A 57671-nucleotide genomic window follows, 5' to 3' on the forward strand; every position below is an offset into this window, starting at 1 on the left:
AGTATCACCAGACTTATTTTCGTCCAGATAATGTAGTAATTAGTATTGCTGGTAGAGTCACACCCACAGATGCAGTAGCATTAGTGGAAGAAGTTTTTGCTGATTGGCAAGCGCCAGCCCAGGCAGTACCAATACTGAATTTACCTGAGATTAAAGTGGAACCGCAGGTAAGGTTAAAGCCACTACAGACACAACAATCAATCGTGATGCTTGGGTATTTGGGAACATCGGTGAGTTCTGTTGACTACGCCGCCTTGAAATTGCTGTGTACCTACTTGGGAAATGGGCTTTCTAGCCGCTTGTTTGTCGAATTGCGGGAAAAACGAGGTTTAGCTTACGAAGTATCCGCCTTTTACTCCACAAGGCTATTTCCAGCCTCCTTTGTAGTTTACATGGGTACAGCACCAGAAAATACCAGCATTGCCCTAGAAGGATTGCGTACAGAAGTAGATTTGTTGTGTACCACTGAAGTATCCGAAAGCGCACTCCAAGCTGCTAAAAACAAGATTCTGGGGCAATACGCCTTGGGTAAACAAACCAACGGGCAAATTGCTCAGATATACGGCTGGTATGAAATTTTGGGCTTAGGAATTGATTTTGACACCAAGTTCCAAGAATTGGTTGCGGCGGTGAGTGCCAAGGATGCGATCGCTTCAGCTTGTAAGTATTTAAAAGAGCCTTACTTGTCTTTAGTTGGTCAAGAAGAAGCAATTAATCGAGCGATCGCGAACTGAAAATCTGCCGCAACGACGCCCGTCGGAGATATTGTAAAATGCAGCAGCTGTTTTTTAGACCAAGCGGCTGTACCATTAGCATGAGAATATTCTGGGAGTGAATTCCATGCAAAGCAGCCTGACAGCAAGTATTTTGAGTTACTTAAAATTACTAGACCCAACTGTAAATCGCTGTAGAATGGAAAAACGGCAAAAAGATTGGTGGCCAAAGAGGTCTAAATCTTTATCAGCCATTAAAATACTCTTGTTTTCTGCTACGCCTCTGCTTATTACCTCAACGGCTGTAGTATCAATAGCAGCTCCACAAAAAATTGCCCAAGGAAATCCTCAAGATAGTATTAACCGTCCAAGCCTCAAAGTTGGTAGTCAAGGCGAACGCGTATCAGAACTTCAGGCAGCTCTGAAACTTTTAGGTTTTTATTCTGGTGCAGTAGATGGTATTTATAGTGAGAATACAGCTAGTGCTGTTTCCCGGTTTAAACAAGCGGCGGGCTTGAATCCAGATGGTATTGTTGATGCCAGCACTTGGCAACGACTTTTTCCTAATCAACCAGTAGCAGCATCAACCGTCCCTTCATCCCAGCCAAGATTTAACTCAGCTACAAATTTTCCTGTTCCAACCCAGTCTAACAACGTCACCAATGTTGTAAATTCTAACCCCAATCCCCCAAGGCAAGCTGTAACACAAGTTGCGACTAGCTCTCAACCAAAACCTACTACCCCAAAAAAAGCTGTAACCCAAGTCGCAACCAGCCCTGAGCCAAGACCTGCTACCCCAAGAAAAACTACAACTTCAAGCAGACAAAAAACACCAAATCGGACTACATCAACTACTCGAACTCAAGCAACTACACGGACTGGGCAAAATACTCGAACTCAGCCAAAAACAAGTACTCAGCGAACCCCTGGCATTCAATACACCTCAGAAGGAATGCCAATTTTGCGTATAGGATTACGTGGTTCTGAAGTTGTTAAATTGCAACAACAACTGAAAAAGCTTGGTTTCTTAAAAGGCAATGCTGATGGAGACTTTGGCGAGACAACCGAAGAAGCTGTGAAAGCAGCACAAAAGCGCTATGGTTTAGAAGCTGACGGTGTAGTTGGTGGCTCTACTTGGGAGGTTCTTTTGCGGCGTTAACCGTCGTTAAGCGTATCCCCACTCTTCAAGCTTAATACATATAGCGTCCACCCGCCCTTGACCAAAGGTGCGGGCAAGACTTCGGCATGAGCGCTCAGTCGAACGCTGTCTACCATACAAAACTGGATAATTTATTTATTGTTTGAAAATCCCTAATTACCGAGGTTTCTCAACTCAGAGAAACCTTTGTACGGGTTTTGCGCTTCACACCATTTTTTATGAATTTAATGCGGTACATCCTGCAATACGATAAAGATATACCGATTAGAAGTCAATACAGTTCAGTTAAGCTTTTTTCTCTCCCCCTGCTCCCGAAGCCTCCCCTGCTCAAGAACAGCCTGCCTTAACAGATAAATTTGCTTAACCCAAGCGTATTGGATTAGAAGTATCTCTCTTGCCAGCACTGAAAAATTACATTGCTTTTAGCCTGACAAAAGATGATGACAACTTTAGGAGTCAAGCACAAGGACACCTGATCGTGTTACAGATCACAGATGACAATACTGAAATTAATTAAACTGACTGCTAAATCCTCTAAAAAAACTTATGCAACACTTTTTATTAACTTGGCTCGGTAGTGCGGTGGCGTTATTCATTACTGCTAATATCGTTCCGGGATTCTTTATCAAGAATTTTCTGACTGCCTTAGTTGCTGCCTTTGTTATTGGTCTGGTTAATGCATTTATTAGACCAATTTTGCAGATTTTGACCTTTCCGATTACCTTACTCACCTTTGGTTTATTTACATTGGTGATTAATGCCTTAACCCTTTGGTTGGCCAGTGCCCTAACTCCTGGTTATGGTTTTGAAATTCAGGGCTTTTTACCTGCTTTGTTAGGTTCAATTGTGCTAGCAATTGTTTCTAGCGTAATTAACTATTTTTTGAGAGTTGTTGACTAGAAAAATTAGTAAATTGTAATACTAATATTTGAGGCTTGGGCAACAGCTAGTGTTACCGCTCCTGTTTGCCCTTGTACCTGGAAAATTCGTTTAGGAACTAAGAACTTTACCTGCAATTCCTCTATGTTTGTAAAAGGGAAAACAGCCAATGGTGTGAGTTGAGTCGCTGCAAGAATAGCAGCGGCCTCTGCTACGCTGGGTGTACCTACTTTGTAGTCGGTAATTGTGGTCGGGTTGGGGACACACACACAGCGAAGAATTTCGGCAGAAAAGGTTTTTAAAGGCAAATTACGGAGGTGGCAAAGTTCTACTAAGCCAACTTCCGAGGCTTTAGTGTCAATGGTAGCAATCCCTGCGATCGCACTTGGAAAAAGTTGATTTTCTCGAAATACTTGCTCAATCGCCCCATCAATCAACTGCCATGATGTTCCTCGTTTACAACCGATTCCTACCCATAAAACCTGTTGCACTTGGTATATTTCCTTATTCAATTCGTCAAGATTTGGTTTACTGCAACAGCCAACCAAATAAATCTCCTACAGTCAGCCTCAACTCACTTGCAAAATCTGGCAAAGGGAGTAAAGCTTCTAGTTCATCCAACATGACTGGCTGTTGATTGCGGATGTAGACAAACACCGTTTGTTCTTCTGGATCAATCAGCCAACCCATTTGTGTTTCATAATTCAGGCAATGCAGGATATTTTTTGTGACTTTCGTTTGTCTTTGGTCAGGTGATAGAATCTCGATAGTCCAATCGGGAGCTGCTTGGAATACATTGGCGACTTCACCATTTTCATCACAGGGAATTCTTTGCCAAGTGAACACAGAAACATCTGGCACTATTGATCTTCCACCAAAAGTACACCGCAGTTCTGGAAAAGCACGAGCAATTCGCTTGGGCTTCACTATTGAGCTGATGGTGCTAATCATTTCACCTCGAATTGTACTGTGCTTTCCTTGTGGCATAGGTTTTTGAATAATTTCACCATCGATGTATTCATTAGCGGGCTTTGTTTCTGGTAACATTAGAAACTCTGCCAAAGTTATATTTTTAGATGGTGTCCGTACCATAAGCTATCGCCTCCAGTCCAGCAATTCTAATAAAAAAAGCGCAAAGTACACAAAGAAAAAATCAACTTAACTCTTACTCTGCGTACCTTTGCGCTACCTCAGCGTACCTTTGCGTTAAAAAAAATATTACATCCTCTCCAATACCTGAATTCCCAACAAAGATAATCCCAGCTTCAGAGTTCTAGCAGTCAAATCACATAAAACTAAACGGGATGTGCGCTGCGGTTCCTCAGCTTGTAATATGGGACAGCGATCATAGAATTGGTTAAACTTTTGACTCAGTTCAAACAAATACTCACATAAACGATTGGGCAACAAATCTTGCTCTACATTACTAATAACTTCATCCAGTTGAAGTAAATATTTTGCCAGCACTAATTCTGTTTCATGCTGCAACAAAACGGCATTATTTCCCAACTCTTTAAAGTTAATATCACCCTTGCGGCTAATCCCATAAATCCGTGCATAAACATATAGCATATAGGGCGCAGTATTACCTTTAAGATCCAGCATTTTGTCGTAGCTGAAGATGTAGTTACTGGTGCGATTTTGGCTTAAGTCTGCATACTTAACTGCGCTGATTCCAACTACTCTAGCAACTTCATTAATGAATTCTTCACTTTCTTGGCGTTCTTCTTTTTGTAATCTAGTTTTTAGGTCAGCATGGGCACGAGAAACAGCTTCATCTAATAAATCCCGCAACCGCACAGTATCCCCAAAACGAGTTTTGATTTTCTTGCCATCTTCTCCTAACACCAACCCAAAAGGCACATGCACTAATTCCACATCATCAGGAATCCATCCGGCTTTGCGTGCAACCTGGAAAACCTGAGTAAAGTGGTTTCCTTGTCCAGCGTCTGTTACATAAATTATCCGCTTTGCTCGATCCTGCTGAATCCGGTAACGGAGAGATGCTAAATCTGTTGTGGCATAGTTATAGCCGCCATCTGATTTCTGCACAATTAAGGGCAAAGGTTCACCTTCTCTATTTGTAAACCCTTCCAAGAAAACACATTTTGCCCCTTGGTTTTCTACCAGTAACCCAGATTTTTCTAAATCTTCCACAACTCCTGGTAGTAAGGGATTGTAGAAAGATTCGCCTCGTTCAGTTAACTTGATATCCAATAACTCATAAATTACTTGAAACTCCCGCCGTGACTGTTCGCACAAAAGTTTCCAAGCATGAATTGTATCTTCTGCACCTGCTTGTAATCTGACAACTTCTTGGCGTGCTGTTTCTTGAAAAGCTTCATCGGCATCAAACCGCAGTTTGGCTTTGCGATAAAAAGAGACTAAATCACCAATATCTAAAGCATTCGCAGTGGTAAGAGCGTCTGGGTAAACTTCGCGCAGATAGGCAATTAACATTCCAAACTGCGTACCCCAATCACCGACATGATTTAACCGCAGTACATCATGTCCTTGAAATTCTAAAATTCGGGCGATGGAATCACCAATAATCGTCGAACGCAAGTGTCCGACGTGCATTTCTTTGGCAATATTAGGACTGGAAAAATCCACAATTTCCCGTTTAGGCGTTTTCGCAGCTGGAACTCCCAGTCTGGGATCGGCTTGAATCGCGTTTAGTTGTGCTTCTAAGTATGCTGTTTTCAGTTTGAGATTGATAAATCCTGGGCCAGCGATTTCCGGCGGTTCGCAGATTTCGGATACATCTAGTTTCAGGGCGATCGCATCTGCGATCGCTCTTGGTTGCAATCCTAACTTTTTACTCAGGGATAAAGCCACATTCGCCTGATAATCGCCAAATTTAGGATTGCTAGCAGGAACCAAAATTGGATCTACTCCAGCGAAGTCAGCGCCAAAAGCGGCGACTAAAGCCTGCTCAACCTGATCTTTTAGTTTTTCTTGTGTAGCGTTCATATATAAATTTTATCTGTGAGAAGGGGAATGTAGCTCTGGAAAAGCTTGATTATTTTAACCTTAAAAGATATTCATCAAGTCTAAGCAGGGATTGTTATCCTCAAGTACAATCCCTTAAATTGTCTCCCATCCTCGGCATAACTTCCAGATTCTGACGATACCGTAGTGGATGAGTGTCCATGTAGTAATCACTTTAGTGTTTAAGACAAAAACTAAAATACTGACTACAAACTTATTTACCCAAGTTTCGTTGACTTGATAGACTACTACGTTTATTAACGTAAGTACGGAGTTCAGCTCTGTTTCTATAGCCGCAAATCACCTTCACTAGCGCTAGGTGGACACGCATAACAATGCAGCCTTACTTATTTACCTCATTCAAATGAAAATCCCTACAGATTAAGCTTTTAGTCTTTAAATATATAAATTGCAGATTTTATATTCATAAAAATTATAAATATTTCATCAAATCTTTATTATATCTAAGTTTAATTACTAAGGGCTAACAACAGTATTTGCCAATGAAAAATAGTCTTTTTTTACGTATATGCACTTTAAATAAACAGCTATTTAAATATAGTAATAAAAGTTGAATTACAGATTGACTTTACAGAAGTATAGCTGTTAGAAGTAAGAAACAAACTAAGACGGATAACTGTTCAAAGCAGCATTATCTTAAATTTTTTCCCTACTTAATGAAATCTGATATGAAACCTAGTTTACTCACTGCCCTGATTGCTGTTGCAGCCACCTTCACCGGATTAGTTTCCCAAGTAGAAACTGCATCTGCTGCTGATTTTACTTGGGATAATTCCTGGACTCAACCAACGGTATATAACAAGTCTCAAACTGGTTTTAATGACACTCCTTTTCAACAATTTGTCCAAGCAGAAAGTGTTGTTTTACCAAATAGTGGGCAATTTAAATTAGACCCCAGTAAATTAAACTTAAAATACGACCACGATGTTTCTGTTTACTTTATTAATGAGGGTGCAGGTTATAGAAACCAATTAGCCTTCAATGCCACAGGAACTACTAACAAATCTGGGCTGCTTTTTAATGATATTTCTTGTGAAGGAGCCGGATGTGTTGGCAACTGGGGCGGCAATGCATTACAACTGGGCGATGGGGTCAAACTTGGTAATATTACCGCAGGTACTCAACTCGACTTTTGGTTGAGAGCTGATGGTTTAAATCGTGGTAACTCTGCCAATATCTTTGGTACTGAAACTGGCTCTAATGCTGATGGACTACAGCACGCAGTTGCTTACGCTTACAACAACTACATCCTCATGGCATTTGAGGATTTATACGGCGATTTACACGCTTCAGGGGTAGATCCTATAACTGGTAAGCAAAACGAAGGTTCTGATCGTGACTTTAATGATGTTGTGGTTGTTCTTGATATCGGCGAGGCAAATGTTAGAGAATTAATTGGTGCTACTGTTCCTGAACCGTCTGTTACTCTGTCAATGTTTGCAGTGGGAGCAGTTAGTATGTTTGGATTGCGCCGTCGCCGTCAAACTCGCAATGTTAACTAAACTTTCAAGCTTTGTAACCAAGTAATTAATCGCATTTTCACCCGTATAAGTGTACGGGTGAATTTACGTGTGTAGTGGCATTTATATTTTATCTACCGCGATCGCGTTCTAAATCATCAATGACTTTTTGCAAATACCACTCGTCTGACATCCCAGGATGATAATCTTGTTTCTGCTGAATCAATCTTTCGGCAATTTCCCAATATCCCCCAACCATTCGCAAAAGTCGCTGACGTAGCAGGTGATATTTTTGCTTTTTTGACTCTGGACTAAATTTCTGGATTTTTTCTAGACTACTTAAGACTTGTTGATAATTTCCCCAGTCTTCTTGTTCACAAAAAACACTCGCCGCCCGTTGATAATTCTCTACGGCGTTTTGCATTTCTTCTATGCAAGTATAGGCAATGCCGCGATTGTAGTAAGCTTGAGCATCATTGGGATTGATTTGCAGCGCTTGGGTGTAATCTTTAATTGCATCGAGATAATTACCTGTTGCTCGATAGACATTACCTCTGGCAATATAAACTAAGGCATCTTCCGGTTGTATCTGGAGTGCTTGGTTAAGATCCGCGATCGCTCCTTGATGATCTCCCAATACAGAACGTGCTTTGCCTCGGTTGCGATAGACAATGGCATCTTGAAAATTTAGTTGCAATGCTTGATTAAAATCTGCGATCGCTTCTCGATAATCTCCCATTTTACAACGCACAACCCCACGACAGCAGTAAGCTTGGGCATCTTGCGGATCGGCTTTTAATACCCAGTTTAAATCGGCGAGTGCCTCTTGGGTATCTCCCTTTTCAGCCTTTTCTAATAATTGTGTGAAATAATCATTGGTGGATAAAATTGGTGCATTGGTAGAATGTGATTGCTTAATAGCAGGTACATCTTGAGGTTGTAACTGTTTAATTCGTTCTAGACACAGACGACAATTCTCTTTGTCCTGTTGTTCTAGATATAACCCAGCAGCTTTTTTAAAGTTAGCGATCGCATCTTGAATATAACCCTGTTTGCGCCGCACCATCCCCCGCAGATTATAAGCAGCAGCATAATTGAGATTGAGACGAATCGCACGTTCCACATCCTCTAGCGCCCCTGGTAAATTTTTCAGCGCCACCCTAGCTAATGCACGACAATAATATGCCTCTACACTCTCAGGATTCAGCTTCAGGGCTTCGGTATAATCTGAAACAGCCTTAAGAATTGCTCCTGAGTCATAATGTGCCAAACCCCGTTGCAAGTAAGCTTCGGTAAAGTAAGGTGTCAGTTGTAAAGCATGGTTAAATTCCTCAATTGCTCCAGCGTAGTCTTTTCGCCTAGCCTTTTCCAATCCTCTATTGTAGAATTCGTCATTCATGGCAGTTCTTTGGTTGATTCAGTTAGGTGAATTCCAGCAGGCTTGTTTTGTAGTTTAATTTATGCACTTACCTTTAATATTTTAAGTATCCAGTCTGGCTTTGCTTCATTTCGGATTTTCGATGAAATAAAACAAATACACCACCCTAAGTTATAATGAATGGAATTTACCCAATATAATATTGTACACTTCCATATTTTAGACTTAGATTTAGTTCAAATATCAATAATAATTTTCATCTATGAAAATTAGGACTATTACAACAGATATAGAAAGAGTTATAGCTTTCTTAATTATCTGGCAACTTTACCTATTAAATTAGATAAATCACCTCAACCAGATGATTTCCAATTAAAAATAAAAAAATCTGGAGAATTGAATGTATTCAATTCTCCATACTTCAGAGATGGTAAAAAATTTACAGTTAACTAAGATTCAGAATAGTTTAATATCGGCACAAAATTTGTGGAATCAATATACTAATCAGACTGGATTTATTCTAATTTTTGATTCCTGCGTGCTGAATTATTACACTAAAATTATTCTGAAAGCAAGCTAGGAGAAGTCAGGACAAAAACATCCCAATTTCCTTGAGCGTCAGTTTGTGGTTTTATGGGATTGGCGAAGTGGAAAAATTCATGATCGTTAACCAATAATAGTTCCCCCGGATTTAGAACTTTGCTAAACACAGGCTTTTCTTTTTTAGCAGTATAAAGATGTGTTTCTCCACCTTGAATATTCTCTCTATTTACTGAGAATATACCAATAAAATCAGTTCCATCTTGATGGATACCTTCAGGCGCTGGATTACCAAAATTCTCTGGAGAACAACTAATTCTAATTTGATGAACTCCGATTTCAGCTTCAGGATGAAGTTTACAAGAATCACTAAATGCCAAAACAAGATTTTTGAAAATATCAAGTTCTATGAGTGCATCATCTAATTCTGCAAACTCTCTTTTGATGTCACCTGCTAATCGATTATACTCTTTACTTTGAAAGAAGACCCCGTGAGGTAATTTGATTAACTGATTTCCAGAGACTGTGAACCGAGATAATCTTCTGGAACGATAATTGCCTTTGATATAAGGGTCAAGAGGCATACTACTAAAAAATGGCTTGAAACCTTCTAGACTGATCGAATTTACCTTTCTGAGAGTAAATAGAAAAGCATATTCTAGTTCCGTTGCTGTCCACACTTTTTGCATAGGATTTACCTCCTTGCACATTGAAATTCTCCCAGATTTTTATGGGAGGCTTATAACACTTAGTATATGCTACTTTTTATTACTATGTTGTCAATTTGACTACAAAAATTGACAATTAATGATATATGAAGTTACTCAAATTCTGTCACAGGGCGGAGTCGCTGCTGAAAAGATTTGCAGATATAGGTTCGGTGGGCAAAGAATCAACGTATATTTACAAACAGCAACAAGGTTCCATAATGATAGATTGGCTTTACAAGTACCCACCTTTGTATCCCGGTATTTTACTCAAGCGTTACAAGCGGTTTTTTGCTGACGTTCAACTTACTTCTGGCGAAATAGTCACAGCACACTGTCCCAATACAGGGCCAATGACTGGAGTATCGACTCCCCAAAGTGCGGTACAGCTTTCCAAAAGCGATAATCTTAACCGGAAATTGGCTTACACTTTAGAACTAATTCAGGTACATGATAATGAGCCAACTTGGGTAGGCATAAATACTTTTTTGCCGAATCGGGTGGTAAAGCTAGCTTTGGCGAAATACCTTTTCCCGGAATTGGGCAACTATAGCCAAATCAAGGGCGAGGTAGTTTATGGGCTAGATAAAAAAAGTCGAGTGGATTTTTTCTTGACGGGGAATGATGAGGAACGCCCGATTTATTTAGAAGTGAAAAATACAACTTTGTCTGAAGGGAGATTAGCGCTATTTCCTGATACGGAGACTACAAGAGGGCAAAAGCACTTGCGAGAATTGATGGCGCTGTTACCTTTAACTCGTGCGGTAATGCTTTACTTTATCAATCGCGGTGATTGTATCGAGTTCTCTCCTGGCGATCGCACAGATCCCGTATATGGTAAATTGTTACGGGATGCGATCGCTCTCGGTTTAGAAGTCTTACCTTGCCGTTTTGACATTTCCCCCGAAGGTATCCGTTATTTGGGTTTGGCAAAACTAAAAATTTGATTACATCTAATTAAAACAGACTAGCAATTGCAACGTCTCTACATACATAAAACAATAAATCCATCTAGATCGTGTCTAAATGGATTTATTGACAGTTGATGTTTACTAAAAAACATTCAACCAGACTGTAATGAAGAAACGACTATAAAGTAGTCGCCACCCCAGAAATAGCGTTCGCTATTCTGAAGCTTGCTTACGCAGGAATCAAAACTGTGTCAATGACGTGGATAACACCGTTATCAGCAGCAACATCTGCGGCTGCAACTGTTGCATCATTGATCTTAACGCCGTTAGATGCGTCAATTTTTACATCTGAACCTTCAACTGTTGTAGCTGTCTTCAGTTTAACTACATCAGCAGCCAGTACTTTGCCTGAAACAACATGATAGGTCAAGATTTGCTTGAGCTTGGGAATATCTTGCAGTAATGCGTCTACTGTACCTGCTGGAAGCTTATTAAACGCTTCATCGGTGGGTGCAAAGACGGTGAATGGCCCAGGGCCTTTAAGTGTATCTACCAGACCAGCTGCTTGAATTGCTGCAACTAGTGTGTTGAAAGAACCATTGTTAGCGGCGGTATCAACTATGTTGGCCATGTGTTTTACCTAGTTCTGTGTAACTTGTTACAAATCTAAACTATTTATTTAATAAAATCTATCTATCGTTAGGCGTATGTAAAATCAAATTTTTTATTGATATCATAAAAGTTTATATATATTTTTATACAAAAAAAGAATTATATGTTATGTGGGCGGATACTTTACAAGCATTTTTAAATGCATAGTTTACCGCCGCAAGTATCACTCTTTTTTTATACAACGGTGGGGGCGATCGCTGTTCATTAAAATAGACCTCTTGCAAAAGTGCTTTTTGCACTCTTGTGGAAAAAGGGTAAAGGTTATGGTTCGGCAAGCTCACCAACCGGGGGAAAGGCAAAATACAGAACCTTTCCCTTTCCTCCCGCCCCTTTTCCCGACAAATGCCAAGAAGTCTAATCAATGCAGCACTAGTTTTACCAAAAAAGTTAGTTAAAAAAGATAAATTTAAGTATTTTGTTGGTATATCCAGGATTGTATATTTTTAGGAATTATCTGATATTTTATAGCAAAACCTTTGCCAGTAAGGCTTTTTTATCTTTATAGGATGTTTGTTCTAGCTTTTTGTCATGAATTTTTGACCAAAAATGTTGGTAATAAGTCTATTTAACTGATATTATTTCATCACCAAATATATTTCACTTGCTGTTTGTGTAATTCCACTTGGAAATAATAAACGGCTCATCACACTAATGCTTTTAGCAATTGTGATTGGCTATTTATTTCCAGAATTTATGATGCGTAGGATTTACGCCAAAATCTTCTATAGCTCCCATTTATCCATATCCTCTGCCTTCTCGGTAGTTGGTTTTTTCGCTGCCTGTGCGTAAGTCAGGTATGTCAACAATGAGACTTTTAGGTAATATTTTCCCCAAACTATAACTTTCATGAACAGAAGAAGACTTATCGCTTGGATTGCTACGGCAGTTACCAGCATGATGCTGGTAATAGGCTTCCAGTTTGTCAATTTATCGCCAGCAAACTCCACAACCACACTTAATGTGTATGCGGCTGTCAGCTTAACAAACGCCCTGAACGCCATTAAGACTCAGTACCAAACTGCTAACCCAAGCGTCAACGTTGTTTACACGTTTGGTGCTTCTGGTACCTTACTGAGCCAAATACAAGCAGGAGCACCAGCAGATATTTTCATTTCTGCTGCTACCGATCAAATAGATGTTTTGCAGAATTCAAGCCCTAGTAAATTGGTTGCAGGTAGCCGTAAGAACATTGTCAGAAACCGTCTAGTTTTGATTGCTCCTACGACACCTCCTGTTAGTGCTGGTAGTGCTGCTCTTACTAGCTTCAATGGTTTGACCAATGCCAATATTAGTGGTGTTGCGATAGGTGACTACACAGGTAATCCTCCACTTGTGCCAGCAGGAAATTATGCCAAACAAGTTCTCACTAGCCGAGGTATTTTCACTACTCTTACCCCTAAATTATACCTTGCCAGCAATGTGCGTAACGTTTTAACTGCTGTCGAAAATAAAGCTTCTGTCACTATTGGAGGTGTAAATAAAACTATCGATGCAGGTGCCGTTTACAAAACTGATGCTGCCATTTCTAACAAGGTAAGAGTCGTAGAAACTGCCCTAACAACAGAGAGCGATCCGATTGTCTATCCACTGGGTATACTCACCAGAACTACAGTTTTAACAACAGCACAGAGTTTTTCTAACTACTTAACTGGTACTACTGCCCAGAATATCTTCAGAAATAATTATGGGTTTCTTGCACCTTAATCACCACAAAGTAAATCAATTAAGTAGTTGTTGTCATGAATTTTGAACTATTTGGAGTAATGCCTCATGAAGTTCACTAAAAAACTCTCAATTATTGTTTGCAGTTTGACCACTGCTTTCCTTTATACTGCTGTAATTACCAATACTTATAAATCGGCAGCACAAGCGGAAGGACAAGAGCTAATTATCAACGGGGGATTTGAAATCGATCCTCTTGTAGATCCTAATGATCCTAACATTGTAAATTCAAATGTTACAGCATGGGTTAAATCTGGTGAGCTGATAGATATATCAGGTATTACAATTAGCAACTTTCCTCATACTGGCAACCAAGGTTTATCGCTTGGTTCATTTTCAGGTATTAGCTACATATCACAGACGATCCCTACAATTCCTGGTCAACATTACCAACTTACTTACTATTTTGCATCCATAGAGGAAGCACCTAACCTTAAGAATAAATTTAAGGTTTTTATAGGTGGAAAGAAAGTTTCTGTGCAAAATGATACTCCTTACCAACCCTACACGCAATACACCTTAGATTTTAAAGCTAAAGCAACATCCACAGAGATCAAGTTTGCTTCTAAAGCCAAGTATGGGTTTTTATATTTGGATGATGTAAGTGTCAAAGCTACACCTGAACATCAGGGAGAAAACTATGGAGATGAAGTGATAGATGATAGGGATGACTAAACTTTATGTAGAAGTCTGTCAAGCTTAATTCGTAGTAAGAACTTTAGTTCTTTATTTTATAAGCCCTAAAGTGCTTACTACAAACCCTCAAACTAGCTTAACAAAGTAATAAATGTAACTATCAACTTGCTGGAATTGTCAAAATTTGAAATTATTTGGAGTCAATTTTCATGAAGTTAACTAAAAAACTCTCAATTATTGTTTTTAGTGTTACCACTACCTTAATTAGCACTGCTGTGATTAACAATAGTTATAATACAGCAGCACAAGCGGCAGAACTTGTTAAAAACGGAAGCTTTGAACTCGATCCCCTCGTAGATACTAACAATCCAAACGTTACAAATCCTAATATTACAGACTGGATTAAATCTGGCAATCCGATAGATACATCAGGGATTAGAATTAACAATTTTCCTCAGTATGAGAGTGGTAATCAAGGTTTATCAATTGGTTCATTTGTAAATCCTGCTTATATCTCTCAGAATTTGGCTACAACTATCGGGAGTAATTATAATCTCAGTTTCTTTTTAGGAACAGATGAAGATAACAGTCAAGTTGATAACATATTTCAGGCATTTATCGATGGAAATCAAGTTTTTGACAAAATCAATACTATAAATGTTGCTGGAAGTCCTTTCACACAATATGACTTAAATTTTGTGGCGACACAATCATCTACAGAGTTAAAGTTGGGTGGTAAAGCTAGTTATGGTTTTTTATACTTGGATAATGTGAGTGTAAAACCTGTGACTGTTACTGTACCTGAACCATCAACTATTGGAGGAATAGTATTAACTGCTGGGTTGCTAGGAGGATGGTTGAAGAAAAAGAAGGCAATTAGCTAGAAAGAATAGCCCTTTTTTGTCACACTTGGCAAACAACAGAGCGTAGACGCGCACCGACTTGTTGTTAGACATCGCCATACAATTTTAATGGAAAAGGTGTCAAGGTGTAGTTCAGTTGTAAGCATCGCCTGAACCTTTCCCTCTGACCCTTTCCATTGCTCAACAAAGTTCAAATTTGATAGTCCTATGCAACTAGAACTTTGCCACAATGCTGATTTGCAGGCACTGCTTCCACCATCTTTTTCGGTTGGGGTAAGTTGAAGTTCTGACAGAGACATCGCTTCTGTTCTGGTAATGGCATTGCTTGCCAAAGTTGGGGAATAATTGGCCGGATGGCATCGATTACCGGCCGCCAATCTTGAGCCAGTCCGTTGCCGGGGTTCCCCCAGTTGTAGGAACTGGCGTATTCTTGAGTCAGAGCCTTGTGCAGTTTTTGACGTACCAGATGGAGCAGTCCTCGCGCCGTAGAGAACCGCTAAAGCCACCACCAATAATCGCGATCGCAACTGGAGAGACGGTTAGGTTAAGAATGTTGTTCATTATCACGTGTAAGTTGCACTTGCTGCTTTATATTCATTAACTATTCCATCTCTGGTAACAGATTAAAAGCTCATACACTTTAAAAACTCAAAGCTATAGAATTTGTTCATAGATGAGAAATATTGAATCAAACTTCTACACCAAGAATGCATAAGTGATCCTTTATTAGTTGTTTACCTAAATGCATTGGATATGGTGAATGAATATTACCCATAGACCATGCTGGTGAGATTCGTAAATAGTGTGGCACTCGGCAAAGTGATTTTAGGCTTTCTTCTGTTTTGTGAAAATCAGAATGAATGAAAAAGGGAAGCATTTCTAGCATCTGCTGGTGCTTGAATGCAATATTTACACCGTATTCGTCATCTTGAGAATCAAGCATATAGAGTTCGCGTGCTGTTGAGGTATCTTGAGCTTTTTGTGTTTTCGGTAATTTTCCAATAGAGAAGTAATGGAGCAACTCAGGTACAGAGGTATCGTAAAAACCACTTAAGTGAATTAAATCTCGTGCTGGAGAATTTTCATTCCAAGTTTTTCGATTGGTGATGTATTGAGTTGTTTCGTCGCCAGTGCGAAAGCGAATTATTCCTAGTAGGTTCCTAAGCTGGTTATGGTCACGAGGATATACACAAGCATGACCTGGAACGTGTTGGAAGTCTAAGATATTCCGTTTTGCAAGGAAATATTCATTTTTTAGTTGAAACCAAGCTTGACCTCCGTTTTCTTCACCACGCTCATTACGCCATACATCTGCTTCGATTAAGACAAGGGTAGGACAATCGCCCACTTGTGTTATTACATCCGCCGCAAATTTTGCTAATTCTATTCCCTGTAATTGAACTGTTTTGTAATTGCGATCGCACCGTACCCGTGAGAAAAGCTGTCCCAGTTCAATCCCCGCCTGTGCATAAGGAATCCAATTGTTGCGATCGGGGAATAACACATCAACTGCACCATTTGCCCGCAGACGAACAGCTAAGGCATAGTGAATATTCTCTTGACCTTGAGTAGCTTTTCGGCGGCAAAGGGCAATTACATCTAGGTTTTGGGCAATTTCTTTGGGTATTCCTGCCCGTTCATAGACTTCTGAGGGCAGTCCATAGAGTGCCCCAACTTGGCGTAGCGTTAGATCCAGTACAGCATTCAAAATACGTCCTTCTGTCTTCTTGCTGTAAGATAGCGGTATATCTGTGCTTTCATCTTCTTTGTCAGCTGGTTTTGGTTTAACCGTTTGCACCATTTGAGAACTAATTTTTTCTAACACACAAGCTTCACGAACAACTCTATAAATGCTTTGTTTAGGATGAACTCCCTTCTTTTTTGTTTGTCCAATCTCAACGATCGCAAAACAGTAAGGCTTAGTAGTAGAGTCAATTGAAGCAATAATCTTATGTTTTAGAAAGTCGCGCCATGCATCGAGTTTCATTTGATGCTGCTTGCGTATTTGTTTATCAAACTCTTGACCATCTTTAGGTGTAAGTCCGGCTGTGTCGAGGGGTTTCAAAAGATTTGGATCGTTAATCCATACAGATGATACTTTGATATGTTCTGGAAAATCTTCTCCTTCATTGAGCAGGAAAGCATCACACAATGTCTGGTAAGTTACATCACAGGTATCTCGTTCGCGCCACAGAAGAAAAATATGTATGGGTTTTTCTTGCAATGCCCGCTCAATAGCATCAGCAACGATCGTTTGTCTTTCTTGACGACGGTTATTTACACGTTGCTTAATTTCTTTTTCAGTCAGCTTTTCTTTTTGTTGTTTTGTAAAACTTGGAGGTTGAGAAATATATTCGTAATCACGCATCGCCAAGGGTGTCTTTTGTCCAGATGGAACAGGAATATCACACTGCATTGGATTATCTGGTATCAAAACACCGTTTAAAAGTTCTAATACTTGAGCAACGATATCACCGCGTTCCTGTAAACTAAATCCTGGTTTAATGCTATGTCCTCTTTTATGGTTTTCATGTTCATACTTGTATCCTTCAGCATGAACTAAATAATATTCATCTCTATTAAAGTTAGGATGATTATCTAAATTGCCGTATCTAGCAGGGTTGCAAAGAATGTTATCGGTTGTTTCAAGGGTACGCGCTTTGAATGCAGCTAACAGATTTGGTAATTGAAATTTCCACAGATTACTATCTTCTCTTCCATTGTTCTCAATGGTAAGACGTATCAAAGTTGAATCTACTTCGTAACCAGATAAACGTTCCTCATTCATTCCCATCAGTACAGAGATGTCACGACCATAATTAGTTTCGATTAATCGCTCATGAGCATATCGTTGGCAACTTAAATGCAAAAAAATCCACGGTTGAAGCTTGCCATTTTGGTTGAATCGCCCTGCTTGAGTCTGAACGCGAAAATCCAGGCGATAGACAAAATAACCTTCCCTTTCTTTACCATAATCATCTGTGTACAGTGCCGGAAATGCTTGACTGACTAGGAATAGTCCAGTACGACCTGAGTCATCGCCTTGTACCTTGCGCCACTGAATTTCTTGCTCTCTTTGCCCGGAGCGAATAACACATTTTTTTTCATGCAGCAATGTTGCCAAGAAACTAGGAATAGCTTGGTATCCCAGTCCTTTTTCGGAATTGATGTTTTGAACGAGCGTTTTTGGAGTAATAGGTTGCCAATTCCAATTAGTAGGAATTATGACCATGTTTTCAAGAAAGCGATCGCAAACACTATTCACCTGATCTGCTTTACCTTTACCATCAAATTTCTTTGCCCACTCTTGCGCCCAAATAATCACTAACTCATGTATTTGCTCAGGAGTTGGAACTCGCAACGGATTTTCAACTGTTCCCACAGCTAATGCTCGATAATCGCCTGGAGCAAAGTATTCAAAACCATGTGTCAATGTTGATGCACAGGCAAGTAATCCATTGTTTAACTGTCGGTACGGCCAACGAACCTTTGATTTACGCTGAGGCAACATAACTTGTTCTATGCTGTTACAAAAGTCACTAACAATTTCTAAAAATGGAAACTCAAGTACCGCAATTTCCAAATCTGTAAGAGCATCTTCTGCAAGATTCATTCTGGCAGGTAAGAGAATACGAGATTGCACGTCTTTTTTAGGCATTATGAATTCCTTTATACAAAAAATTTACCAATACAGGTCTTCGATTCTTTCCAGTGCATCGGCTAGAGGCTTGTAAAGCGCATTTCCTACTGTGTTTTCCTCGCTGGCGTAGTCGCAGATTCGTAGAAGCATCGCAACCAGAAGACTTGTCTCTTCTGTATCTAGTTCAGATAATTCTGGATCAGCTTTCCTTGCAGCACTCTTGGGTGCCCAAGCTGCATCGACAAAATAACCACGAAATGGGACACCTCCACGCAAAAGACGACCAACGGCTTGAATAATCAACCCAGCAGTGCTTGCAGCAAGGTCAAATCGAGGAAAAGCAAGTAATTCTTGATTATCACGTAGGGTTTTGTAGTAAGAACGTTGCTCAACTGCTCGCCAGTAACGCGCCGCTAGTTGACGCACCTTTTCAGCACGTTGTACAATTCCGTCTCCTTGTTGCCATGCTAGAAAGTCTGCTTTATCCGCCCAGTCTAAAGCACGACGGTTCATTTCTTGAGCGATCGCCTGTGTATCATGTGGGTGTGGATATGGACGAGTCAGAAAGTAAATAGCACCAAATGCGGCTTTACCGTTGGCATTCAAAATATTGAAACCACGCCCGATCGCATTCATAGGAGCAACAAGAATCTCTCCCTTAGTTTGCCCAAAAGTTTCAATATCTGCACGATTGAGCGCACCCTTATCAGGTGGTTTGACAAATTTCGCTAGCTCATCAAAGTTATCTTCCGTGTATGTCTCTATATTGTCAGGAACTAGGTGATAAACAACGTCCTGCTTACTTGACCAGCAATTGCGAATTTCGTTTGCTGCCCAACGAGCTTGATCGTAGGAGTTGACTAATAAAAGAAGGCGATCGCGATCCTTCCAGTGATCATTCAAATCATTTTCGCCAAGACGTTCTAATTCCCTGAGTTCTTGCCCCAAATGACCTGTACCGTTAGTACCAACGAGCGATCGCGCTATTTCTTGAAACAAGCCCATTTTCTGTTGTTCAGGGCTACCAGAAATGCGGAGGGGTTTGTTCTTTTGGTTGAATTGGGGAAGAAATTTGAAATTACTTTGAGCGATCGCATCTCTCGCCCTCTGTTCTGGCATTAAAACCCCTTGGGGATTACCAACGTGGAAACAGGCGAATCTCAAAAGTAGAACTTTCCAGAAATAGTCTGCAAATTAGAACCACTTAAATTCATTCATAACTGGCAAAAAGTAACATAATTAACCAAATTTAGTTCAAATGTATTATTTTTTATAGTTTAAATGTACTATTGTTTAATCTATCTTCAATCTAAGTCATCTTTATATAAGCACCGAGTTATGACTGATTCTCTGCCAATATCCTGGTTTGCTCCCAAGATAATCTATGAACAAATCCAATACTACTTCCCAAAATGCCAATCAAAAATTCGTATTGCAACTGGCTATTTTACTGTAAATGGTTGGGATCAGATTCGAAATGTTGTAAAAGGAAAGTATGTTGATCTGTTGGTTGGAATTAACGAACGAACTAAAAGACAAGATGAAGGAAACGCACAGCGTCTTCTGATCCAAGAAATCACGAAAGATTTAGCAACAGGATCATCAGCAGGTAATCGCCGTCAAGCTGTAGCAGATTTGGTTGAGAAAATCCGGAGAGGTCAATTTCGGCTCGTGGATGCACGTGCTATGAAGCATCATGGAAAACTTTACTTGGTTGACTGTAAGGTTGCCATCGTAACTTCAGCAAATTTAACTAAACATGGGTTAATAGAACAGGTTGAAGCTGGTAATATACTGGCTCAGAATGATGAAGTTATAAAATTTGTCAAGGAATTTGATGAATATTTTGCTGAAGCAGTAGATTTAACTCAGAGGCTACTTAAAGCTCTCGAAGATTGGTTGAAACTTGCTTCTCCGTGGGATATTTACCTCAAAACCTTACTTGCTTTTGAGGATGTAGAAATTGATAATAAGTATACTCCGCCAACAAATTATCAAAGAGCAATGATTGCTGAAGCTTTACAGAAAATAAGCGATCACAGCGGAGTTATGTTAGTTGCCTCAACAGGTCTTGGAAAGACTGTTGTTGCTACTCACCTCTCCTTGCAACTTTTTAGAGCAGATAAAATTATACATGTATTGATTATTGGCCCCAAATTAGTAAAAAGGCAATGGGAGTATGAATTTATGGATGCGGGTATCCCTCAGACCTACATCGGCTATCAAGCTTTAGATAAAGAAGATCCAAACGATGATCGTAATCTTGAACACTTTATCGAAATAGAAGAAAAAATAAATAAGCAATGGCTCATTATTATTGATGAATGCCATCTATTTAGAAATTGCCATGATAGTGCAGAAGGCCCTAGAAGGCGCTCATTTCAAAGATTGATTTCCCGAATTAAAAAAAGCGGCTGTAAAGTCTTACTTCTCACTGGTTCACCTTACTCTAAAGATATTAGTAATCTCAATCACCAACTTTTGCTTTTACCTCACACTGCGGAAATTGAAACTTTGTCGGATAAACAAAACAAGAAAAATTTCAATTGGCATACAGATAGCATAAAAGGATTTATCAACTTGCCTGTTGTGTCTCAATTAACTACACCTTATGTTGCACAACAGTATGGACAGAAGCTAGAGAATGGCGTATTAATTGAGTTTGGACAGCAAAAGCGATACATTCCGCTTGTCAAGTTATATCGAGTTAATTTCCATCTATTCATGGAAAGCGAAATCTCTCAAGTTGTTAGGGATGGTTGCTTTACCGTTACAGATCCTCCAGAGTCACGCAAGTTTATAGAAACGCAAGCAGAAGTTGCCTGGGCCAGTTCACCGTGGGCACTTCGTGAAATTATCAAAAAAGTTATAAACACCCCAGGTAAACGAAACTTGTCATATGATTTTGAGTTTGAAATGTCTCAATCTCAGCGCCGTGAAATATTAGAGCCGCTCCTAAGTCGATTAAACCAAATGCAGTTTACTGATGATCAGAAGCTTGCATCTCTATGTAGCTTTCTACAAGAAGTTCAGTCTAATAATAAAAAAGTTATCATTTTTTGTGAGCGTCGTGCAACAGTGGTCTATTTGGTTAGAGCCGTTAATGCTTTACTTCCCTATCTGAGAGTATTTGGCACAATGAAGCGCACAAGTAAGCAAGGAAAAAGTCAATACGTACCTAAAAGTGAACGAGATATTTTGCAAGCAATTAAAAAGTTTGCCCCAGTCGCAAACCGAGCCGAAGGAAAGTACGAAGAGACTTACGAAGTTTTTATTTCAACTGATGCTCATGGTGTTGGTATTAACCTACAAGATGCACCTGTAGTTATAAATTACGATCTAGCTTGGACAGCAATTGAGCCTACACAAAGAGCAGGGCGTGTTCTAAGACCCTGGATTGAACCACGTACTGTGGAGCTTTACACTTTTGTTCCACCGCTAGAAGGTGAGGCTTTACGAGATTTAGGTATTGCAAAACGTTACAGTAACCTGACAAATCGCCACAGTCAATCTCAAGAAATTATGGAGCTTCCTGTTCTATCTATAAATGAGAAAGAAGAAGTTAATTTTTTCAATAATACATCCAAAGTCACAATTCAATCGGGTGTGCTTGATCTAGAGGCTTTAGTTGATGACAATGTATCACCATTTTATCACCATGCATCTAAGCTATATAATAACCGCGACTACGCTCGTAATATTCATGACGATATTATTAGTGCAAAAATTTATTCAGGTCGAACAATTTTGATTTACGTTTTATTTAAATACAAGGATGAATACAAATGGACTCTTTACGATCCTAAGTCAAAAAGCTTGCAGAAGAAATCGCGTAATCAATTACTTGATTTACTTCAATGTGAGGAAAATACTGAACTTGCACTCGTCAATGCTGATGAAATTGAAGAACTTAGCTATGCCTGTATAAAAGAGTGGTGTCAACACAATAATGCTAATTTAGATGATGTTGTCAGAGAATGTGCAATGTATCTTAAGCCAGCACGTAAGTCTAATGATTATAATGATTTTGAAAGTTTAGCTAGATACTAGTGCGTTATATCTACTGGCTAGAAGTGCGGCCTGCGGAGTTGTTTAGAACCGCAGAAGAAGATCAACTGGATACACCTGAAGCGATCGCTATTCAACTACGCGCTGACAAAAATCTTGATCCAGCGATCGCTAATGCTTTAGCATCTTTAGTTAAAGCAGCGTATCGCGATCTCTCTCAAAATGATGGCGAATTGAAGAAAGATCCCTAAATATATGTCATTAATTCAAAGTCTATCGCCGGAATTTAGACAACGCTGTGAGGCGATCGCAACTGAACAACGAAGCTTACTTCGAGTGCGATCGTTTGAACCGTTACCCGCAGACATTCTAGCAACCAAGTTAGGAGCAAAACTTTTTACACCCGATCGGGTTCCAAATTTAGAGCCAGAGCAAGTAGCAGTATTACTTGCTAGCGATGGGTGGTCAGCAGGGATTATACGCTATAACCCACTATGGATTGTATACAACCCGCGTCATGCACCTGCACGGTATGAATCAAATCTGATGCATGAAATAGCTCATGTGTTGTTCAATCATAAGGCTGTTGGCTTTGATTCGGTAACTGGACTACCAAAACGTAAACAAAACAACGAAGATGAAGCAACTTATTTGGGGGGATGCCTTCAAATTCCCAAACGTGGTCTACTGTGGGCAACACAACGAAAGATGCTGTTACCTCAAATTGCAGGACATTTCGGTGCTAGTGAAGCTATGGTTCAATTTCGCAGCAATGTGACTAATGTGCCTGTCAAATGCTTATAAGGTTTCAAGAGAAATCATGGGAAAATTCAAATTCTCCTACTCCCACTTCCTTTTTCAAGTTAGTGATAAAAAAGTATTGCTGTCACTTTGGCTGAAAGCTAGATAACATTAGATTCGGCGTGTTTACTGTTCGGGAGTGCCAAAATGTCTAAACAGCTGGGTCAAAAAATTGCCCCTACACCTATATCAAATGATATCAGTGTGGTGGATTTGATCGATCAATACTTCACCGCTTATAACTCAGCGCGGTTGCGGGAAATCTGCCAGCTACTGAGTCGCGATGTGCTAACGGAAGGTGTCACAGTAGGAGTTAGCCTTTCCGGTGCGATGACACCAGCAGGATTTGGGGTTTCAGCGCTTGCACCCTTAATTCGCAACGGCTTTATTGACTGGATGATTAGCACTGGTGCAAATCTTTACCACGATATGCACTATGGATTGGGTTTTGAACTCTTTGCTGGTAATCCGTTTTTGGATGATGTAAAACTGCGTCAAGAAGGCACAATCCGCATTTATGACATTATCTTTGGTTACGATGTGCTGCTAGAAACTGATGCGTTCATCCGCAAAATTTTGCAAGGAGAAGCGTTTCAAAAGCGGATGGGAACGGCTGAGTTTCACCATTTACTAGGTAAATATGTCCGAGAAGTAGAAAAGCAATTGGGTGTGCAGAATTCCTGCTTGCTAGCTACAGCTTATGAATATGGTGTACCAATTTATACGTCTTCTCCAGGAGATAGCTCAATTGGGATGAACGTGGCGGCTTTAGCATTGGAAGGTTCGCAATTGGTGATAGATCCATCAATTGACGTGAATGAGACAGCAGCGATCGCCTATAATGCCCGTGAATCAGGAGGTAAAAGTGCGGCTGTAATTCTTGGTGGCGGTAGTCCCAAAAACTTTTTGCTACAAACTCAACCGCAACTTCACGAAGTTTTAGGATTAGAAGAACGAGGACACGATTACTTTGTGCAATTTACCGATGCACGTCCAGATACAGGCGGTTTATCTGGAGCAACCCCATCGGAAGCGGTTAGTTGGGGTAAAATTGACCCGGATGAGTTACCTAACACAATCGTTTGTTATACCGATAGCACGATCGCTCTACCACTGGTGAGTGCGTATGTGTTGAACAAATGCCAGTCTCGTCCTTTGAAGCGTATTTATGACAGGCGAGAAGCCATTTTGGATAAACTGAAAAAAGACTATCTAGCAGCCAAAACAAAACCATCGGATCAGATTCCAGCAGCAGTTGCTGAAAGTGCTTCACAGCAAACAGCGACTTATCCCTGTGGACGGTTGATTCCGAATACTCACTAGGGGAATAGGGAGTAGGGAATTTTAATATACACCACTGCCTACTCCCCACTATGCTTTTATCCCTTGCAATGCGACTTTAATTTTTGTTCAAAATCCAAAAAGCCCATCTCAAAAACTTAATATTGGCATTTTCAAACACCAAAACTTATCTACATGCCGAGAGATATTGGTTCACCGTTCTTTGTCGCTTTTGCTAGTAAGTCGCAGACTTCTTCATCCGTAGTTTGGGGAAAGCTTTCGTACCAAAGACCAACGCTGTGGAAAGGGCTGGGTGTTGAGACGCAAACAATTTTGTCTACCTGAGTTTCTAACTCTTGGCAAGTTTCGGGTGCGGCTACAGGCACTGCGATCGCAATCTGAGACGGTTGTTGTTTTCGCACAGCTACAACAGCAGCCCACATAGTTGCACCTGTGGCTAAACCATCATCTACCAAGATGACGGTACGTCCTTGTAAATCTCTTAAGGGGTGATTTCCGCGATAAAGCCGTTCTCGCCGTTCTAACTCCCGTTCTTCTTGCGCCGCTACTCTGGCAATTACTTCGTCGGATACCTTCACCAAGCTGATAATATATTCATTGATGATCCGCACACCACCAGAAGCGATCGCTCCCATAGCTAGTTCTTCTTGATCTGGCACACCCAATTTACGTACTACCAAAATATCTAAGGGAGCATTCAACGCTTTGGCTATTTCAAAGGCAACGGGTACACCACCCCTTGGTAGCCCCAATACCAGAACATCTGGGCGGTTAGCATAAGCTGCTAACTCCCTAGCCAAAACTTGACCTGCAAACCTCCGATCTTTGAATAGCATGGTGTGACATTCCTGATTGGTTTCCAAAAGAATTAATCAAATAAATTAAAAATTTACACGAATTTCTTTTTGGCTATCTATCTCAAACAATAAATCAAATTCCCAACTTGTTGTTATGGTCAGATGCTCTGAACTGATCATAGAAAGATAAATATTCCATGTCCTCTGGCTAATGGAACGACATCTTCGATTTACAGTTCTATCAAACGGATGAGTAGGGACGTACATCTGTGCGTCCCTAAAAATTTACAAATAATTTGGGATAATTTATTTTTTGGAAGTTCCTTAATTGGCAACAGCTATAAGTTTTCTCCCACTTCCCAATCTTTACTGTTAAACTTGTACTTAGTATTTTTTTGACCTTATGTTAAGAAATAATTACTTAATTACTAGCAGATGCGAAAATCTATGAAAATACAGTATTAATTCAATTGTTAATTTTTCGCCTGAGTCCTTAGACTGATATTCTGTTGATACTACCTTTACATTATGGCTTAATTGTGAATATGAGATAATACAGCAGACGTTTGGTCATTATATAATGCTTAGTATTACAGAGAAAACACCATCCGATTTCACCCAATTAACACTTTTAAATAAAAACTAATAGGGTAGAATTACTGAATATCGCTCAACTATTTTTTTAAATCAAAAGAAGGATTTTGTAATGATTAGCTTAAGTAATTCGGAAAACAGCACAGTTAGCAGCATAGCAGCCACTAAAAGGCTGGCAAGGGCGATGATGGTTTCTGGTGGAGAGTTTTCATTGTTATTAGCCTGTTGTAACTGTGTTCAAAGGCAGCAGCAAGTGCTGAATTTGCTAACCGAATTTTCATCAGCCCATATCCATGAAGTTTTGCTCTCACCTGCGGCTGACAAACTGTATACAGCGATTACAAATGAAATTGGTGCTACTCAACCTGAAGCTTTGATGGTAAGGGGTTTAGAGTCTGTAGGGGCAATTAACCAACTAATCATCAGTACCAATATCATGCGTGATGAGTTTCGGAAACAGTTTCGGTTCCCCTTGGTGTTATGGGTAAATGATGAAATTCTCCGCAAGCTAGTCTGGCTAGCACCCGATTTCAAAGACTGGGCGGCTAGTACTATTAGATTTGATGTACCTAATAATCAGTTAGTTGAATCTGAACAAGCCATCAGCGCCTAATGCATAGGTAGGAACTAGGGAATCAGGTTTTTCAAGTTGTACGGAGTTTTTTTAGGCGATCGCATAGTTTTAAAATATTGTATACGCTAGGTTGAGCCGAGGAAAACCTAGATTACAGTTCTGTGGCATTCTTTTATAAGATTACTTTTATTCAACCCTTCCTTACTAAGGTGGGTAAGAAGCTTTGTTGGCAAAGCTTGCAAGCTATTTTCTCAGACAGGGGTGTGAATTCTCTTCTTCAACACACTTCTTATCTAATGAAGCCTGAGCTTCTGAGTTCTGACTTGATTGCTGTAGGATTATAGAACGTTTTGATTGAGTGCATTTTCATCCAGAATTTGTATAAGGAACAAACAATCAGTACATTAGCGTCTGTCTTTATATCTGTTTCAGAAGACAAATACTAAATTAATTCCAACTACTGAAGTTCTGGGATTATATACTTTATTGCTCATCAGTAATTGGATACTTTTTCTTCGTTCTATATTAATATGAAATTCATGTTGAAAAACTACTTTAACACCAATCAAGGACGAATTTTCACTGCTTTGATTCTGACTGGAATTTTATCTGTTGCTAGCGGTTTGACACCTATCAAAGGTGCTATGGGTGCTTCTGCTAACTTCTCTCTAGAAACAAGCAATGAAGTTATTAAAGACAATATTAAATCAAATCGCTTGCCACGTCCAGTAGCTAACGCGGTACTGCAAGATTTAGCCCGCAGACAGGGAATTTCAACCAGAGAACTGCAAATTATTGACTATAATCAACAGACTTGGCGCAATGGTTGCTTAGAACTGCCTCAATCTGATGAACTCTGCACCGAAGCGTTAATTCGGGGTTGGCGAATTGTAGTATCTAATGGCAAACAAAACTGGATTTATCATACCAATAACAATGGGCGATCGCTACGTTTAGCTTCGGCAAATACTCCTTCAGAAAACCTCCCAGGTAAATTACCTGCATCTGTAAAAAATGCTGTTTTGCAAGCTGCATCCAGACGTTTGCAACAGCCAATTTCTCGGCTAACTATCATTCAGGCTCAACAGCAAACTTGGAATAATAGCTGTTTGGAATTAGCTAATGCTGATGAATTCTGTAGCCAAGCTATAATATCAGGCTGGCGGGTGGTTGTCGGTGCGGTTGAACAAAACTTGGTATATCACACCAATCAGACAGGTTCAGCAATCAGGCTGAATGAAAAAGCTAACAACAGTACATTGTCTCCTGTGCAAATTCCAGTTAGCGAGTTACCACCACCGTTAGATAGAGATATAGTATTTCGGCAAATATCCAGTGGTGGTTTTGCTGGCAGAACCTACGAGACTGTTTTACTCAAGGATGGGCGATTGATTCGCGTGCGGATTGGTGATGCTAATGATTCTGAGCGTAGTGTTCGCCGTGTTTCTGTGCAACAGGTGCAACAATTTGTGCGATCGCTAGAACGTTCCAAATTTAGTAAATTCCAAAATCTGAGTTATCCAGCCCCCAGTGGTGCTGCCGATTATATCACCTATACTCTGACCAGCCAAGAGGGTACGGTTCGGTACAACGATATTTCTCAAAATAATCTGCCCAAGAATTTACAGACAGCAATCAAAGCCTGGAATCAGCTCGTAGCCAGCGCCCAATCATAAACATTAAATGACTGCACAAGAAAAAAGCCAACGAATTCAAATAAATTTAGATTTATCGCCAGAACTTTATGAGACACTAAATAATCTGGCGCAACAAATGAATGGAGATAATTCTGAGGTGCTGTTAAAGGCAATCGCACTTATGGAAGTAGCTGTAGAAGCCAAGCAAAAAGGTAAGCATATCTGGATTGCAGACGATCACCAAAATCTTGATAGCATGATAGATATAACAGATTTATCAAAAATAACTGCCAGCAAAGGCGACAATCCACTAAGTCTGCCAACTGTAAACTTACAGTTACAAGAAGATGTAGAACTTAAGCGAAAACTGGATGAACTCAAGTTTAAACAAGAACTAAGAAAAGATTGGATTTTATTTATTGTCAGGGATGTAGTAATTTTTCCTGCCGCCATTCTTTTTATTTTTGCTGTTAGTGGTTATTCCTTATTTACTCAGATTCATAAGTAACTTAGGGAACTGCGGGTTAATAGTGTCTCAACCCTCAATTATCGAGAGTTGAGCGCAGTCGAAACTCGGTTTATTGGTACTTTATTTTCACGCAAGTCCCTTATCACAGTTAGTCAAATAACAGACCTCTCCCTGATTTTACTACCCAACACCTATCCCTCTCCGACTCGGAGAGAAATAAACTTGAACTAAGTTCAAGGCAGAGAGAGGTTTTTCAAACTCACATTAAATTAATTATTTCCCTCTGCGTTCTCTGCGCCTCTGTGGTTATTTAAAAATTCTTACAACCTCTCTAGCTAAGTAAACTTGCGTAACTAATTTTACAGAAGACGAAGGCAACTTGCTACAAGTAGACTCATCTTTATATCCACACAAATTTTGCTGGATATAAAGATTACCGTGATTGGTAAATCTGCAAAAAAGTAAGTATCTGATGGAAATAATCTAAAAATATGGGGCTTTTAATATTTTCTGTTGCTTTAGTCGCCATTGTTGCAGTAATTATCATTAATAGTTACAACGATTTAGTCAAGTATCGCAACCGTTACAAAAATGCTTACTCTCAAATCGATGTGCAATTACAGCGCCGCTATGATTTAATTCCCAATTTAGTGGAAACTGCCAAAGGGTATATGAAACATGAACGAGAAACCTTAGAAGCAGTTATTGCCGCTCGGAATTCTGCAATTAATGCTAGCAGCCGTGCCGCACAAAATCCCGGCGATCCCCAAACAATGCAACAGTTGGGTAATGCTGAAGGGGCACTGACGGGGGCGTTAAGTCGGTTGATGGTACTTTCAGAATCTTATCCAGAATTGAAAGCCGATCGCGCCATGACTCAGGTAATGGAAGAATTATCTTCCACTGAAAACCGGATTGCTTTTGCACGTCAGGCTTTTAATGACGCAGTGACACTTTATAACACTAAGAGCGAATCTTTCCCCAGCAATCTTGTGGCAAATACTTTTAACTTTACTGTTGCAGAATTGCTTGCCGAAGCTACTCCAGAAATAAGAAATGCTCCACGCGTGTCTTTTTAGAAATCTATGAATTTCTTTGAACATCAGGATCGGGCACGCCAAAATACGCAACAATTAATTGGGTTATTTTCCTTGTCGATCGCAGTCATGATTATGGCGATTTATATTGCCACTTTATTTCTGTTTCGCATGGCTCCTCGTGTTTGGTGGCATCCAGGGTTATTTCTCTACGTAGCTGGGATTACAATAGTTGCGATCGCAGTCGGAAGCTTATATAAAATTGCCTGTCTCCGGCAGGGTGGAAGCGTAATTGCCCAAGAGTTAGGAGGAAGACTCCTGCTACCAGAAATGGCCGATGAACAAGGGCGACAACTATTAAATGTTGTCGAGGAAATGGCGATCGCTTCTGGTATTTCCATCCCACAAGTTTATCTCCTTGAAAGAGAAACCAGCATTAATGCCTTTGCAGCCGGATTTACGCCCAATGATGCTGTAATTGGAGTTACCCGTGGCACTTTGCAACACCTGAACCGCGATGAACTACAAGGAGTCATCGGCCACGAATTTAGTCATATTCTCAATGGAGATATGCGGCTAAATTTGCGTCTAGTGGGACTACTCCACGGGATTTTGTTCATTTACATAACCGGGGAATTGCTGTTGCGCCTTCGTAGTACTTCCCGCGAAGACAAGGGTTTGCCTCTGTGGGCGTTTGGCTTGGCACTGATGGCAATTGGCGGCATCGGATTATTCTGTGGACGCTTGATTAAAGCCGCCGTCTCTCGCCAACGCGAATTTCTCGCCGATGCTTCAGCCGTACAGTTCACTCGCAACCCCAATGGACTTACCGGAGTCTTCCAAAAACTCCAACAGATGGATTCACGCTTGATATCACCGGGTGCAGAAGCCGCTAGCCACATGTTTTTTGGCAATGCCCTCAACCCCTCTTTCTGGGAAGATATTTTTTCTACCCACCCACCTCTAGCAGAACGTATCCGCCGCGTTGGGGGTTTGAACGTCAGCAATTTAGCAGCAATGCCGTCTCGCAATCAAGTGCGTTCCCCCTCCCAGGAATCTCTAACAATGGGCTTTGCTGGCGGTTCTAGTGCTATGCCAGAACAGGTTATCAACCAAGTTGGCAGCGTTACACCAGAGCATTTTGCTCATGCTCAAGCGTTGTTATCGCAGTTACCAGAATCCCTGCGTTCGGGTGCGCGAGAACAGCAAAGTGCAATGGCGATCGCTTTGGCGCTAGCGTTAGATACAGAAAATCTCCAAATTCAAGAACGTCAAATTGTTTGGTTACGCGAGGTGCAGCCTGCTGATTTGGTAGAGAAAACCTTGGAATTGAGTAGCGAAATTAGCCAGTTAGACTCCAGAATTCGCTTGCCACTAGTGGATTTAGTAGTACCCGTATTACGCCAAAATTCTGCCAAAGAATGCCAAAGACTGTGCAAATGCGTCCACGGTTTAGCTGTAGCCACCGGAAGCTTATCACTGTGGCATTTTGTGTTGCAGTTAATACTATGGCATCGTCTCCAAGCTAGTATAAATCCCGCATCTACTACAACGGTAGAATTCACCTCCATCGAAGAGATTTGGCCCGATAGTCTATTAGTACTGTCCGTAATTGCCCGCGTCGGACACTCCCAACCCGATGCGTCTACTGAAGACATTGCCTATGCTTTTCGTTCTGGAGTTTTTCGACTTCCCAAAGCTGGAGAGCAAGAAAAACCAGAAAAACCATTAAGCTGTAATTTCACTGAACTGAAAAAAAGTATTGAGCGTCTGCGCCTTGCCACTCCCAAACTCAAACAAGCTATTGTTGATGCTTGTGCCCACACGGTACTATTAGATAATAAAGTTACTCCTTCCGAAGCAGATTTACTCAGAGCGATCGCCATGACGCTAGACTGTCCCATCCCCCCATTTTTAAACTCTCAGCGTGGCGTTTCAAAAGAGAAACAATCTTCTCTCAAGCAAAGTTAATGTAATCAGTGAGACACAATTATTTATAAATAAACAAATAAAGTCCGTTTTTGCGGACTTTTCCATTATTCTTTCTTGTAGTTACAAATGACTGTTTGCCAGAACAATAACCTGTTGCAATACTTGTCGGTTAAGGGAAAAAGGGGAAAGAAAAAACCTTTAACCTTTACCCTTTAACCTTTTCCCCAAACCCAACTCCGAGTTAAAAATCCTTAACCGAGCAGTATTGTAACCTGTTGGATTTTGATTATATTTACAGATTAATTTATTTTTCTACATAGTAATACTATTTGATTTGTCAGAATTGCAACTTGCACCCGGACTTCTTTAAGAAGTCGGGGATCTTGTTTCTGCACGCATAATTTAGGATTGCTATAGTATAAATAGTTGCCTTGGTCAAATAGTATCATATTGTACAAAATTTTTTGACATTGCCTAGAACTATTAACTGCCTGGAAAAGTTTAGACAAAATGCCAGCATTCTAGAAATTTGATTGCTATATTAGATGAAATAACTATTCTGGCAAGGGTTGAAAAGCTGTGCGGGATGATTTACAGGGCTTGGAAATTAGTCAGGATGATCTACAAAAACTGACTAATTTACCTGTCAATGAGGAACTTTTAATCATTACAAATACTCTGAAGACATTCACAAAACTATATATACAAAAACTTAAAAGCTCTGAAGGCGCAACTGTAGTCTTTCTAGGATTTTCTACATTTGTTTTTGTCTATATTTTATTTGATATAATTATTAAGATTTTTGTGGACTGGATAACAATCCCATCCGTAATATTATTAATTATTTTAGGTCTTTGGGTTGGCGGTCTTACACAAACTATCTTATATTTAATCTGGAAAAGTAGAAGTAAAATTGTCAAAAATAATATGACAAAATCTCTACATATCCTGTTAAATGAGGTTAATAGATATAATACTGTTATTAGAGTAATAGATATCAATGACCAAATTGAAGAAGCTGGTAATCCAGAAGTGGTAATCAAGGAAAGAGATGGTGTTATCGAAGCGCTTAAACTCACCAAAGCTGATTTAGTTCGCGCTTTGAAGACAGAAAGGATTTTGAGGGAGAATAAGAGCTTTATCCTCAGTAATACAGAACTATTCGTCAACAATTTAGCAACTTTAACAGCGATGCAAGTAACTGAACAGGCTACTGAGCATGGAAGATTACTTAATGAAGCATTACAAATTGCATTAGATGTGCAACACGAAATGAAAAGATTACAGACTCAGCGTTAAAATAATTCGTAATTCGTAATGACACTCTCTACAAAACGCTATGCGTCGCTTGTTTCTTTGGAGGAATAGGCGGCTTCGCTAACGTAATTAAGTTTTGTAATGGAGATTCAAAAAGTGCAGCTACTTCCGATAAATCCATAGACACTGCTGGGTGGATTGGTTTCCAATCTACTCACCAGAGATTATCAATGGCTTTTTTCATAATCCTTCCCACGGTTGCAATCCCCGGTCTAACATAAAGAATATTCGTAAAGCGATCGCTTATCTGTATGGACTGGAAAGAAATTAGAGGGAACTGGGTAATTATTCCCCGAAATCCCATAGGTATTGTTCATTTTTTAGGAGGTGCATTTGTCGCCACTGCACCGCACATTACTTATCGCTGGTTACTGGAACAGCTGGCAAGTAAAGGTTATGTTGTAATTGCTACGCCTTTCGTCAATACATTAGATCATACTGCGATCGCCAAATCCGTGCTGTTAAACTTTGACCGCACACTCGAACGCTTACATGATTCTGGGGCATTACGCAAGCTTTACTTACCCATCTACGGCATTGGACACAGTATGGGCTGTAAACTTCATTTGCTGATTGGTAGCCTTTTTAAAGTAGAACGCGCAGGTAATATTTTAATATCCTTCAACAACTACGCCGCTAAAGAAGCTATCCCTCTAGTAGAACAGTTCAATTCTACTTTTGCTATCGAGTTTACTCCCTCACCGTTGGAAACTAACAAGCTTGTCCAAGAAAGTTATAATATCCGGCGCAATTTATTAATAAAATTTAGTAATGACACCATTGATCAATCGGCAGCTTTAACCAAAATCTTACAAGAACGTTTTAATGAGATGGTGACAGCACAAACTTTACCAGGAACTCATACAACACCTTTAGGTCAAGATATTAAATGGCAAACAGGAACATCTTTCACCCCGTTTGACGCTTTAGGGCAATGGTTCAAACAAGAAGCATACCGCGACTTGAACCAGCTAAAAAGCAACATCCTCTTGTGGTTAAATCCTCTGGCAGCACCATAATATTTTATGACTGTTAAAGAGCCATAAATTCAAAGTAAAAATAAAAAAACTAGTTAGTAGTATTATCCAGCAATACTACTAACTAATTGCCCCATATAGCAATCCGATTTGATTTATGTATCCCTCACGGGAGCGTAGCCATACTTATTTCTGTAGGAGGTAAGAGGCAATAGTCAAGAAGCCTCTTTAAGGTGTACTGAATTTTTTCAGAAATCAAAAATGAGTACTCTATCGTATTTTTATTTTCTATATTGACTAACAAATTATTAATGAGTATTTCCTACAAATTTCTATGTTTCAAATACTAATAATTGATGATGACCATTCAATAAAAATACTCCTGAAAAGGATGTTGCAAAAACAGGGTTATGAGGTAGTTACTGCTAGTAGTGGCGAGGAAGGAATAGAAAAGGCACTAGTTTATCGTCCAGCACTAATTATTTGTGATTGGATCATGCCAGGGTTAACTGGATTAGAAGTTTGCCACCGTATTAAGACAGACCCCAAATTTTTTACCACATTCTTTATTTTATTAACATCCTTAGATTCCGTTGCTGATTGCGTCAAAGGTCTAGATGCTGGTGCTGATGATTTTATCTCTAAACCTATTGAGCATAATGAATTACAAGCACGGGTAAGAGCAGGATTACGCCTGCATCAGTTGAGTAGAGATTTGCAGGCTCAAAAGTTGCTTTTAGAATCAGAAATGTCAGAAGCAGCAGAATATGTGCGATCGCTCCTGCCTCTTTCTATGACCGAACCCTTTAATATAAATTTCCGATTCATTCCTTCGCGACAACTCGGCGGTGACTGTTTCGATTACTATTGGCTCGATGATGACTCTCTGGCAATTTACTTACTCGATACTGCCGGACATGGACTCAAAGCCACTCTTCCCTCTGTTTCAGTGCTGAATCTGCTGCGTTCCCGTGCGCTCAAAGGTCTGAATTACTATCAACCTAGTGATGTCTTGAAGGCTTTAAATGATACCTTCCAGATGAATTATCAAAATGATAAATACTTTACGATTTGGTACGGAGTTTACAACCGCATCAACCGCCAGTTAATTTATGCTAGTGCAGGTCATCCACCAGCAGTTTTAGTAACCGGCACATCTCCAAGAAAGTCTGAAGTTCAACTATTGAAAACCGCCGGTATGCCAGTTGGTATGTTTCCAGAGGCAAAATATGTTGATGGGTTTTGCAATATTGAAAAATTCAGTACCCTTTACATTTTTAGTGACGGCGCTTATGAAATCACTAAATCAGATGGGACACTTTGGAGTTTGGATGCTTTTATTCAGCTACTGGTTAGCTTACAAGATCCTGTTGATAGCCAACTCGAACGCGTACTGAGTTATTTAATTGCTCTAAACTCCAAAGATGCTTTTGATGATGATTTATCTATTTTGCAAATGAAGTTTGATTAATTACGTCTGAGAAACTAAAATCTGATTAAATGCATCTTGACTAGGAAATATTTCAAATACTTTATCCATATTAGTCAGTTCAAATAATATCCTGACTTGCTCATTAATTGAACAGAGAACAAGCTTAGTATCTGCTGCACGTAGAGTTTTGAAAGCTAATACTAAAGCTCCCAAACCGGAACTATCCATAAACGTTACATCTTTAAAATCAACTAACACAATTTTCGCACCAATTTCTAAAATATCAGTGATATTTTGGCGAAAGTCTTGTGAAGTTGTGGCGTTTAAATTACCACTAAGCTTAATAACTTTTACTTCTTCTCTCATAATTATATAACTCTGATTTGTGTAAATAACGCTTGGATTTCGCTATTATAGAACATTTAAAAATGCTTGTAAAACAAAAGCTAAAATTATATCCTAATTAATCAGGATATATAAAGATTAGTTATAAATTTTTTTATTTATTTTTTTCATTACAAAAAAATCACGGACTTAATTAACTATAGTTTTCCTACTAGAAACAGACTAATTCTAAACAACACAGATAACTAAGTGGGCACGATAAAAGTTATGTATATTTCCTTTGGTAAAAAGATTGACATAACCAATTGATAAGCTGTTTGCTGATTTGATGTTTCGTCATATATGTTAGTTTTTAACGCCGACTTACTTTCATCTCATTGATGTAGGTATATACTGTTCTACAAACTGAAGTTACTGCTTTTCAGATTATTTACCAAATATTTTTACAAAATCAAGATTCTCCACTAAATTTCATAACGATCGCCTTCATGAAATAATTCAAAATTCAATAGGTCGCAGCCAGCACTCTGAAACTGAGTCTAGCAGAGGCGTTCCTCTGTCTGGGTACTTAGGATGTGGTATAAATTATTTTCTGATTTAGTGGCAGATTTGCATCACCCACCAAATTCTCCCAGTTCTAGCACCCAATTCAACCTAGAAGCAAAAATACTCAACTATCGGGGTTTTCCATTAAAATCATTAGAAAATATAATCATTTATTGACTACTGAGTATTTATGATAGTAACCAGGATCTAATTTTATTTATGTCCAATTACTTACATTATTGAAATAACTTACCTCTGAAGTACCGCTCTAAAGCCAAAAATTTCGGTTTCAACAGCGTTAAGCAAGCTCGAATCTACACTAACTGTCTAAACAGAAGTTCTCTGAGGCATCGCCCCAGCTATCTTTAAGTATTCCCAATATCTGTCATTTCTCAACAGACAACACAAAAAGTAAAGAGTTATTAATCTCTAACTCCTATACAGACGCGATTAATCGCCTCTCTCCTAATTTTCTCGAACAGGACTGACTTTGGCTCTGTAAAGCAGCTTCTCACCTTGAAGGTAGCCAATGTAGCGTACTTTGACTGTTTCTCCAGGTTGTGCAGTTCCCTCCATCAATTGGTGCAGTTGGGGATCATAAGGTAATTCTGCTCCCACGGGTGCGATCGCTTCCACTCCCCACGCCTGCAAAAGCTTTTCCAGGGGTTTCTGCACCAACGGTACTATTTTGACTGCTGCTAGCTGGGGATTCTCCTGCGCTTTCTGTGCTGCTGTTGGCCATTGCAATAATAAAGACTCCAGCAGTTGCAAGCTCGACTGCTGGAGTTCTTGCAGTAATATTTCTCGTTGTTGCTCTAATTGAAGCTGCGAGCGATCGTACTCTCTTCTCAAATCTGTAATTTCTTGTAACAATTGCTGAGTAGGAGCTGTTTTATCTTGTAACAACTCTACAGTTGAAAAATTTGCGATTAATTCATTCAATGGCATCTGTAGCACTGGCGACAGCTTGAGCAGCACATCTACCCGCATCTGCTCTAGCTTTCCCTGGCGTAAGCGCAAAATTTGACGCTCTGAAACACCAGCAGCGCGACTCAGGGCTTTAAAACTAGCAATACCTACCTGCTGCATTAAATTTTGCAACTTTTGAGTGAAATTAATATTAGGCATTGGTTACTGGGTATTGGGGGCTGGGTATTGGGGACTGGTTATTGGGTATTGGCAAGAAAATTAAGTTTTTAGTTCCTAGTCCCCAATCTCCAGTTCCTAACCCCCAGCCCCTAGTCCCCGTTCCTATTCCTATTCTTCCAGTAAACTTCTCAACATCCAAGCTGTCTTTTCATGTACTTGCATTCGCTGAGTCAATAAATCGGCGGTAGGTTCGTCGTTAACTTCCTCTAGCACGGGAAAAATAGACCGTGCAGTTCTGACTACAGCTTCTTGTCCTTCCACAAGTAAGCCGATCATTTCTCCAGCCTTAGGAACTCCGGGAGTTTCTGGAATCGAACTTAGTTTGGCGTATTCGCTGTAAGTTCCTGGTGCGGGATAGCCAAGCGCTCTAATTCTCTCTGCAATTAAATCAACTGCTAAGGCTAATTCTGTATACTGGGTCTCAAACATCAAATGCAATGTTTGGAACATTGGCCCTGTTACATTCCAATGGAAGTTATGAGTTTTCAGATAAAGTGTATAAGTGTCAGCCAACAGGCGAGATAAACCCTCGGCAATTTTAGCCCTACTGGCCTCGTCAATGCCGATATTTACATTTTTGACTGTTACTTTCGATGACATAATTTTCTCCTAATTAGGTTATATGTAATTGGGGATTGGGAATTAGGCATGGGACATGGGACATGGGGCATGGGGTAAGGGGAAAGGGTAAGGGGAAAAGGGGAAAGATTAAATTTATTCCTTTTCCCTTTAACCTTTAACCTTTTCCCCTGCTCCCCTGCTCCCTCATCCCCCCATTCCCATTCTCTATGCCAAGTGCATCTTTAAAACGCTACGGGGTGCTTTACGAACTCTGGCTAAAACGGTTTCTTTGCCTAAACGCTGGCAAGCTTCATACCGATGGCAACCAGAAAAGCCATAATATTGTCCATCTACTTCTAGGACATCAATCGGTTCTTGCTGCCCAATCTCCGCAATCGATTCCATTAAAGCTTGCACTTTATTTGGATCGTTTGTACGGGGCAATGGCCGTTTTATCTGATTTAATGGAATTTCTTGGACTCTAACCATAAAGAGTTTTTCCAACTAGTTCTGTTTTATGTCTCTAACTAAATCATAGTCATAATGACTTCGTTTTGCAACTAGTATTTGGAGCAAAACTGGTAATGGTATCATTGGAGCATTCATGCGACAAAAAAACCGCGCTACAAAGCAATTGGAAAATCAGCTCCAACGACGCACTAAGGGGCAGAAGATGCTCTCTACGAGACACTTCGCTATCGGTTCGCTATCGGTTCGCTATCAGGTAGCCATGAAATTTTCGTTTTGGCGTATTTCCCACACTGTGGTGACAACATTTTGTCTATTGGGACTGACTGCTGCATCAGGGCCTGAGAGCAACATTCAGGATATAGAACTGAAAATTGGGATTGTGCAGCGATTTGGCGATCAACCTACAGCCAAACTGCAACTAGAACCCATCAAAGGCGATCGCTTAAAGCTAAAATTTCAAGCAGGCAACAAGCAGCAAATCCTGTTTACTAAAAATCCTGTAAAGCTAGAAACAGTCATGCAAGCTTTACCCCAGTCAGCAGTCGAAGAAGTGGTAGTTTTGGGCACATACCGCACTTTTGAAACTGCGGAAGACAGTGCTAAAAAATGGCGTTCTCAGGGAATGGAAGTGGAAGTCGCCCAGCCAGAACGCTGGCAGGTGTGGGCAAAACGAGATGTTTACAGCACTCCTTTATTGCGACGCTTGTTATTGCAGAACATCCAAGCTTCTACCAAAGATAAAGTATATATTGATACTAAAATTTTGAAACAAGTGCCGCGAGTGAGTTGGGTGGTGGATGGTAATCGCTATAGCCCGAATCAGTTGGAAATTAGCACTGATAAAAACTTGATTCGGGTGAATAAAAGCGAAAAACAAGAATTTGCTCGTCTTTATGCCGGTCGGTTGAATTTGCAGCCAAATGCCTATGGCACATACACTCTAGTTAATCAAGTACCCTTAGAAACTTATTTGCGTGGAGTTGTGCCTTACGAAATCGGCACAGATGCACCAAAAGCGGCGCTAGAAGCCCAAGCAATTCTCGCCCGGACTTATGCTTTGAGAAATTTACGTAGGTTTGCCGCAGATAATTATCAGCTATGTGCTGATACTCACTGCCAAGTTTATTATGGGCTAAAGGGAGCAGCTGCCAAAACAGACCAAGCGATCGCCTCAACTAGAGGTAAAGTCCTAACTTATAAAAATGAACTAGTAGATGCCTTGTATTCTTCCACCACAGGTGGTGTCACCGCCTCATTTAGCGATGTCTGGAATGGCGACGATCGTCCTTATCTGCGCCCTGTACTGGATGCTGCAACTAATTTTTGGGACTTATCTAAACAGAGTTTAGCAGATGAAAAAAACTTCCAAAAATTTATTAATACGCAACAAGGATTTAATGAAAGCAAGTGGGATCTGTTTCGTTGGCACAAGGAAACTCCTTTAAAGGATATTATCAAGGACTTGCAGAAATTTTTGCGCGTGAAAAATAGTCCCCATGCCAAATTTAAGACAATTCAAGCTATGGCAGTAGTCAAGCGAAGCCAGAGTGGACGTATCCTTGAACTCGCGGTTAAAACCGATCACAGCACCTTTATTCTCCACAAAGACGAAGTTCGCAGTGCCTTTGCAGCTCCCACAAGTACGCTTTTTTACCTAGAACCCCTGAATAAAGGAAAAACCGAACTCTGGGGATACGCTTTTATTGGTGGTGGATTAGGACATGGAGTCGGCTTAAGTCAAACTGGCGCTCAAAATTTAGCGAAACTAGGTTGGTCAAGTCCAAAAATTCTCCAATTTTACTATCCTGGTACTCAAATTAAAATTCTCAGTCAAGAGATTAAGCCTTAAGCGAAACCTCGTTCATTTTGAATCGGACTTACGCAAACAATAGCCGAAAAGAATGATTTTACGATAGAGGCAATACCCTGCAAAAAGCAGCTTTGCGTCTACATAAATCAATATGCTTGGCTGTGTGAAAAATTGCTTTGTTGGGTTTCGCTTACGGTTAATTTTTACAGGTCGATGTAATGCGGTTCGGATAAGCCTAACAATCTCTCTTTTGGTCTGGGAAAAGGTTAAAGGGTAAGGGGGAAAGGTGAATTAAAACCTTTCCCTTTCCCCTTTCCCCTTTCCCCCAAAACCCGAAAAGTATTGGGACCCCACCTTCCCCTTTTACCAAGAGGTCTAATGACTGTGGGAATCATAACTAATTATGCGGACATCAGATGAATTCACACTAAGCCAGAGGCATCAAGACGATTGCCAATCCAAAATGGGATCACATATTTAAATTTGCACTTTTCTGCATAGCTTGAAAATTTATCTCCAATTAAAATAAGGGCAGACTTCAATGATTGAAGTTAAGGCTAAAAGGTGCAAAATATGACTCTCAAGGTAAATATCACAAAGGAAGGGATTTTTAGTCAAGCTTAAAAAAACTTTCAATTTGGATGAATATAGGTAACAATATGGTACAGATAAGTTTGAAAGAACATCAAGTTTATGGGCATTTACCAGTGGAAAAAAAACTGGGTATTCTTGTTGTCGATGACCATCAATTAATTTTGACTGGTACTCTTGATGTATTAAGTCGAGAGTATCCCGAAGCTGCTATTATTAAGGCTCAGACGGGAAAAGAGACACTTGCTCAACTGAAACTTTATCAGTTTGACCTGATTATGATGGATTTATCAATTCCCGATCAGCAAGGAGAGACAGCAGAAATTGATACCGGAATTAAGCTGTTGCAAATTTTGCTCCAAAAATATCCTCATCAGAATTTCATGGTGCAAACTAGTTATGTGAAAGCGTTAATTCGGATTAAACACGAGATTGATAATCATCAAGGTGGATTTGCGATCGCAGACAAAGGATTACCCGAAGATCAAATGCTAATGCGGGTTAATTTGGCCCTTCACGGTGCAACTCACACCAAAGACATCAAAACAGGGATCGAACTCAAACCGGAATGGTTGGAAGTGTTGCACTTGGCTTTTGAAGAGAGTTTGACAGATAAAGCGATCGCCGATCGAATGTATAAATCTGAAAGAGCAGTACGTACTTACTGGACGAAGATTCAGGATGTGTTAGGAGTATATCCTGAAGACTGCAAGCAAACTGGTAAAAATATTCGCATCCAAACCGAAATTCGCTCCCGTGAAGAAGGTTTAATTGATTAATACTGGGAAAATTAATCCGAAAGCTACATGAAAAGGAGAATCTGGAATCACATTCGCAAAGAAATTGGGTTGTGGTCACAGGCTGCACCTCCTGGGATAATGGTACTGCTTGTGGTGATATTGATACGTATAGCTGGAGGAATGCAATTTGGGGAATGGATGCTTCTAGATACTATGTTACGTCTGCGTCCGTTAGAAAAGCCTGATGAACGTGTAGTGATTGTGGGTATCGATGAAACGGATATTGAATGGGTTAAGCAATATCCCGTTCCAGATCAAAAGATTGCAGAGTTAATTACCAAGCTGGAAACTTATAAACCGCTAGCTATTGGGCTGGATATCTTCAAAAATGTTCCTGTTGAACCTGGTGGTGAACAACTCGCCCAGGTATTACAGAAAAATACTAATATTATCGGCATTCAAAAAATATTACCACCTGGAGAAACTTCTCTACCCCAGACTTTACCACCGGAACGAGTTGGATTTATCGATTTATTTAATGATCAGGATAGTAAAAATCGACGCTATTTGTTATTTACAACAAACCCAAAAAATAATCAAGAAGATAAATATTCTCTAGCCTTGCATTTAGTAAATAAATACTTAAAAGCAAAAGGATTTGAGTTAGAAACGGGGAAAAATGACCCAAATACAATCAGATTCCGTAACCTTGAATTACCCCGAATCACAACTAATTTTGGCGGATATGTTCGTGTTGATGATGGGGGATTGTCAATTTTGATGAACTTCCGCAATAATTATCAGCCTTTTCATGTTGTGTCGCTGCGCGATATTTTCAATAGTCAAGTTAATGCCAAATTATTGCGCGATCGCATTGTGTTAGTTGGCAACCGCAACATGAGCGCTGGCGATATTTTTTATACATCTGCTTTACCAAACTTAAAATTAAACGGCCAAATTTATGGCATTGACTATCACGCTCATGCAATCAGTCAAATCCTTAGTAGTGTAATTGATAATCGCCCAATGTTGCACAGTTGGGGAGATATAGAAGAATACACATGGATCTTTATTTGGGGTTTTCTGCCGATTGTGATCGGACGGCTGACCCAATCTGTTTGGAGAAATCTACTTAGTGTTGGTGTAGCGGGATTTTGTCTATTTAGCTGTGGCTATCTGATGCTGTGGCTATGGGGTATATGGATTCCTCTAGCACCTAGTTTGCTGATATTGGCTGTGAATGGAGTTGGTTTGAGTGCTTTTGCATTTTACCAGCATGATAAATTCTTGCGATCGCAAATTAACGAACGTCAAAACACGATTCAACACACTTTTACCGTAATTCATAATGGCCCTTTACAAACTCTTGCTTATGGATTAAAGCATCTGCGTGCTAAAGATATTCCCTACGAACAACTAATTGGGCAATTTGAAAAGCTTGATCGAGAAATTCGGGAAATTGGCGAGTTTCTCAAACTCGAAGCCTTAACAAAAGAAGAGAGTTTACGTTTAGGTAGCGGATTAATACTCGAATTGAACCGACCACTTCACGATTTATTATATGAAGTTTATTCAAGCACCTTAGAGCGTAAAGATTTTGAAAATTTTAAAACATTAAAAGTAAAAATCCGCAATTTTGAGCCGATTGATGATAAATATTTAAATATAGAACATAAACGGGGGATATGTCTATTTTTAGAAGAAGCTCTATGTAATGTCGGTAAACATGCCCAAGCCGTCAAGCGCGTTCAAGCATCAGGCATTTATAGTGCAAATAAATACAAGTTATCGGTGAAAGATAACGGTTCGGGGATTAAATCAAAGATAGAAAATAAAGGCACAAAATATTTTAAAACGCTTGCTAAACAATTAGGAGGAGAGTTTCGCCGCGAGTCGCTTTCTCCTCGCGGGACGATGTGCGAACTGAGTTGGACACCTATGAAAGAATGATGAATTATCAATCAATGATCTTCTACTAATTGATTCTAAATTCTTCTGCAAAAGTTTTAGAGAACCATACAATCAACAGCATTTACCATCGCATTTATCATGAATCATCAAAATTTTGCATTTTGGCGAAATCAGCGCAGACTTACAAGCTTGGTTGTGGGAGGAGTTTTCCTGATGACCGCAATCCCTGCATTTGCTCAGTTTAAACCACGCGATCGCAAACCAGCTAGCGGAAATTCTCGTGCGGGTGGTTCACGTGGATGTGCAACTAACGGGATACCACTGACGCAGCTTGCACCTCAGACATTTGTCGGTAAAACTGCTTCCACACGTCCAATGTTAGCTTGGTATATGTCAAGTTCCCAAAATGCGCGATTCCGATTGTTTGAATTTGATTCAGCCAACACCGTTAAACAAATTGGGCAAGTTAAAGAAATACCTACAATAGTCGGGATTAACAAGTTAAAACTTCCCCTAGATTACCCCGAACTCACAGTGGGTAAAACATATTTATGGCAAATTGCAATTGACTGTGAAAACGACACGATTATTAGACGCGCAGAATTTACCGTCACAAATTCTCAATCACTTGCTAAGAACAAATTTACTAGCATTCCAGAAAGCGTAAATTATTATGCTGAAAATGAACTGTGGTATGAAGCATTAGAAAAGGCATTGGAAGGAAGCAGTAATGGTAAACTGGGGCAAACTGGAGCAACTTTGGTTAAAGAACTTGCACAGTCTGAAATACTCACGGGTAACAACGTAGATAAAAAAAATATTCAGCAACGAATCGAATACCTCCAGAAAATTGCTAACGAAAGAATATAGTAGTTTTCATTTGGCTGCAATACATTTTGATCTTTCTCCAAACCTCTCTCCTAAAAGGAGAGAGGCTTTGAATCTTACTCCCCTCCCCAACCCTTGTAGCGTTGGGGCTGGGGTTTAGGTCTGTATTAGACAACTAAGAACCGCTATAGAAATAGTATGCAGAATAATGATGAAAATTTGGTGGTTTGCTGTCACAGGATGGCTGGGGTGCGTGGGAGCAGTTGCAGTTTCTATTCATCCTACTTTTGCTCAGTTAACTCCCGATAATAGCCTGGGAAAAGAGCGATCGCAAGTCATTCCTTTTAATCCAAACAATGACCGGATAGAGGGCGGTGCGACTCGTGGTACTAATCTATTTCACAGTTTTCAAAATTTTAACGTCGGTGATGGCCGAGGTGTTTATTTCGCCAATCCGCAAGGAATAACAAATATCTTTTCTCGCGTTACTGGTGGAAACTCATCGAATATCTTTGGAAACTTGGGGGTATTAGGTAATGCAAATTTGTTTTTGCTAAATCCCAATGGCATTGTATTTGGTAAAAATGCCAGTTTGGATTTGCAAGGTTCTTTTTTGGGGACAACAGCAAATAGTTTAGTGTTTCCTAATGCAGTAGAATTTAGCGCCACAAATCCCCAAGCACCGCCGTTGCTGACTATCAATGTCCCAATTGGTTTACAGTCTGGTTCGCAACCCGGAAATATTACTAACAAAGCAGTTAATGCCTTGTATGTTGGCTCTGGTAGCACCCTAGCACTTCTGGGCGGTGAAATTGCCTTAGATGGTAGTTATTTGTTTACTCAAAATGGACAAATAAAATTGGCAGCAGTCAGTGGAGATACAACCGTTGGGTTGAATGTTGATGGCTCCTCATTGGGTTTTAATTTACCAGAAAATGTCGGACGCGCACCCATCAACTTAACAAATGGAAGAATTATCGCTACAGGTGAAAATAGTGCAATTGAGTTATTTGGCGGAAAAATCGCCTTAAACGGAACTCTTTCGTATCTATTTAGTTTCAATGGCGGCTCAATTGTTGTTGATGCGACTCAATTGAATTTAGACAACAGTGCTAGAATTTTGAGCGCTACTACTGGTGCAGCTAAGGGTGGTGATATTCAAATTCAAGCCAGCGATGCAGTAACTCTCGCTAACGGCAGTCGGATTTTTTCTAGCAGCAATGATATCGGTGCGGGTGGTGATCTTACTATCAATGCTGGGAAAATCACAATTACCGGAGATGGAACACCAGAAAACAGCAGTTATATCTCTACACTTAGCGGTGGTAAAGGTAATGGAGGAAATCTTACTTTTAATGCTACGGAATCTGTTAACTTCAATGGTGGCCTTGCTCTGATTGGTACTAGTGGTGTAGGCAATGCGGGAAACTTAATTGTGCGAGCTAAAGATGCTCTAAATATTACTAACCAAGGTGATTTACTACTCTCTAGTTCGAGTTCCGGTTCAACAGGAAATCTGCGGATTGAAACAGGCACTTTGCGAGTTCAAAATAATTTTCCAACAAGTGTAATGGGAGTACTTGCATCTGGTAGTGGAAATGTCGGTTCTATTTTTATTCATGCTCAGAATGCGGTTGAGGTGACTCAAGGTAATATATCTACAGGTGTTTTTCTACCAGTTGGAGGTACAACTCCAGCAAAAGTCGGGGATATCACCATTGAAACCCAGCGACTCAATCTCAAAGATAGGAGTGATATTAGTACGACTACCTTGAGTAATGCAAATGCAGCTAACATTTCTATTAAAGCTAGTGAACAAATAGATATTAGCGGTAGTGATATATCAAGTAACACTTACGGTTCAGGGAATGGTGGCAATATAACAATTGAAACACCTCGACTTTCCCTAACTCAAGGAAGCTATATATCAAGTGACACTTTTCTTGGCTCAGGAAATGGTGGCAATGTAATTATAAAAACGCCTCAACTCTCTCTAACTGAAGGAGGACATATAGACACCTCATCCACTCAAAGCAGTGGTAATGCCGGGAATATTATTATCCGTGCCAAAAATGTAGAAGTGGACGGCGGTATGTCTCGATTCCAGGGTCTTCCTGATATCAGTGACTTATCTTCGCAAGTGTTTGGAAGTAATGCAGATGTTAAAGGTGGCACGATAACGATTGACACAGAAAATTTACGGTTGAGTAATGGGGGAAACATATCAACCTCAGTTTTAGGGGGACGGGGGCAAGGAGGTAATTTGGTGGTTCATGCCAATAATTCTATTGATATTACTGGGGTTGGACTAGAACGACCAAATGGTTCATCAGGTTTATTTGCCGATTTACAAACGGGAGGAATTGGTTCTGCGGGCAACATTGATGTGACAACAGGACGCTTAAACCTCAGCAATGGCGGACAAATTTCTGCTTCCACGCTTAATCAAGGCAATGCCGGAAATATTACGATTAATGCCGAGCAAATTGATTTAGGCGGTTTAGATAGCGAGTTATTAACTGGTATAACATCATCAGTTTACGAACGGGCTAACGGTAAAGGTGGTGATATAGATATTACTACTAATAAACTTGATATAAGTGATAATGCCCAAATTATCTCCGGCAGCCTCGGTACGGGTGACGCTGGAAATATTAAAATTAATGCTAATGTTCTGAAAATTATTGGTAAACTCAGTGCGATCGCTTCTTCAACGAACGCAGGTAATGGTGGTGACATAAACCTCAATATCGCTAATTTATTACTGTTACGTGATGGCGCTTTCATTTCAACTACCGCAGGGATAAACCAAGCTGGTGGCGATGGCGGTAACATCAATATCAATTCTAAATTCATCGTCGCCATCCCTAAAGAAAACAGCGACATTAAGGCTAATGCATACACTGGTTCCGGTGGAAGAGTCCAAATCAACTCGCAAGGTATCTTCGGTATCGAGTCACGTCCAAAACCAACCGAAAAAAGCGATATTACTGCAAGTTCCGAATTAGGTGTTTCAGGTATAACAAATATTAACGCACCGGATACCAGTTCCATTCAAAACAGCTTTAGCGGATTATCCCCAAATGTCATCGATACTAATGCACTGATTGCTAACAGTTGCATTGTTCGCAGTTCCAAACAAAAGAGTACATTTTTCATCACTGGTTCTGGTGGTTTACGTAATAGTCCAGGGGATGGATTAATTTCAAATTATTCGACTGGTGAAGTGCGTAATGTTGAACCAATATCACGTACTTGGAAAAAAGGCGATGCAATAGTTGAACCTCAAGGGCTTTATCAACTTGCTGATGGAAGTTTAATACTCAGTCGAGAATGTCATTAAAAGAAAACTCTTAATAAGAAGCTTAAAGGCTTTCTAAAATCGGCACGAGTGTTGTGTCAGCTAACGTTACCTGAAAGAGAGACAATTGTCAAAGTTTTATTAACTGATATCGAAAATGGCCTTTAAAATCCATCCAGCACAAGATAGGCAATTATTACCAAACATAGGTGCAGAGTTTATGGTGAAAATTTTGCGGTTTGCTGTCACAGGATGGCTGGGATGCGTGGGAGTAATTGCAGTTTCTATTCATCCTACTTTTGCTCAGTTAACTCCCGATAACAGCCTGGGAAAAGAGCGATCGCAAGTCATTCCTTTTAATCAAAAAAATGACATTATCGATGGCGGTGCGGCTCGTGGCACGAACCTATTTCACAGCTTTCAAGATTTTAATGTCGGCGTTGGTCGAGGCGTTTATTTTGCCAATCCACAGGGAATAACAAATATCTTTTCTCGCGTTACTGGTGGTAACTCATCAAATATTTTTGGGAGATTGGGAGTATTAGGTGATGCAAATTTGTTTTTGCTAAATCCCAATGGCATTGTGTTTGGTAAAAATGCCAGTTTAGATATACAAGGTTCTTTTTTGGGAACAACAGCAAATAGTTTAGTCTTTCCCAATGGGGTAGAGTTTAGCGCTACAAATCCCCAAGCACCGCCGTTATTGGCTATCAATGTACCAATTGGCTTGCAGTTTGGTTCGCAACCCGGAAGTATTACTAGCCAAGCATTGATTCGAGATTTACGGGGAAATATTATTAGTGGTTTGAATGTTGGCTCTGGTAGCACTTTAGCACTTATCGGCGGTGAAATTGCCTTAGATGGTAGTTTTTTGTTTACTCAAAATGGACAACTGAAATTGGGCGCAGTCGATAGAGATACAACTGTTGGGCTGAATGTTAATAACTCCTCGTTGGGTTTTAACTTCGCAGAAAATGTCGGACGCGCACCCATCAATTTAACGAATGGTAGCTTCATCGTTGCAAGTGGCAATAGTGCAATTGAACTATTTGGCGGAAAAATTGGGCTAAACGGTGGCATTCTTTTCGGTAGCAATGGTGGCTCAATTGGTATTAATGCAAATCAACTTAGTTTGGATAACAACTCTGGAATTCAAAGCGGTACTTCTGGTGCAGCCAAGGGTGGTGATATTCAAATTCAAGCCAGCGATGCAGTAACTGTCGCTAACAGTAGTCAGATTTTATCTGCTAGTAGCGCTTCTGCTACAGGTGCGGGTGGTGATGTTAATATCAATGCCGGGAAAATCACAATTACCGGAGATGGAGATGGACAGAATAGCGGTATTATCTCTACATCTACTCGTGGTAAAGGCAATGGAGGGAACCTGACTTTAAATGCTACTGAGTCGGTTAACATCAATGGTGGCTTTACCTCTGTTGTATCTGGAGGTGCAGGTAATGCAGGAAACTTGACAGTGCGAGCTACAGATGCTGTCAATATCACTAACCAAGCTTCTTTAGGACTCGGAAGCTTTGGTTCAGGTTCAACAGGTAATCTGCGGATTGAAACGGGTACTTTCCGAGTCCAAAATAATTTCCCAACAGGGGGAGTGACAGCACTTACATCTGGTGGTGGAAATGTCGGTTCTATTTCCATTCAGGCTCGGAATGCGGTTGAGGTAACTCAAAGCCAGATATCTACAGCTATTGTTACACCACGCGGAAGTAAAACTCAAGCAACAGCAGGGGATATTACTATTGAAACCCAGCGACTCAATCTCAAAGATGGGGGTTATGTGAGTACAGATACTTTTAGCAGTGCAAATGCAGCTAACATTTTTATTAAAGCTAGTGAATACGTAGAGATTAGCGGTTTCTCTAGCTATGTATCAAGCAGTACATTTTCTGGCTCAGGAAATGGAGGTAATGTAACGATTGAAACACCGCGAGTCACTGTCAGTCAAGGAGGACATATAGACACCACATCCACTCAAAGCAGTGGTAATGCTGGGAATATTACCATCCGCGCCAAAGATGTAGAATTCGATGGGTTTGTTTTGGTACCTAAAGAACAGTTTTTGGCTAGACTAGATCAAGCTGGTGCAGAAGAAATTTTGTCCGATCCTCTAACACAAGAAATTCTGTCTCGGTTCGGGGGGACTTTTTATAGAAGTAACTTATCCTCGGATGTGTTGAGAAGTAATGCAGATGTGCGGGGTGGCACGATAACTATTGACACGGAACGGTTGCGGTTGAGTAATGGTGGAAATATATCAACCTCAGTGTTAACAGGGGGTAAGGGACAGGGGGGTAATTTGGTGGTTCATGCCGCAGATTCTATTGATATTACCGGGGTTGGTGGAGAACTACTAGATGGCTCATTTGCAGGATCAGGTTTATTTGCAGAATTGCAAACTGGAGGTATGGGTTCTGGTGGCAGCATTTATGTTACAACAGGACGCTTAAACCTCAGCAATAACGGAGGAATTTCTGCCTCTACATTTGGTCAAGGGAATGCGGGAAATATTGGGATTAATGCCAGTCAAATTGATTTACGTGGAAGTAGCAGCGTTAGAACTCAGGTTGACAGTGAAGCGAAGGGTAACGCAGGCAATATCAGCATCAAAACTCAACTATTAAATATACAAGAAGAATCCCAAATATCATCGGGAACTCAAGGAAATGGAAACGCGGGGAATTTAACGGTAAAAGCTAATAACATTATCCTGACTGGTTCTGCAACTGGCTTACTATCATCAGTTGACGAAGGGGCTAATGGTAAAGGTGGCGATATAGATATTACTAGCAATCGCCTGATTGTGCGTGATGATGCTGAAATTCTCTCCGGCAGCCTCGGTACGGGTGACGCTGGAAATATTAGAATTAAGGCTAATTTTCTGGAAATTCTGGGAAAAGGCAGTGCGATCGCTTCTTTGACAAATGCAGGTAATGGTGGTGACATCAACCTCGATATCGCTGATTTATTATTTTTGCGCGATCGCGGTTTAATTTCAACCACCGCAGGTAGAAGCCAAGCTGGTGGAAATGGCGGTAACATCAATATCAATTCTAAGTTTATCGTCGCGATCCCCGAAGAAAATAGCGACATCAGCGCTAATGCATACACTGGTTCCGGTGGAAAAGTTCAAATAAACTCCCAAGGAATCTTCGGTATCGAGTCGCGTCCAGAACCAACTGAAAAAAGTGATATTACTGCAAGTTCTCAATTAGGCGTTTCAGGTACAACAAATATTAACGCACCTGATACCACTTCTATTCAAAATAGCTTTACTGGAGCATTTCCAAATGTTATCGACACTAATGCACTCATCGCCAATAGTTGTGTTTCGCGCAGTTCCAAGCAAGGGGGTACATTCTTCATTACTGGTTCTGGTGGTTTACGCAATAGTCCAGGGGATGGATTAATTTCTGTATATTCAACTGGTGAAGTGCGTAATATTGAACCAACCTCGCGTACTTGGAAAAAAGGTGATGCAATAGTTGAACCTCAAGGGCTTTATCGACTTGCTGATGGACGCTTGGTACTCAGTCGCGAATGTCAGTGAAGGGTATGAAGCTTTGAAGAAGAATTCAGAAGTCAGAATGGGCTAAACCTTAGCTATCCGCTAACAAAATAGGCAATAGGCAATAGGCAATAGGAAAAAAGGCTTCTTAGTTGTACTGAGTTTTTTCAGAAATCAAATATGAGTCCTATATCCCTCTTCTGTCACTCTCCGAAAACATTTGCCATTTCTGGATTCTAGAGCTTTTGTATAGCAAGCGATTGCGCGATTATTTTCTAACAACAAATACAAGACCCATTTTTTTATAATAGTATAGCTTGTATTAATTGCCTCATCAGGCTTCTAGCGATCGCCCTCCCGGAGAGTGACAGAAGAGGGGCCGTAGCCACATAGGTTAGGACATTTTGAAAACCTCAAGGCTAGGAATAGTAATACTTTTACCTCCTGCCTCCAGCAAGACTGCCTTCTGCCTCCTGCTATATCATTTGTTACTTCGGTGTTCGCATTTGTTGATTTGGCGATCGCATTTGTTACTTCGGCGATGCCTACGGTGGTCACTGAGCGCAGCCGTTCGCGGAGCGTCTCGTAGAGAAGTGCTGGCTACGCCGACTCATCTCAAAGCACACGCAGTAAACTAGGAATGCTTTCAATCGCTGACAAATCCCGAATTTCTGCCAAAGCTTGCCGAAAATTACCTTCCCTCACATCATGGGTAACAACCACAATCTCTGCTAGTTCCCCTTGAAAGCCTGTTTGAACAATTGACTCTAAGCTAACGCCATAGTTTCCAAAGCAAGTACCCAATTTCCCGATAACTCCCGGTTGGTCATTGGTGAGGAAACGCGCGTAAAACCGAGTTATCAATTCTGCCATCGGCGCAATTTGGCAATATTCCTGATGCCCACAAGCTAATAATGGATTGGCAACTGCTGTATTGGTTTTGAGGACGGCAACTAAATTCAAAATATCTGATGTGACAGCACTAGCAGTTGCACCCGCACCAGCACCGGGGCCAAAAAACATCACCTGCCCGATTGGTTCTCCTTCCACAAGAATGGCATTATAAACGCCGTTGATGCTAGCCAGAGGGTGGTCTTGAGGCACTAAGGTGGGATGAACTCTAAGGGAAAGGGGAGATGAGGGAGTATCACGTTTAGCGATCGCTAACAATTTAATCACAAATCCCAATTTTTCGGCGTAGGCAATATCTGTTTTGCTCACTTGCCGAATCCCCTCTGTATAAACATCTTGGAGGTTGATGCGTCCACCAAAGCCTAATGATGCGAGGATGGCAATTTTATCGGCTGCGTCTAAGCCATCGACATCGGCTGTGGGGTCAGCCTCAGCATAACCCAATCGCTGGGCATCAGCTAAGACATCATTAAAGTTGCTGCCTTCTGTTTGCATCCGTGTCAGGATGTAGTTAGTTGTACCGTTCACGATGCCGGTTACAGTGTGAATCCGGTTAACACTTAAAGACTGCTTCAAGGGTTGAATCACGGGAATACCACCACCCACGGCGGCTTCTAGCATGACGTATACGCCAGCTTTATTAGCAGTTGTGAAAATTTCCGCCCCAAAGCGAGCGATCGCTGCTTTATTGGCGGTGACTACATGCTTACCATTACTCAAAGCTTTCAGGATTAGCGATCGCGCCGGCTCCAACCCACCCATCACCTCGACAACTATATCTACCGCCGGATCGTTGACAATTGATTCTAAATCTGTAGTTACAACTTCCGTAGACAATTCTACTGCACGGGGTTTATCTAGCGATCGTACTCCCACCCGATAAATTTCTATCTCTTGCAACAATGGGTGACGCCCAGCGCTATCTTGCAACAACTGCACTGTTCCCGTTCCCACGGTGCCTAATCCCAGTATTCCTAGTTTCACACCCATTTTGCACCCAATTTCACCAATAACAATTGTAGGTAGAGCGTTTGCCCTACCTACTGATTATCCTGCTTCCTTTGTCATTTGTCCTTCGTCTTTCGCCTAAAACTAATACTTCGACTACGCTCAGTACAAGTCGCTCAGTACAAATGACTAATGACCAATGACTATTTAGTATGTTTCTACGTGCCAGCGATGAGCTTTCTTGAGATCCTTCTGGTAAGCACTCCAGGTTACGCCTTCCTTAGCAGCAGCAGCAGTTAAGGCTGCATCAATACCTTCTTCCATACCGCGCAAACCGCAGATGTAGGTGTGAGTTTTTTCATTTTTAATCAATTGCCACAATTCATCTGCATGTTCCGCTACGCGGTCTTGGATATACATTCTACCGCCTTGGGGATTTTTCTGTTCCCGGCTGATGGCAGCAGTAAGGCGGAAGTTCTCAGGATATTTTTGTTGAATTTCTTCCAGTTCTTCCTTATATAGGAGGTTTGGAGTTGTGGGAACCCCAAATATTAACCAAGAGAATCCTTTAAATTGGTATTCTGGGTTAGCTGCTCTTTCTGCATCTTTAAACTGACGCCACAGATAAGCCCGCATCGGCGCAATACCTGTTCCGGTTGCCAACATAATCACATTAGCTTCGGGATCATCGGGTAACAACATTTCCTTACCCACTGGCCCTGTAATTTTCACTTCTTCCCCTGGCTTAAGAAAACACAGGTGTGTAGAACAAACACCGTAGACTGTTTCGCTAGTCTCTGGGTGCTTGTACTCCAACTGGCGGACGCACAGTGATACTGTCTTATCATCTACATCATCGCCATGACGAGTTGAGGCGATGGAATATAGTCTGAGTTTTTCTGGCTTGCCGTTCTTGTCTAATCCTGGTGGAATAATCCCAATACTTTGACCTTCTATATACTTCAAATCACTACCAGATAGGTCAAATTTCAGGTGTTGAACAATACCAATACCGCCTTCTTTGACTAGTGGTTCATTAGATATTACCTTGCCAATAAACGGAGCATTGGGACGGTAAGTGTTAACAGGTACGTCACCGTGGTCTTTTTTGGCTTTCGCTTGAGTCATGGTTTTGCCTTTCTTGTCCTTGTTCTGTTCTTCAGCACTATGAGCATTCACAGGTGTGGCTTTACCATTCCCTTCACTGTCAGCAGTTTCCCCAGATGTCGCTAACTCGCTGACAACGCTTGTAGCATTCCCAAATGAGGCTTTACCATTAACTGGCTCTAGAGCAGTTACAGGTTGGATGCTAACAATTGTGCCGCCTAGACGAGTGATACGTCGCATTTCTTGATTCATGCGGTTGTAAGGCACTCTGATGAACACACTGCCACTTTTCCGAATTGGGTAGTTCGTTTGATCAGTTTCTTCGCTCTGACGCAAACCCACCACTTCATAAAGGAAGATGCGGCTACCTAATTCTGTGTTGGCAGCACCCTCAACAGCACCTTGATTGTACATTCGTTCTACCACTCCGATAATTTACTTAACCGTTTTTCAAAAAAAAAACTATTCCCCTACCTTGCCAGCTTTAGTTTACCGGATTTTCGTTTCACAAAACTAGCCCTGAAGGAAAAACGGCATCATTAAATTAATGCCTTGCTAAGTACACTCACCAAAGACATGCAGGCATAGCAAAAAACACACCTGTTCATCTTCTAAGGTAAAGGATAAGTCTTGTGGAGAATGTTAATAATGAGTCAATTTAATTTTTTTTTAGTTTACTACCACCCCCATTAGGGAGATAGCTTTTTACCTTAGTACCGAATGAGCAACTCACAATAGCAGATATTCTCGGAGGGCTGCTTTGATTGGTGGAAGCTACCGCTCAGTTTACCTCCAAAAGCTACCCTTCTACTTGCTTACTCCAGGGGTTTAAATCGGAGAATGCCAAGGATAGGAAGGTTTTGTTTCGATTGGTTTTACTTCTCCAAATCTACTAGTCTCCTGGAATGTTGTTAGCTATTTTCATCACCTATCTATGGATAATTACATGACTAGGACAACTCCAGCTACAAACATAATTCAGATAGAGAATTGTAATTCAAGCAACTGTAATTAGTTTTACTTGATGTGAAAAATCTGTCAACCTATATCAGTACTTTGCCATAACGTCAACGCTTCTATATGAGCATATCCATAAATTCACAGCCAATAATTTGAGTTATGCAAGTTGTTTCCTCATTCGTTGGATAGATTTTTACTTTGAATACATTAAGTATTGTCGAGCAGGAATTACAATTTAAGAACATTAGAAAATTCGCGGCGATAATAAATTATACCTTATAGTCTTGATTATATAGAGCCACAACTAGCAGACTGATAAAGGTACAACGCTGATGGACGGTGCTGATCCCCATTTTTAAATTAACAACTAAATCAACAAAAAAATGATTGATCAACCACGTTAATTCTTCTTGAGAGCAATCTTGTATGGGATACCTCCTTCTGTTAAAATCAAATATACCACTAGGATTAAATACTTACCGGCACCAACATTCAGGCTAGTCCGACGAGTAGCAACTTAATTACTTTGTTGTCTACTCGCTTGGTGTCTTATAGATGTGCTAGGTAGCAAGAACGCAGGATAAACCAAAGGGGTAAACTCCTGGCTTCAGAATCTGCTGTGTGAAAAATTATTGACACAACTTTAGTATTTTAGAGGAGATTTATGACAAGTAAGCCGGAACGCGTGGTACTGATTGGAGTAGCCGGAGACTCTGGGTGCGGGAAATCTACGTTTTTGCGTCGTTTGATAGATTTGTTTGGTGAAGAATTAATGACAGTCATCTGCTTGGATGACTATCACTCGCTGGATCGCAAACAGCGCAAAGAAACGGGGATAACGGCACTAGACCCCAGAGCAAACAATTTTGACCTGATGTATGAGCAAATTAAAGCGCTCAAAAGTGGTCAAGCCATTGATAAGCCGATTTACAACCACGAAACTGGCTTGATTGATCCGCCAGAGCGGATAGAGCCGAATCATATTATAGTCGTGGAAGGGCTGCATCCTTTATATGATGAGCGGGTGCGATCGCTAATTGACTTTAGTGTTTATTTTGATATTAGCGATGAGGTCAAAATTGCCTGGAAAATCCAGCGAGATATGGCTGAACGCGGTCATCGCTACGAAGATGTCTTAGCGCAAATCAATTCCCGCAAACCTGACTTTGAAAAGTTTATCGAACCACAAAGAGAGTTTGCCGATGTGGTTCTCCAGGTATTGCCCACAAACTTGATCAAAAACGACACCGAGCGCAGAGTCTTAAGAGTACGTATGCTCCAGCGCGAAGGTAAGGAAGGCTTCGACCCAACCTACCTATTTGATGAAGGGTCAACAATTAATTGGACTCCCTGTGGACGCAAGCTGACCTGTTCTTACCCTGGTATGCAACTGTACTACGGTTCAGATGTTTACTACGGTCGCTATGTCTCAGTACTAGAGGTAGACGGTCAATTTGATAACTTGGAAGAAGTAATTTACATCGAAACCCATCTCAGCAATACATCCACCAAATATCAGGGTGAATTGACTCACTTGTTACTCCAGCACCGCGAGTATCCAGGTTCCAATAATGGTACTGGTTTCTTCCAAGTGCTTACAGGTTTGAAAATGCGTGCTGCTTATGAGCGCTTAACAGCTACAGAAGCAAAGTTAGCGATTCAAGTTTAAAGCAGCAGTGTTTGTGTCAAAGTTTGTGGGGACGCTTCCGGGTGTCCCCTTTTTTTGTGTTATTAAATACATTTTAGCCAGAAAATTATTACTAGAGATTTATCTTATTTACATATACTTACCTTATAGTGATTGGTTTTTATCAATATCAAGAAGATACTAACTACTGAAGTATAAATATTGTTATGATTTCATAAATTAACGTAAGTTCGATGGCTTATGTGGTGTTCGTCTAACGAGGTAAATCAAAAGACCTCTAAGAAGTTTTACTACGCGAAACCGTCCTTCTCTAATTGGCGAGAGGGACTGACTTGAACTTTAGTTCAAGTCAGAGAGAGTTTCATCGAATTCACGTTAAATTTGGTAGTTGAACTAAATACTCACATTTAGATCAGCAAAAAAACTCAAGTCAGGAGGAATTTCCTTTGTCTCGTCGATATTTATTTACCTCCGAGTCAGTTACCGAAGGTCATCCAGATAAAATCTGCGATCAGATTTCTGATACCATTCTGGATGCCCTACTGACACAAGACCCCAGCAGCCGCGTTGCTGCTGAAGTAGTAGTCAATACTGGTTTGGTGCTAATCACTGGAGAAATAACCACCAAAGCCAATGTGAATTTCGTCAATCTCGCCCGCAAAAAAATTGCCGAAATTGGCTATACCAATGCCGATAATGGCTTTTCTGCTAACAGCACCAGTGTTCTGCTAGCTTTAGACGAACAATCACCCGATATCGCCCAAGGCGTTAACACCGCCCAAGAAACCCGCGAACAAGATAGTGATGAACAATTCGACAAAATTGGCGCGGGCGATCAAGGTATAATGTTTGGTTTTGCCAGCAACGAAACACCAGAACTGATGCCCTTACCCATCAGTCTCGCCCACCGCATTGCTCGCCGATTGGCAGCAGTCCGCAAAACAGGTGAATTGTCATACCTGCGTCCTGACGGCAAAACCCAAGTAACTGTAGTCTATGAAGATGGACGACCAGTGGGTATTGACACTATCTTGATTTCCACCCAGCATACAGCCAGCATTGGGGAAATTACGGATGAGGCGGCGGTACAAGCTAAAATTAAACAAGACCTCTGGTCAGCAGTGGTTGAACCTGTTTTTGGCGACATTGAC

45 protein-coding genes (2 of these 45 cut by a window edge) are annotated in these 57671 nt (G+C 40.6%); 28 read left to right on the top strand and 17 right to left on the bottom strand.

Annotation, left to right across the window (positions count from 1 at the left end; genetic code table 11):
* The 3 genes from RMX98_RS05665 to RMX98_RS05675 form a co-directional block, all read left to right on the top strand.
* Window positions 1-734, top strand: the 3' portion of a protein-coding gene (locus RMX98_RS05665) for a pitrilysin family protein (RefSeq protein ID WP_322678857.1). The gene continues 562 nt to the left of window position 1, outside the view; 734 of the gene's 1296 nt are visible here — the last part of the coding sequence; its start codon lies beyond the left edge, outside the window; its stop codon occupies window positions 732-734.
* Window positions 735-840: 106 nt separating this feature from the next.
* Window positions 841-1872 carry a peptidoglycan-binding domain-containing protein gene (locus RMX98_RS05670; RefSeq protein WP_322678856.1) on the top strand — a complete coding sequence of 344 codons (1032 nt, stop codon included), beginning with the start codon at window positions 841-843 and terminating at the stop codon, window positions 1870-1872.
* A gap of 546 nt (window positions 1873-2418) precedes the next feature.
* A complete protein-coding gene (locus RMX98_RS05675; protein ID WP_322678855.1) occupies window positions 2419-2772 on the top strand; it encodes a phage holin family protein in 354 nt (117 codons plus the stop codon).
* A gap of 5 nt (window positions 2773-2777) precedes the next feature.
* Here the strand turns inward: RMX98_RS05675 and RMX98_RS05680 are convergent, their stop codons facing one another.
* The 3 genes from RMX98_RS05680 to argS form a co-directional block, all read right to left on the bottom strand.
* Complete coding sequence (locus RMX98_RS05680; protein WP_322678854.1) at window positions 2778-3242, bottom strand: cobalamin biosynthesis protein; 465 nt, start codon at window positions 3240-3242, stop codon at window positions 2778-2780.
* A 37-nt stretch (window positions 3243-3279) separates the two neighbouring features.
* Window positions 3280-3843, bottom strand: a complete 564-nt coding sequence (locus RMX98_RS05685) for a Uma2 family endonuclease (RefSeq protein WP_322678853.1) — start codon at window positions 3841-3843, stop codon at window positions 3280-3282.
* A gap of 126 nt (window positions 3844-3969) precedes the next feature.
* Window positions 3970-5724: an arginine--tRNA ligase gene (gene argS, locus RMX98_RS05690; protein WP_322678852.1), complete on the bottom strand. Its 1755-nt coding sequence runs from the start codon at window positions 5722-5724 to the stop codon at window positions 3970-3972.
* Window positions 5725-6431: 707 nt separating this feature from the next.
* Between argS and RMX98_RS05695 the strand changes: the two genes are divergently transcribed.
* Window positions 6432-7265, top strand: a complete 834-nt coding sequence (locus RMX98_RS05695; RefSeq protein WP_322678851.1) for a DUF4114 domain-containing protein — start codon at window positions 6432-6434, stop codon at window positions 7263-7265.
* A gap of 88 nt (window positions 7266-7353) precedes the next feature.
* On the opposite strand, the gene RMX98_RS05700 is transcribed toward RMX98_RS05695, so the two are convergent.
* Window positions 7354-8622 (bottom strand): tetratricopeptide repeat protein, encoded by a 1269-nt coding sequence (locus RMX98_RS05700; protein ID WP_322678850.1) that lies wholly within the window; start codon window positions 8620-8622, stop codon window positions 7354-7356.
* Window positions 8623-9161: 539 nt separating this feature from the next.
* The gene (locus RMX98_RS05705; RefSeq protein ID WP_322678849.1) at window positions 9162-9830 is read right to left on the bottom strand and encodes a 2OG-Fe dioxygenase family protein; all 669 of its coding nucleotides are present in this window, start codon (window positions 9828-9830) and stop codon (window positions 9162-9164) included.
* 239 nt (window positions 9831-10069) lie between these two features.
* Here RMX98_RS05705 and sfsA point away from each other — a divergent pair, with 239 nt between their 5' ends.
* Complete coding sequence (sfsA, locus tag RMX98_RS05710; protein ID WP_322678900.1) at window positions 10070-10795, top strand: DNA/RNA nuclease SfsA; 726 nt, start codon at window positions 10070-10072, stop codon at window positions 10793-10795.
* 193 nt (window positions 10796-10988) lie between these two features.
* Here the strand turns inward: sfsA and RMX98_RS05715 are convergent, their stop codons facing one another.
* Window positions 10989-11390 carry a fasciclin domain-containing protein gene (locus RMX98_RS05715; protein ID WP_322678848.1) on the bottom strand — a complete coding sequence of 134 codons (402 nt, stop codon included), beginning with the start codon at window positions 11388-11390 and terminating at the stop codon, window positions 10989-10991.
* A gap of 887 nt (window positions 11391-12277) precedes the next feature.
* On the opposite strand from RMX98_RS05715, the gene modA reads away from it, so the two are divergent.
* The 3 genes from modA to RMX98_RS05730 all read left to right on the top strand — a co-directional run bounded on the left by modA (window position 12278) and on the right by RMX98_RS05730 (window position 14673).
* The gene (gene modA, locus RMX98_RS05720; RefSeq protein WP_322678847.1) at window positions 12278-13135 is read left to right on the top strand and encodes a molybdate ABC transporter substrate-binding protein; all 858 of its coding nucleotides are present in this window, start codon (window positions 12278-12280) and stop codon (window positions 13133-13135) included.
* 66 nt (window positions 13136-13201) lie between these two features.
* Window positions 13202-13828 (top strand): DUF642 domain-containing protein, encoded by a 627-nt coding sequence (locus RMX98_RS05725; protein ID WP_322678846.1) that lies wholly within the window; start codon window positions 13202-13204, stop codon window positions 13826-13828.
* A gap of 170 nt (window positions 13829-13998) precedes the next feature.
* Complete coding sequence (locus tag RMX98_RS05730) at window positions 13999-14673, top strand: DUF642 domain-containing protein (protein ID WP_322678845.1); 675 nt, start codon at window positions 13999-14001, stop codon at window positions 14671-14673.
* Here the strand turns inward: RMX98_RS05730 and RMX98_RS05735 are convergent.
* From RMX98_RS05735 to RMX98_RS05745, 3 genes are all read right to left on the bottom strand, one after another.
* On the bottom strand, window positions 14670-15179 hold the full coding sequence (locus RMX98_RS05735) for a hypothetical protein (protein ID WP_409880953.1): 510 nt from the start codon (window positions 15177-15179) through the stop codon (window positions 14670-14672). The genes RMX98_RS05730 and RMX98_RS05735 overlap by 4 nt on opposite strands.
* Window positions 15180-15340: 161 nt before the next feature.
* On the bottom strand, window positions 15341-18310 hold the full coding sequence (locus tag RMX98_RS05740; protein WP_322678843.1) for an RNaseH domain-containing protein: 2970 nt from the start codon (window positions 18308-18310) through the stop codon (window positions 15341-15343).
* 24 nt (window positions 18311-18334) lie between these two features.
* Entirely contained in the window at window positions 18335-19411 is a 1077-nt protein-coding gene (locus tag RMX98_RS05745; RefSeq protein WP_409880954.1) for a hypothetical protein, read from the bottom strand.
* 219 nt (window positions 19412-19630) lie between these two features.
* Between RMX98_RS05745 and RMX98_RS05750 the strand changes: the two genes are divergently transcribed.
* The 4 genes from RMX98_RS05750 to RMX98_RS05765 all read left to right on the top strand — a co-directional run bounded on the left by RMX98_RS05750 (window position 19631) and on the right by RMX98_RS05765 (window position 24424).
* The gene (locus RMX98_RS05750) at window positions 19631-22342 is read left to right on the top strand and encodes a helicase-related protein (protein ID WP_322678841.1); all 2712 of its coding nucleotides are present in this window, start codon (window positions 19631-19633) and stop codon (window positions 22340-22342) included.
* Complete coding sequence (locus RMX98_RS05755) at window positions 22342-22551, top strand: hypothetical protein (RefSeq protein WP_322678840.1); 210 nt, start codon at window positions 22342-22344, stop codon at window positions 22549-22551. Before RMX98_RS05750 ends, RMX98_RS05755 begins: the two co-directional genes overlap by 1 nt.
* A 4-nt stretch (window positions 22552-22555) precedes the next feature.
* On the top strand, window positions 22556-23104 hold the full coding sequence (locus RMX98_RS05760; protein ID WP_322678839.1) for an ImmA/IrrE family metallo-endopeptidase: 549 nt from the start codon (window positions 22556-22558) through the stop codon (window positions 23102-23104).
* Between the two features lie 144 nt (window positions 23105-23248).
* The gene (locus RMX98_RS05765) at window positions 23249-24424 is read left to right on the top strand and encodes a homospermidine biosynthesis protein (protein ID WP_322678838.1); all 1176 of its coding nucleotides are present in this window, start codon (window positions 23249-23251) and stop codon (window positions 24422-24424) included.
* Between the two features lie 149 nt (window positions 24425-24573).
* Here the strand turns inward: RMX98_RS05765 and RMX98_RS05770 are convergent, their stop codons facing one another.
* Window positions 24574-25239, bottom strand: coding sequence for a phosphoribosyltransferase (locus tag RMX98_RS05770; protein WP_322678837.1), 666 nt, complete (start codon window positions 25237-25239; stop codon window positions 24574-24576).
* A 667-nt stretch (window positions 25240-25906) separates the two neighbouring features.
* Here RMX98_RS05770 and RMX98_RS05775 point away from each other — a divergent pair.
* From RMX98_RS05775 to RMX98_RS05810, 8 genes are all read left to right on the top strand, one after another.
* Window positions 25907-26407, top strand: coding sequence for a hypothetical protein (locus RMX98_RS05775; protein WP_322678836.1), 501 nt, complete (start codon window positions 25907-25909; stop codon window positions 26405-26407).
* Window positions 26408-26898: 491 nt separating this feature from the next.
* Window positions 26899-28044 carry a hypothetical protein gene (locus RMX98_RS05780; protein WP_322678835.1) on the top strand — a complete coding sequence of 382 codons (1146 nt, stop codon included), beginning with the start codon at window positions 26899-26901 and terminating at the stop codon, window positions 28042-28044.
* 7 nt (window positions 28045-28051) lie between these two features.
* Window positions 28052-28513, top strand: coding sequence for a hypothetical protein (locus RMX98_RS05785; protein ID WP_322678834.1), 462 nt, complete (start codon window positions 28052-28054; stop codon window positions 28511-28513).
* Window positions 28514-28965: 452 nt separating this feature from the next.
* Window positions 28966-29553: a LemA family protein gene (locus RMX98_RS05790; protein WP_322678833.1), complete on the top strand. Its 588-nt coding sequence runs from the start codon at window positions 28966-28968 to the stop codon at window positions 29551-29553.
* 6 nt (window positions 29554-29559) lie between these two features.
* Window positions 29560-31482, top strand: coding sequence for a M48 family metallopeptidase (locus RMX98_RS05795; RefSeq protein WP_322678832.1), 1923 nt, complete (start codon window positions 29560-29562; stop codon window positions 31480-31482).
* Between the two features lie 540 nt (window positions 31483-32022).
* Entirely contained in the window at window positions 32023-32742 is a 720-nt protein-coding gene (locus RMX98_RS05800) for a hypothetical protein (RefSeq protein ID WP_322678831.1), read from the top strand.
* Window positions 32743-33011: 269 nt separating this feature from the next.
* Window positions 33012-33779 carry a DUF1350 family protein gene (locus tag RMX98_RS05805; protein WP_322678830.1) on the top strand — a complete coding sequence of 256 codons (768 nt, stop codon included), beginning with the start codon at window positions 33012-33014 and terminating at the stop codon, window positions 33777-33779.
* Window positions 33780-34071: 292 nt separating this feature from the next.
* On the top strand, window positions 34072-35208 hold the full coding sequence (locus tag RMX98_RS05810) for a PP2C family protein-serine/threonine phosphatase (RefSeq protein ID WP_322678829.1): 1137 nt from the start codon (window positions 34072-34074) through the stop codon (window positions 35206-35208).
* On the opposite strand, the gene RMX98_RS05815 is transcribed toward RMX98_RS05810, so the two are convergent.
* From RMX98_RS05815 to RMX98_RS05830, 4 genes are all read right to left on the bottom strand, one after another.
* Complete coding sequence (locus RMX98_RS05815) at window positions 35209-35535, bottom strand: STAS domain-containing protein (protein ID WP_322678828.1); 327 nt, start codon at window positions 35533-35535, stop codon at window positions 35209-35211. It lies immediately after the preceding gene.
* A gap of 990 nt (window positions 35536-36525) precedes the next feature.
* Window positions 36526-37188 carry a nucleotide exchange factor GrpE gene (gene grpE / locus RMX98_RS05820; protein WP_322678827.1) on the bottom strand — a complete coding sequence of 221 codons (663 nt, stop codon included), beginning with the start codon at window positions 37186-37188 and terminating at the stop codon, window positions 36526-36528.
* A 129-nt stretch (window positions 37189-37317) separates the two neighbouring features.
* Entirely contained in the window at window positions 37318-37809 is a 492-nt protein-coding gene (locus tag RMX98_RS05825) for a Dps family protein (RefSeq protein WP_322678826.1), read from the bottom strand.
* Between the two features lie 186 nt (window positions 37810-37995).
* Entirely contained in the window at window positions 37996-38259 is a 264-nt protein-coding gene (locus RMX98_RS05830) for a ParB N-terminal domain-containing protein (protein ID WP_194043156.1), read from the bottom strand.
* Between the two features lie 115 nt (window positions 38260-38374).
* On the opposite strand from RMX98_RS05830, the gene RMX98_RS05835 reads away from it, so the two are divergent.
* From RMX98_RS05835 to RMX98_RS05860, 6 genes are all read left to right on the top strand, one after another.
* On the top strand, window positions 38375-40090 hold the full coding sequence (locus RMX98_RS05835; protein WP_322678825.1) for a SpoIID/LytB domain-containing protein: 1716 nt from the start codon (window positions 38375-38377) through the stop codon (window positions 40088-40090).
* A 620-nt stretch (window positions 40091-40710) separates the two neighbouring features.
* Window positions 40711-41421, top strand: a complete 711-nt coding sequence (locus RMX98_RS05840; protein ID WP_322678824.1) for a response regulator transcription factor — start codon at window positions 40711-40713, stop codon at window positions 41419-41421.
* Window positions 41422-41448: 27 nt separating this feature from the next.
* A complete protein-coding gene (locus RMX98_RS05845) occupies window positions 41449-43332 on the top strand; it encodes a CHASE2 domain-containing protein (RefSeq protein WP_322678823.1) in 1884 nt (627 codons plus the stop codon).
* A 174-nt stretch (window positions 43333-43506) separates the two neighbouring features.
* Complete coding sequence (locus tag RMX98_RS05850) at window positions 43507-44163, top strand: DUF928 domain-containing protein (protein ID WP_322678822.1); 657 nt, start codon at window positions 43507-43509, stop codon at window positions 44161-44163.
* A gap of 166 nt (window positions 44164-44329) precedes the next feature.
* The gene (locus RMX98_RS05855) at window positions 44330-47464 is read left to right on the top strand and encodes a filamentous hemagglutinin N-terminal domain-containing protein (RefSeq protein WP_322678821.1); all 3135 of its coding nucleotides are present in this window, start codon (window positions 44330-44332) and stop codon (window positions 47462-47464) included.
* Window positions 47465-47579: 115 nt separating this feature from the next.
* Window positions 47580-50987 (top strand): filamentous hemagglutinin N-terminal domain-containing protein, encoded by a 3408-nt coding sequence (locus RMX98_RS05860; RefSeq protein WP_322678820.1) that lies wholly within the window; start codon window positions 47580-47582, stop codon window positions 50985-50987.
* 300 nt (window positions 50988-51287) lie between these two features.
* On the opposite strand, the gene RMX98_RS05865 is transcribed toward RMX98_RS05860, so the two are convergent.
* From RMX98_RS05865 to petH, 3 genes are all read right to left on the bottom strand, one after another.
* Window positions 51288-51503, bottom strand: coding sequence for a hypothetical protein (locus RMX98_RS05865; RefSeq protein WP_322678819.1), 216 nt, complete (start codon window positions 51501-51503; stop codon window positions 51288-51290).
* Window positions 51504-51560: 57 nt separating this feature from the next.
* Window positions 51561-52847, bottom strand: coding sequence for a homoserine dehydrogenase (locus RMX98_RS05870; protein WP_322678818.1), 1287 nt, complete (start codon window positions 52845-52847; stop codon window positions 51561-51563).
* A 165-nt stretch (window positions 52848-53012) separates the two neighbouring features.
* Window positions 53013-54326, bottom strand: a complete 1314-nt coding sequence (gene petH / locus RMX98_RS05875) for a ferredoxin--NADP reductase (RefSeq protein WP_322678899.1) — start codon at window positions 54324-54326, stop codon at window positions 53013-53015.
* Between the two features lie 1210 nt (window positions 54327-55536).
* Between petH and RMX98_RS05880 the strand changes: the two genes are divergently transcribed.
* Together RMX98_RS05880 and metK are read left to right on the top strand one after the other, a co-directional pair.
* Complete coding sequence (locus RMX98_RS05880; protein ID WP_322678817.1) at window positions 55537-56541, top strand: phosphoribulokinase; 1005 nt, start codon at window positions 55537-55539, stop codon at window positions 56539-56541.
* 425 nt (window positions 56542-56966) lie between these two features.
* Window positions 56967-57671, top strand: partial view of a methionine adenosyltransferase gene (gene metK / locus RMX98_RS05885; protein ID WP_094353254.1) — the 5' portion only. It continues 570 nt past the right edge of the window; only the first 705 of its 1275 coding nucleotides appear in the window; its start codon is at window positions 56967-56969; its stop codon lies off the right edge, out of view.

It is taken from the genome of Nostoc sp. DedQUE02, assembly GCF_034531035.1.
Taxonomy (GTDB): Bacteria; Cyanobacteriota; Cyanobacteriia; order Cyanobacteriales; family Nostocaceae; genus Nostoc.

Excerpts from the sequence above, each read along its gene's own strand:
- RMX98_RS05670 (WP_322678856.1), top strand. The coding sequence starts at position 841 with ATGCAAAGCAGCCTGACAGCAAGTATTTTGAGTTACTTAAAATTACTA.
- RMX98_RS05675 (WP_322678855.1), top strand. The coding sequence starts at position 2,419 with ATGCAACACTTTTTATTAACTTGGCTCGGTAGTGCGGTGGCGTTATTC.
- RMX98_RS05685 (WP_322678853.1), bottom strand. The coding sequence starts at position 3,843 with ATGGTACGGACACCATCTAAAAATATAACTTTGGCAGAGTTTCTAATG.
- argS (WP_322678852.1), bottom strand. The coding sequence starts at position 5,724 with ATGAACGCTACACAAGAAAAACTAAAAGATCAGGTTGAGCAGGCTTTA.
- RMX98_RS05695 (WP_322678851.1), top strand. The coding sequence starts at position 6,432 with ATGAAACCTAGTTTACTCACTGCCCTGATTGCTGTTGCAGCCACCTTC.
- RMX98_RS05700 (WP_322678850.1), bottom strand. The coding sequence starts at position 8,622 with ATGAATGACGAATTCTACAATAGAGGATTGGAAAAGGCTAGGCGAAAA.
- RMX98_RS05705 (WP_322678849.1), bottom strand. The coding sequence starts at position 9,830 with ATGCAAAAAGTGTGGACAGCAACGGAACTAGAATATGCTTTTCTATTT.
- sfsA (WP_322678900.1), top strand. The coding sequence starts at position 10,070 with ATGATAGATTGGCTTTACAAGTACCCACCTTTGTATCCCGGTATTTTA.
- RMX98_RS05715 (WP_322678848.1), bottom strand. The coding sequence starts at position 11,390 with ATGGCCAACATAGTTGATACCGCCGCTAACAATGGTTCTTTCAACACA.
- modA (WP_322678847.1), top strand. The coding sequence starts at position 12,278 with ATGAACAGAAGAAGACTTATCGCTTGGATTGCTACGGCAGTTACCAGC.
- RMX98_RS05725 (WP_322678846.1), top strand. The coding sequence starts at position 13,202 with ATGAAGTTCACTAAAAAACTCTCAATTATTGTTTGCAGTTTGACCACT.
- RMX98_RS05730 (WP_322678845.1), top strand. The coding sequence starts at position 13,999 with ATGAAGTTAACTAAAAAACTCTCAATTATTGTTTTTAGTGTTACCACT.
- RMX98_RS05740 (WP_322678843.1), bottom strand. The coding sequence starts at position 18,310 with ATGCCTAAAAAAGACGTGCAATCTCGTATTCTCTTACCTGCCAGAATG.
- RMX98_RS05745 (WP_409880954.1), bottom strand. The coding sequence starts at position 19,411 with ATGCCAGAACAGAGGGCGAGAGATGCGATCGCTCAAAGTAATTTCAAA.
- RMX98_RS05750 (WP_322678841.1), top strand. The coding sequence starts at position 19,631 with ATGACTGATTCTCTGCCAATATCCTGGTTTGCTCCCAAGATAATCTAT.
- RMX98_RS05760 (WP_322678839.1), top strand. The coding sequence starts at position 22,556 with ATGTCATTAATTCAAAGTCTATCGCCGGAATTTAGACAACGCTGTGAG.
- RMX98_RS05765 (WP_322678838.1), top strand. The coding sequence starts at position 23,249 with ATGTCTAAACAGCTGGGTCAAAAAATTGCCCCTACACCTATATCAAAT.
- RMX98_RS05770 (WP_322678837.1), bottom strand. The coding sequence starts at position 25,239 with ATGCTATTCAAAGATCGGAGGTTTGCAGGTCAAGTTTTGGCTAGGGAG.
- RMX98_RS05775 (WP_322678836.1), top strand. The coding sequence starts at position 25,907 with ATGATTAGCTTAAGTAATTCGGAAAACAGCACAGTTAGCAGCATAGCA.
- RMX98_RS05780 (WP_322678835.1), top strand. The coding sequence starts at position 26,899 with ATGAAATTCATGTTGAAAAACTACTTTAACACCAATCAAGGACGAATT.
- RMX98_RS05785 (WP_322678834.1), top strand. The coding sequence starts at position 28,052 with ATGACTGCACAAGAAAAAAGCCAACGAATTCAAATAAATTTAGATTTA.
- RMX98_RS05790 (WP_322678833.1), top strand. The coding sequence starts at position 28,966 with ATGGGGCTTTTAATATTTTCTGTTGCTTTAGTCGCCATTGTTGCAGTA.
- RMX98_RS05795 (WP_322678832.1), top strand. The coding sequence starts at position 29,560 with ATGAATTTCTTTGAACATCAGGATCGGGCACGCCAAAATACGCAACAA.
- RMX98_RS05805 (WP_322678830.1), top strand. The coding sequence starts at position 33,012 with ATGGACTGGAAAGAAATTAGAGGGAACTGGGTAATTATTCCCCGAAAT.
- RMX98_RS05810 (WP_322678829.1), top strand. The coding sequence starts at position 34,072 with ATGTTTCAAATACTAATAATTGATGATGACCATTCAATAAAAATACTC.
- RMX98_RS05815 (WP_322678828.1), bottom strand. The coding sequence starts at position 35,535 with ATGAGAGAAGAAGTAAAAGTTATTAAGCTTAGTGGTAATTTAAACGCC.
- grpE (WP_322678827.1), bottom strand. The coding sequence starts at position 37,188 with ATGCCTAATATTAATTTCACTCAAAAGTTGCAAAATTTAATGCAGCAG.
- RMX98_RS05825 (WP_322678826.1), bottom strand. The coding sequence starts at position 37,809 with ATGTCATCGAAAGTAACAGTCAAAAATGTAAATATCGGCATTGACGAG.
- RMX98_RS05830 (WP_194043156.1), bottom strand. The coding sequence starts at position 38,259 with ATGGTTAGAGTCCAAGAAATTCCATTAAATCAGATAAAACGGCCATTG.
- RMX98_RS05835 (WP_322678825.1), top strand. The coding sequence starts at position 38,375 with ATGCGACAAAAAAACCGCGCTACAAAGCAATTGGAAAATCAGCTCCAA.
- RMX98_RS05840 (WP_322678824.1), top strand. The coding sequence starts at position 40,711 with ATGGTACAGATAAGTTTGAAAGAACATCAAGTTTATGGGCATTTACCA.
- RMX98_RS05845 (WP_322678823.1), top strand. The coding sequence starts at position 41,449 with ATGAAAAGGAGAATCTGGAATCACATTCGCAAAGAAATTGGGTTGTGG.
- RMX98_RS05850 (WP_322678822.1), top strand. The coding sequence starts at position 43,507 with ATGACCGCAATCCCTGCATTTGCTCAGTTTAAACCACGCGATCGCAAA.
- RMX98_RS05855 (WP_322678821.1), top strand. The coding sequence starts at position 44,330 with ATGATGAAAATTTGGTGGTTTGCTGTCACAGGATGGCTGGGGTGCGTG.
- RMX98_RS05860 (WP_322678820.1), top strand. The coding sequence starts at position 47,580 with ATGGCCTTTAAAATCCATCCAGCACAAGATAGGCAATTATTACCAAAC.
- RMX98_RS05870 (WP_322678818.1), bottom strand. The coding sequence starts at position 52,847 with ATGGGTGTGAAACTAGGAATACTGGGATTAGGCACCGTGGGAACGGGA.
- petH (WP_322678899.1), bottom strand. The coding sequence starts at position 54,326 with ATGTACAATCAAGGTGCTGTTGAGGGTGCTGCCAACACAGAATTAGGT.
- RMX98_RS05880 (WP_322678817.1), top strand. The coding sequence starts at position 55,537 with ATGACAAGTAAGCCGGAACGCGTGGTACTGATTGGAGTAGCCGGAGAC.